General features: G+C 67.1%; 55 protein-coding genes, 1 tRNA gene, 1 pseudogene and 1 other annotated feature (2 of these 58 only partly in view). Of the genes and pseudogenes, 24 read left to right on the top strand and 33 right to left on the bottom strand.

The annotated features are described in order from the left end of the window. Positions 1–712 carry the 5' portion of an esterase/beta-lactamase LipL gene (gene lipL / locus OCU_RS26655; protein WP_014378907.1) on the bottom strand. Its footprint begins 566 nt before the window's first position, so the window shows 712 of its 1278 coding nt (coding positions 1–712); it begins with the start codon at positions 710–712; the stop codon falls past the left edge of the window. A gap of 39 nt (positions 713–751) precedes the next feature. Further along, complete coding sequence (locus OCU_RS51310; RefSeq protein WP_014378906.1) at positions 752–910, bottom strand: hypothetical protein; 159 nt, start codon at positions 908–910, stop codon at positions 752–754. A 61-nt stretch (positions 911–971) separates the two neighbouring features. Here OCU_RS51310 and OCU_RS26650 point away from each other — a divergent pair, with 61 nt between their 5' ends. The 3 genes from OCU_RS26650 to OCU_RS26640 are packed head-to-tail and all read left to right on the top strand — an operon-like array spanning position 972 to position 2854. After that, positions 972–1145 (top strand): CsbD family protein, encoded by a 174-nt coding sequence (locus OCU_RS26650; RefSeq protein WP_008263222.1) that lies wholly within the window; start codon positions 972–974, stop codon positions 1143–1145. Then, positions 1145–1861, top strand: a complete 717-nt coding sequence (locus tag OCU_RS26645) for a cutinase family protein (protein ID WP_008263220.1) — start codon at positions 1145–1147, stop codon at positions 1859–1861. The genes OCU_RS26650 and OCU_RS26645 overlap by 1 nt, the downstream gene beginning before the upstream one ends. Positions 1862–1867: 6 nt before the next feature. Further along, a complete protein-coding gene (locus OCU_RS26640) occupies positions 1868–2854 on the top strand; it encodes an SDR family NAD(P)-dependent oxidoreductase (RefSeq protein ID WP_008263218.1) in 987 nt (328 codons plus the stop codon). Positions 2855–2876: 22 nt separating this feature from the next. Here the strand turns inward: OCU_RS26640 and OCU_RS26635 are convergent, their stop codons facing one another. Beyond that, on the bottom strand, positions 2877–3263 hold the full coding sequence (locus tag OCU_RS26635; RefSeq protein ID WP_008263216.1) for a PPOX class F420-dependent oxidoreductase: 387 nt from the start codon (positions 3261–3263) through the stop codon (positions 2877–2879). Positions 3264–3377: 114 nt separating this feature from the next. Between OCU_RS26635 and OCU_RS26630 the strand changes: the two genes are divergently transcribed. After that, a complete protein-coding gene (locus OCU_RS26630; RefSeq protein WP_009952012.1) occupies positions 3378–3962 on the top strand; it encodes a TetR/AcrR family transcriptional regulator in 585 nt (194 codons plus the stop codon). Positions 3963–3968: 6 nt separating this feature from the next. Here OCU_RS26630 and OCU_RS26625 read toward each other — a convergent pair whose 3' ends face one another. Further along, positions 3969–5171: a cytochrome P450 gene (locus OCU_RS26625; RefSeq protein ID WP_008263209.1), complete on the bottom strand. Its 1203-nt coding sequence runs from the start codon at positions 5169–5171 to the stop codon at positions 3969–3971. 123 nt (positions 5172–5294) lie between these two features. On the opposite strand from OCU_RS26625, the gene OCU_RS26620 reads away from it, so the two are divergent. After that, positions 5295–5930: a cysteine hydrolase family protein gene (locus OCU_RS26620; RefSeq protein ID WP_014378903.1), complete on the top strand. Its 636-nt coding sequence runs from the start codon at positions 5295–5297 to the stop codon at positions 5928–5930. Here OCU_RS26620 and OCU_RS26615 read toward each other — a convergent pair. Together OCU_RS26615 and ligD are read right to left on the bottom strand one after the other, a co-directional pair. Continuing rightward, positions 5927–7918, bottom strand: coding sequence for a glycoside hydrolase family 172 protein (locus OCU_RS26615; protein ID WP_041787002.1), 1992 nt, complete (start codon positions 7916–7918; stop codon positions 5927–5929). The genes OCU_RS26620 and OCU_RS26615 overlap by 4 nt on opposite strands. Positions 7919–8950: 1032 nt before the next feature. Further along, positions 8951–9982, bottom strand: coding sequence for a non-homologous end-joining DNA ligase (ligD, locus tag OCU_RS26610; RefSeq protein ID WP_014378901.1), 1032 nt, complete (start codon positions 9980–9982; stop codon positions 8951–8953). Between the two features lie 26 nt (positions 9983–10008). Here ligD and OCU_RS26605 point away from each other — a divergent pair, with 26 nt between their 5' ends. Next, positions 10009–11079: an ATP-dependent DNA ligase gene (locus OCU_RS26605; RefSeq protein ID WP_036458124.1), complete on the top strand. Its 1071-nt coding sequence runs from the start codon at positions 10009–10011 to the stop codon at positions 11077–11079. Positions 11080–11298: 219 nt separating this feature from the next. Here the strand turns inward: OCU_RS26605 and OCU_RS26600 are convergent, their stop codons facing one another. Continuing rightward, positions 11299–11760 carry a DUF2834 domain-containing protein gene (locus tag OCU_RS26600; RefSeq protein ID WP_036458121.1) on the bottom strand — a complete coding sequence of 154 codons (462 nt, stop codon included), beginning with the start codon at positions 11758–11760 and terminating at the stop codon, positions 11299–11301. A gap of 312 nt (positions 11761–12072) precedes the next feature. Next, the gene (locus OCU_RS26595; protein ID WP_080587908.1) at positions 12073–13221 is read right to left on the bottom strand and encodes an HNH endonuclease signature motif containing protein; all 1149 of its coding nucleotides are present in this window, start codon (positions 13219–13221) and stop codon (positions 12073–12075) included. Between the two features lie 60 nt (positions 13222–13281). On the opposite strand from OCU_RS26595, the pseudogene OCU_RS50060 reads away from it, so the two are divergent. Both OCU_RS50060 and OCU_RS26575 read left to right on the top strand, forming a co-directional pair. Then, a pseudogene (locus OCU_RS50060) lies at positions 13282–14547 on the top strand (IS3 family transposase). Further along, positions 13557–13674: a sequence feature (AL1L pseudoknot), on the top strand. (Overlaps the previous pseudogene by 118 nt.) 274 nt (positions 14548–14821) lie before the next feature. After that, positions 14822–15187: a hypothetical protein gene (locus OCU_RS26575; RefSeq protein ID WP_014378893.1), complete on the top strand. Its 366-nt coding sequence runs from the start codon at positions 14822–14824 to the stop codon at positions 15185–15187. Positions 15188–15203: 16 nt separating this feature from the next. On the opposite strand, the gene OCU_RS26570 is transcribed toward OCU_RS26575, so the two are convergent. From OCU_RS26570 to OCU_RS26550, 5 genes are all read right to left on the bottom strand, one after another. Continuing rightward, entirely contained in the window at positions 15204–16439 is a 1236-nt protein-coding gene (locus OCU_RS26570) for a cytochrome P450 (RefSeq protein WP_009956698.1), read from the bottom strand. Between the two features lie 42 nt (positions 16440–16481). Further along, complete coding sequence (locus OCU_RS26565) at positions 16482–17387, bottom strand: haloalkane dehalogenase (protein ID WP_014378892.1); 906 nt, start codon at positions 17385–17387, stop codon at positions 16482–16484. Between the two features lies 1 nt (position 17388). Then, a complete protein-coding gene (locus OCU_RS26560; RefSeq protein ID WP_008263193.1) occupies positions 17389–17874 on the bottom strand; it encodes an NUDIX domain-containing protein in 486 nt (161 codons plus the stop codon). A 6-nt stretch (positions 17875–17880) separates the two neighbouring features. Next, the gene (locus OCU_RS26555) at positions 17881–19236 is read right to left on the bottom strand and encodes a WS/DGAT/MGAT family O-acyltransferase (RefSeq protein ID WP_014378891.1); all 1356 of its coding nucleotides are present in this window, start codon (positions 19234–19236) and stop codon (positions 17881–17883) included. A 162-nt stretch (positions 19237–19398) separates the two neighbouring features. Continuing rightward, on the bottom strand, positions 19399–20256 hold the full coding sequence (locus OCU_RS26550; protein ID WP_036429882.1) for an SDR family NAD(P)-dependent oxidoreductase: 858 nt from the start codon (positions 20254–20256) through the stop codon (positions 19399–19401). A 114-nt stretch (positions 20257–20370) separates the two neighbouring features. Between OCU_RS26550 and OCU_RS26545 the strand changes: the two genes are divergently transcribed. The 4 genes from OCU_RS26545 to OCU_RS26530 are packed head-to-tail and all read left to right on the top strand — an operon-like array spanning position 20371 to position 23319. Continuing rightward, the gene (locus OCU_RS26545; protein ID WP_036458098.1) at positions 20371–21456 is read left to right on the top strand and encodes an NAD(P)H-dependent amine dehydrogenase family protein; all 1086 of its coding nucleotides are present in this window, start codon (positions 20371–20373) and stop codon (positions 21454–21456) included. Next, positions 21453–21944 (top strand): VOC family protein, encoded by a 492-nt coding sequence (locus tag OCU_RS26540; RefSeq protein WP_014378889.1) that lies wholly within the window; start codon positions 21453–21455, stop codon positions 21942–21944. The genes OCU_RS26545 and OCU_RS26540 overlap by 4 nt, the downstream gene beginning before the upstream one ends. After that, the gene (locus tag OCU_RS26535) at positions 21941–22714 is read left to right on the top strand and encodes an SDR family NAD(P)-dependent oxidoreductase (RefSeq protein ID WP_009956708.1); all 774 of its coding nucleotides are present in this window, start codon (positions 21941–21943) and stop codon (positions 22712–22714) included. Before OCU_RS26540 ends, OCU_RS26535 begins: the two co-directional genes overlap by 4 nt. Beyond that, positions 22711–23319: a TetR/AcrR family transcriptional regulator gene (locus tag OCU_RS26530; protein WP_009956709.1), complete on the top strand. Its 609-nt coding sequence runs from the start codon at positions 22711–22713 to the stop codon at positions 23317–23319. The genes OCU_RS26535 and OCU_RS26530 overlap by 4 nt, the downstream gene beginning before the upstream one ends. A gap of 4 nt (positions 23320–23323) precedes the next feature. On the opposite strand, the gene OCU_RS26525 is transcribed toward OCU_RS26530, so the two are convergent. Then, on the bottom strand, positions 23324–24313 hold the full coding sequence (locus tag OCU_RS26525; RefSeq protein ID WP_009956710.1) for a D-2-hydroxyacid dehydrogenase family protein: 990 nt from the start codon (positions 24311–24313) through the stop codon (positions 23324–23326). A gap of 54 nt (positions 24314–24367) precedes the next feature. On the opposite strand from OCU_RS26525, the gene OCU_RS26520 reads away from it, so the two are divergent. Continuing rightward, a complete protein-coding gene (locus OCU_RS26520) occupies positions 24368–25246 on the top strand; it encodes a PfkB family carbohydrate kinase (protein ID WP_009956711.1) in 879 nt (292 codons plus the stop codon). Here the strand turns inward: OCU_RS26520 and OCU_RS26515 are convergent. After that, entirely contained in the window at positions 25236–26669 is a 1434-nt protein-coding gene (locus tag OCU_RS26515; RefSeq protein ID WP_008263181.1) for a short-chain fatty acyl-CoA regulator family protein, read from the bottom strand. The genes OCU_RS26520 and OCU_RS26515 overlap by 11 nt on opposite strands. A gap of 110 nt (positions 26670–26779) precedes the next feature. Between OCU_RS26515 and prpD the strand changes: the two genes are divergently transcribed. Genes prpD through OCU_RS26495 form a run of 4 tightly spaced genes read left to right on the top strand, consistent with a single transcriptional unit; the run spans position 26780 to position 33715 of the window. Next, the gene (gene prpD / locus OCU_RS26510; RefSeq protein ID WP_009956712.1) at positions 26780–28285 is read left to right on the top strand and encodes a 2-methylcitrate dehydratase PrpD; all 1506 of its coding nucleotides are present in this window, start codon (positions 26780–26782) and stop codon (positions 28283–28285) included. After that, positions 28285–29202, top strand: a complete 918-nt coding sequence (prpB, locus tag OCU_RS26505) for a methylisocitrate lyase (protein WP_009956714.1) — start codon at positions 28285–28287, stop codon at positions 29200–29202. The genes prpD and prpB overlap by 1 nt, the downstream gene beginning before the upstream one ends. After that, complete coding sequence (locus OCU_RS26500) at positions 29199–30326, top strand: bifunctional 2-methylcitrate synthase/citrate synthase (protein WP_009956716.1); 1128 nt, start codon at positions 29199–29201, stop codon at positions 30324–30326. Before prpB ends, OCU_RS26500 begins: the two co-directional genes overlap by 4 nt. Before the next feature lie 5 nt (positions 30327–30331). Further along, complete coding sequence (locus OCU_RS26495) at positions 30332–33715, top strand: pyruvate carboxylase (protein WP_009956717.1); 3384 nt, start codon at positions 30332–30334, stop codon at positions 33713–33715. A gap of 133 nt (positions 33716–33848) precedes the next feature. Here OCU_RS26495 and OCU_RS26490 read toward each other — a convergent pair whose 3' ends face one another. The 3 genes from OCU_RS26490 to OCU_RS26480 are packed head-to-tail and all read right to left on the bottom strand — an operon-like array spanning position 33849 to position 37323. Further along, on the bottom strand, positions 33849–34763 hold the full coding sequence (locus OCU_RS26490; RefSeq protein ID WP_009956718.1) for an HpcH/HpaI aldolase/citrate lyase family protein: 915 nt from the start codon (positions 34761–34763) through the stop codon (positions 33849–33851). 18 nt (positions 34764–34781) lie between these two features. After that, the gene (locus OCU_RS26485; RefSeq protein ID WP_014378888.1) at positions 34782–35966 is read right to left on the bottom strand and encodes a CaiB/BaiF CoA transferase family protein; all 1185 of its coding nucleotides are present in this window, start codon (positions 35964–35966) and stop codon (positions 34782–34784) included. Further along, entirely contained in the window at positions 35959–37323 is a 1365-nt protein-coding gene (locus tag OCU_RS26480) for an LLM class flavin-dependent oxidoreductase (RefSeq protein ID WP_008263166.1), read from the bottom strand. The genes OCU_RS26485 and OCU_RS26480 overlap by 8 nt, the downstream gene beginning before the upstream one ends. A gap of 67 nt (positions 37324–37390) precedes the next feature. On the opposite strand from OCU_RS26480, the gene OCU_RS26475 reads away from it, so the two are divergent. Next, positions 37391–38050: a GntR family transcriptional regulator gene (locus OCU_RS26475; RefSeq protein ID WP_008263165.1), complete on the top strand. Its 660-nt coding sequence runs from the start codon at positions 37391–37393 to the stop codon at positions 38048–38050. Here OCU_RS26475 and OCU_RS26470 read toward each other — a convergent pair. The 4 genes from OCU_RS26470 to OCU_RS26455 form a co-directional block, all read right to left on the bottom strand. Then, positions 38047–38997, bottom strand: a complete 951-nt coding sequence (locus OCU_RS26470; protein ID WP_008263164.1) for an LLM class flavin-dependent oxidoreductase — start codon at positions 38995–38997, stop codon at positions 38047–38049. The genes OCU_RS26475 and OCU_RS26470 overlap by 4 nt on opposite strands. A gap of 1 nt (position 38998) precedes the next feature. Beyond that, positions 38999–40237, bottom strand: a complete 1239-nt coding sequence (locus tag OCU_RS26465; RefSeq protein WP_008263162.1) for an MBL fold metallo-hydrolase — start codon at positions 40235–40237, stop codon at positions 38999–39001. Positions 40238–40251: 14 nt separating this feature from the next. After that, on the bottom strand, positions 40252–41523 hold the full coding sequence (locus OCU_RS26460; RefSeq protein ID WP_009956720.1) for a sulfotransferase family protein: 1272 nt from the start codon (positions 41521–41523) through the stop codon (positions 40252–40254). A gap of 100 nt (positions 41524–41623) precedes the next feature. After that, positions 41624–42010 (bottom strand): DUF2237 family protein, encoded by a 387-nt coding sequence (locus OCU_RS26455; RefSeq protein WP_008263157.1) that lies wholly within the window; start codon positions 42008–42010, stop codon positions 41624–41626. Between the two features lie 128 nt (positions 42011–42138). Between OCU_RS26455 and OCU_RS26450 the strand changes: the two genes are divergently transcribed. The 4 genes from OCU_RS26450 to OCU_RS50050 all read left to right on the top strand — a co-directional run bounded on the left by OCU_RS26450 (position 42139) and on the right by OCU_RS50050 (position 46887). Continuing rightward, positions 42139–42624 (top strand): NINE protein, encoded by a 486-nt coding sequence (locus OCU_RS26450; RefSeq protein WP_008263155.1) that lies wholly within the window; start codon positions 42139–42141, stop codon positions 42622–42624. 256 nt (positions 42625–42880) lie between these two features. Next, complete coding sequence (locus OCU_RS26445) at positions 42881–44014, top strand: cellulase family glycosylhydrolase (RefSeq protein ID WP_009956722.1); 1134 nt, start codon at positions 42881–42883, stop codon at positions 44012–44014. Between the two features lie 137 nt (positions 44015–44151). Further along, positions 44152–45765 carry a putative alpha/beta hydrolase gene (locus OCU_RS26440; RefSeq protein WP_014378886.1) on the top strand — a complete coding sequence of 538 codons (1614 nt, stop codon included), beginning with the start codon at positions 44152–44154 and terminating at the stop codon, positions 45763–45765. A gap of 591 nt (positions 45766–46356) precedes the next feature. Further along, positions 46357–46887 (top strand): hypothetical protein, encoded by a 531-nt coding sequence (locus OCU_RS50050; RefSeq protein ID WP_231119584.1) that lies wholly within the window; start codon positions 46357–46359, stop codon positions 46885–46887. Between the two features lie 59 nt (positions 46888–46946). On the opposite strand, the gene OCU_RS26435 is transcribed toward OCU_RS50050, so the two are convergent. The 5 genes from OCU_RS26435 to OCU_RS26415 all read right to left on the bottom strand — a co-directional run bounded on the left by OCU_RS26435 (position 46947) and on the right by OCU_RS26415 (position 49863). Continuing rightward, entirely contained in the window at positions 46947–47420 is a 474-nt protein-coding gene (locus OCU_RS26435; protein WP_026071064.1) for a CAP domain-containing protein, read from the bottom strand. Between the two features lie 131 nt (positions 47421–47551). Then, the gene (locus OCU_RS26430) at positions 47552–48556 is read right to left on the bottom strand and encodes a glycoside hydrolase family 6 protein (RefSeq protein ID WP_014378884.1); all 1005 of its coding nucleotides are present in this window, start codon (positions 48554–48556) and stop codon (positions 47552–47554) included. 119 nt (positions 48557–48675) lie between these two features. Beyond that, a tRNA-Ser gene (locus OCU_RS26425) sits at positions 48676–48765 on the bottom strand. 29 nt (positions 48766–48794) lie between these two features. Next, positions 48795–49253 carry a nucleoside deaminase gene (locus OCU_RS26420; protein WP_008263147.1) on the bottom strand — a complete coding sequence of 153 codons (459 nt, stop codon included), beginning with the start codon at positions 49251–49253 and terminating at the stop codon, positions 48795–48797. A gap of 85 nt (positions 49254–49338) precedes the next feature. Then, a complete protein-coding gene (locus OCU_RS26415; protein WP_026071065.1) occupies positions 49339–49863 on the bottom strand; it encodes a tRNA adenosine deaminase-associated protein in 525 nt (174 codons plus the stop codon). 129 nt (positions 49864–49992) lie between these two features. On the opposite strand from OCU_RS26415, the gene OCU_RS26410 reads away from it, so the two are divergent. Continuing rightward, a complete protein-coding gene (locus tag OCU_RS26410) occupies positions 49993–50937 on the top strand; it encodes a prephenate dehydrogenase (protein WP_162130203.1) in 945 nt (314 codons plus the stop codon). Here OCU_RS26410 and OCU_RS26405 read toward each other — a convergent pair. From OCU_RS26405 to OCU_RS26385, 5 genes are read right to left on the bottom strand one after another with little or no spacing between them, the layout of a single operon-like run. Beyond that, entirely contained in the window at positions 50900–51499 is a 600-nt protein-coding gene (locus tag OCU_RS26405; protein ID WP_008263137.1) for a putative glycolipid-binding domain-containing protein, read from the bottom strand. The two genes, OCU_RS26410 and OCU_RS26405, sit on opposite strands and share 38 nt — an antisense overlap. Continuing rightward, a complete protein-coding gene (locus OCU_RS26400; protein WP_009956728.1) occupies positions 51500–52216 on the bottom strand; it encodes an ABC transporter permease in 717 nt (238 codons plus the stop codon). After that, positions 52213–52899 carry an ABC transporter permease gene (locus OCU_RS26395; protein ID WP_008263134.1) on the bottom strand — a complete coding sequence of 229 codons (687 nt, stop codon included), beginning with the start codon at positions 52897–52899 and terminating at the stop codon, positions 52213–52215. The genes OCU_RS26400 and OCU_RS26395 overlap by 4 nt, the downstream gene beginning before the upstream one ends. Next, positions 52899–53993 carry an ABC transporter ATP-binding protein gene (locus OCU_RS26390; RefSeq protein WP_014378880.1) on the bottom strand — a complete coding sequence of 365 codons (1095 nt, stop codon included), beginning with the start codon at positions 53991–53993 and terminating at the stop codon, positions 52899–52901. The genes OCU_RS26395 and OCU_RS26390 overlap by 1 nt, the downstream gene beginning before the upstream one ends. A gap of 1 nt (position 53994) precedes the next feature. Then, the gene (locus OCU_RS26385) at positions 53995–54942 is read right to left on the bottom strand and encodes an ABC transporter substrate-binding protein (protein ID WP_014383657.1); all 948 of its coding nucleotides are present in this window, start codon (positions 54940–54942) and stop codon (positions 53995–53997) included. A gap of 99 nt (positions 54943–55041) precedes the next feature. On the opposite strand from OCU_RS26385, the gene OCU_RS26380 reads away from it, so the two are divergent. Further along, positions 55042–55392, top strand: a complete 351-nt coding sequence (locus tag OCU_RS26380) for a LapA family protein (protein ID WP_008263131.1) — start codon at positions 55042–55044, stop codon at positions 55390–55392. Here OCU_RS26380 and OCU_RS26375 read toward each other — a convergent pair. Next, positions 55389–56431, bottom strand: the 3' portion of a protein-coding gene (locus OCU_RS26375) for a phosphotransferase family protein (RefSeq protein ID WP_009956732.1). Its footprint extends 10 nt past the window's final position; the window shows 1043 of its 1053 coding nt (coding positions 11–1053); its start codon lies beyond the right edge, outside the window; it ends in the stop codon at positions 55389–55391. The two genes, OCU_RS26380 and OCU_RS26375, sit on opposite strands and share 4 nt — an antisense overlap.

The raw sequence follows: 56431 nt of genomic DNA, 5'->3' as shown, positions 1-56431 counted from the left end.
CGATGAAGTTGAACACCGGGGCACGCAGCCGCCCCTGCGGTATCAGGATTTCGGCGGCCGTCGTCGGTGAACCTTGCGGGGGGCGGCCCAGGTGCAGCCCGTCGGTGTCCAGCGGACGGGCGACCTCCTGGCGGATCAGCTCGCGCATCCCCTTACCGGTCACCGCCCGGGCCAGACCCGACAACAGCCACCCGTAGGTGAGCGCGTGGTAGGCCTGCACACCGCGCAGATGATCGACGGGCGCGGCCGCCAGCCGCTCCTCCATCAGCAGGTGGTCCATCAACTCGGTTTTGGTGACGCCCCGCAGGTGCGACAACCCGGATCGGTGCCGCAAGACGTCGCGGACCGTGATCTCGGCCTTCCCGTTGGCGCCGAACTCGGGCCAGTATTGCGCGACGGGCGCGTCGTAGGACAGCAGGCCGCGGTCGGCGAGCCGGTGTATCACGGTCGACGCGATGCCCTTGGTAGCCGAGAACACCATCGCGCCGGTGTCGGCGGTCCAGCGCTGGGTGCCGGCCCGGTCCGACCACCCGGTCCAGACGTCCACGACGGACACGCCGTCGACATAGACGCTCAGGGCTCCCCCGCCGAACCGGCGGCCGGGGAACAGCTGGGAGAACAGCTTGACGACGTTGGCGAAGCGCGGGTCGGCGGCGCCGGACACACCGCGTGGCAAACCATCGCCGGTGATCAGCAGGGTCGACGGTGTCACTGCGCCGCGACGTCTGGAGCGGTCATCCGAATGAAGCTATCAGTCGGGTTGTCGCGGGGGCTCGGGATTCTCACCGGGGATTTGATCGGGCGGCGCCTCCCTCAGATAGCGGCGCAGCCGCAGCAGCTGATTGACCACCATGCCGATGCCCAGCAACATCAGGCCCGCCACTACTGCCACCACGATCGCGGTGCTCACAGCGTCCATGATGACAGGGCCGGTGTTTCGATATCTGCTGCTCCCGGGTAGCCAGCACGCCATGAGCGCCGAAGACAAGTTGAAGAATAAGATCGAGGACCTCGGCGGCCGCGCCAAGGAAGCCCTCGGCAAAGCCACGGGCGATGCCCAAACCCGGGACGAAGGGCGGGCCGATCAAGCGAAGTCCGCGTTGAAAGACGCCGGCGAAAAGGTGAAGGACGCGTTCAAAAAGTAATGACAATCCGGAATGTGTTGGCCGTCCGGTCGATGCGCCGCCTGCCGCTGCCCTTGTTGGCAGCGGCAGCCGTATTCGGCTCACCGGTCGCGAGCGCGCCCTCGGCGACGGCCGAACCGTGTCCCGACGTCGAGGTGGTGTTCGCCCGGGGATCCGGCGAGCCGCCCGGCATCGGCGGCATCGGCCGGCCGTTCGTGGACGCGCTGCGCTCGGAGATCGGCGCCAAGTCGCTGACGGTGTATGCGGTGAACTACCCCGCCAGCACCGACTTCGACAATCCCGCGTTCCCGGGGACCGTCATCGACGGAATCCGCGACGCCAGTTCGCACATCGAGTCCATGGTGGCGAGTTGCCCCAACACCCGCGAGGTGCTCGGCGGCTACTCGCAGGGCGCCGCGGTGGCGGGCTACACCACCTCGGCCACCGTGCCGCCGGGCGTTCCCGCTGACAAGGTGCCGCCGCCGATGCCGCCGGCCATCGCGCAACACGTCGCCGCCGTCACGCTGTTCGGCACGCCGACGGGGCAGTTCCTGCAGAAGTACAACGCGCCGCCGCTCACCATCGGGCCGCTGTATGCGCCCAAGACGATCCAACTGTGCGCGCCGGGCGATCCGGTCTGTGCCAGCGGCGGCGACGGGGGCCTGGCCGCCCACACCTCCTACCCGGGAAACGGCATGACCAGCCAGGCCGCCGATTTCGTCGCCGGCCGCCTGTAGGCCGGCATGCGGGTCCTCATCACGGGCGGTACGGGCTTTGTCGGCGGGTGGACCGCCAAGGCCGTTTTCGACGCGGGACACTCGGTGCGGTTCCTGGTCCGCAACCCGGCGAAGCTGCAGACCACCGTCGCGAAGCTGGGTGTGGACACCTCGGACTTCGCCGTCGCCGACATCACCGACCGCGTCGCGGTGCGAGACGCGTTGCAGGGATGCGACGCCGTCGTGCACAGCGCCGCCCTGGTGGCCACGGATCCGCGCCAGACGCCGCAGATGCTCGCCACCAACATGCAGGGCGCCCAGAACGTGCTCGGCCAGTCCGTCGAGCTCGGTCTGGATCCGATCGTGCATGTGTCGAGTTTCACCGCGCTGTTCCGTCCGGACCTGGAGACGCTGACGGCGGACCTGCCGGTGGTGGGTGGGGCCGACGGCTACGGAACGTCCAAGGCGCAGGTCGAGATCTATGCCCGCGGCCTGCAGGATGCGGGCGCGCCGGTCAGCATCACCTATCCGGGGATGGTGCTCGGGCCGCCGGTCGGCGACCAGTTCGGTGAGGCCGGCGAGGGCGTGCGAGCGGCCGTGCAGATGCATGCGATCCCGGGGCGCAGCGCGGCATGGCTGATCGTCGACGTCCGCGACCTGGCCGCCCTGCACGCGGCGTTGCTCGAACCCGGGCGCGGGCCGCGGCGCTACACCGCGGGCGGCCACCGGGTGCCCGCCGCGGACCTCGCGAACCTGCTCGGCCAGGTGGCCGGGACGCCGATGGTGGCGGTCCCGATCCCCGACACCGCGCTGCGGGTGGCCGGGGCGGTGCTTGATCGGGCGAATCGCTTCCTGCCCTTCGAGACCCCGTTCACCTCGGCGGGAATGCAGTACTACACCCAGATGCCGGCGTCCGACGATTCCCCGAGCGAACGAGAACTGGGCATCAACTATCGCGATCCACAGCAGACGGTGGCGGACACGTTCGCGGCGATGCGCGCGGAAAGCGAATAGCCGCAACGCCGTTCAGGGCCGTTCAGGCGGGTGTGATCTCCAGGCCGACGTGCACCTTGTCGATGCCGCCGCGGACGATCGTGTGCGCGTAGAACCACCACGCGTGGTACCAGTACCGCTTGAGGACGGCGTTGTACACGCGCCGCGTCTCGGACTTCGGCAGTACCCGGGCGACGGCCTCGACCTCGTCGCTCTTGGGCTTGCCCAGCGCCGCGCTCTTGGCGATCGTCACCCTGGGCGTGTTGTTGATCCGCTTGGTTTTCCACGAACCGTCGTCGGTGATCACCAACAGCTTGCCGTCGCCGTCGGGCGCCCCCCAGACCGGGGTCGGCTTGGGCCGGCCGTCCTTGGTGAACGTGGTCAACAGCAGGTACTTGGATCGGATGACGTCGCTGAAACTGGGGGCCATGACACCTCCATTGCCCCGTCGCGCCAGTTCCTAATCATGGTCGGCACGACCCTGGGCTAAGCTTTTGGGCGATTGCCCAAAAGGCTACGCATCCCTGCGGGAAAGACGTACACCATGACCGCCCCCCGACGGCCGAAGGCGCGCGACTCCACCACTCGCGACATGCTGATCGACGCGACGATCCATATCATGGTCGAGGACGGCTACGCCGCGGCCACCTCGCGGCGGGTGGCGAACGAGGCCGGTGTCAAACCAGCGCTGGTCCACTATTACTTCCCCACCATGGACGAGCTGTACCTCGACGTCTTCCGGCGCGGGGCCGCCGCCTATCTGGAGCGCCAAAAGCAGGCGCTGGCCTCCGACCGCCCACTGCATGCCTTCTGGCAAACCCTCATCGAGCCGAAGGACACCCGGCTGCTGTTGGAGTTCATGGGGCTGGCCAACCATCGCAAGGAGATCGGGGCAGAGATCGCGGCGTGGTCGGAGCGATGGCGCGAAACGCAAACCACCGCATTGAATTTCATCGTCCGCGAACACGGATTGGACCGGAGCGAATTTCCGCCCGCGGGGATCGCGGTCATCATCGCGGCGATCGGCCGCATGCTGATCCTGGAACAGGCGCTCGGCACCACGGCGGGCCATGACGAAGCCGTCGCCCTCGTCAACCGGCTCATCGACCGTTTCGAGTTGCCCTCTTAGCGCCCGTTAAGGCAGCACGACCCGCAGCCGCTCCCAGCCGCGCACCGTGGACGTCGACGCCAATTGTGCGGTGTCGTAGTCGATGTCCCATTCCGGCCAACGGTTGAGGATCTCGTCGAGCGCGACGCGGCCTTCCAGGCGGGCCAGGTTGGCGCCCAGGCAGTAGTGCACGCCCTTGCCGAACGTGATGTGCGAGATGTTGTCGCGTCGGATGTTGTAGGTGTCCGGATCGGTGTAGCGGCGGGGGTCGCGGTTGGCGGCGCCGAAGAGCAGCAGCATGGCGCTGCCGGCCGGCACCGTCGTGCCGTAGCACTCGAAATCCCGTGCCATCCAACGGGCGACGTGGGGGCCGGTGGGTTCGAAGCGCAGCGTCTCGTCGACGGTGCGGGTCAACAGGGACCGGTCCCGGTACACCTCGCGGCGCTGATCCGGGTGCTCCGCGAGCACCTTGGCCAGCCAGCCGATCAGCCGGCCGGTCGTCTCGTTACCCGCCCCGGCGACAACCTGGGTGTAATGCAGCACCTCTTTACGGGTCAGCTTGCGGTGCACGCCCTGGTCGTCGTCGAACTCGACGTTGAGCAGCGTCGTCATCAGGTCGTCGGACGGATTCTTCGAACGCCATTCGACGTAGTCGGCGTAGATCCGGCCGTCGGCGATGGAGTCGGCGTTGGCGACCTTCAGGGGGGCGCCGGGCTTGGTGCGCAGGTTGGCGTCGTTGGCGTCGCGCACCGAGACCTGCTCGGATTCCGGGATTCCCAGCAGCATCCCGATCACCCGCATCGGCATCATCGATGCCAGCTCGGCGATGATGTCGAATCCCCCGGACCCGACGAGTGGGTCCAGGCACCGAACGCAGTACTGCCGGATCTGGTCCTCGAGGGCGGCCATCCGGCGCGGCGTGAAGACGCGGGACATCAGGCCGCGCAGCCTCGTGTGTTCGGGGGGGTCCTGGAACATCATCACGCCGCCGGGCATCTCGAACTTCGACTGGACCAGCTCGAGGATGTCGCTTCGCTTGTTGGAGAAGGTTTCCCAGTTGGCCAATCCGCGCTCGACGTCGGAATGCCGTGACAGCGCCCAGAAGTCGTACTTTTCGTTGTAGTAGATCGGGGCTTCATCGCGCAGCCGCGCATAGGTCGGATACGGGTCGGCGTTGATGCCCACGTCGTAGGGGTCGTAGTAGACGTCGGTGTCATTGGTGACGGTCATCGATTTCCTCACTTCGGGCAGCCGCCGGCATCCCTGCGCCCGTCGATTTTGGGCGATCGCCCAAAATCGTGGCGCAGGCCATGTCTAGCAGCATCTCCGCGAATCCGTCAAGGTCGCCAAGCCGTGCGCGATGATGATCCGGTGGCATACGACAAGGCGGCGACCGGGCTCCTGGTGATCGACCCCTACAACGACTTCATTTCCCCGGGCGGGAAGGTGTGGGACCGGCTGAAAGGCGTCATCGAAGGCAATGGCTGCGTCACCCACATGCAGCAGGTGCTCGACGCGGCGCGCGGCGCGAACCTCCGCGTCTATTATGCCCTGCATCGCCGTTACCGGCCGGGCGACTACGAAACGTGGAAGCACATCGCGCCGGTGCAGCGGGCCGCCTGGTCGCGCAAGACGTTCGAATACGGCACCTGGGGCGGCGAGATCCGTCCCGGGTTCGAACCGCAACCCGGTGACGTCGTCGCTCACGAGCACTGGTGTTCCAGCGGTTTCGCCAACACCGACTTGGATCTGCAACTCAAGCGCCACGGCATCGAGCAGGTCATCGTCATGGGCTTGATCGCGCACACCTGCGTGGAGGCGACGGTGCGGTTCGCCGCCGAACTCGGCTACGACGTCACCGTGGTCCGCGACGCCACGGCCGACTATTCGGACACCGAGATGCGCGCCGCCCTCGAGGTCAATCTGCCCAACTACGCCTCGGCCATCGTAACCGCCGACGAGGCCGTCGCCGCGATCGCCGCGCTCTAGGCCGGGCCCGTGAGGGCGTCGACGTGGTAGCGGCTGGCCGTCCAGGGCGGCGAATCCGCCGCGGGCGTGAGGGTGATGGTCAGCTGCGCTTTGCCCGCGGTGACCGACTGCGGCACCAGGTAGGTGTCGTCCAGCCAGCGGTGAAAGGTGTTGCTGCGCGGCTGAAGCCACGTGCCCGCGGGCACGCCGTCCACCGCGACGTCCGCCGATTGGAAGCCGGTCTCCTGGTCCGACGTGCGGCGCAGCAGGACACCGTGGTTGCCCGGATCAACCTGGACATGGAACGTGATCGCGCCCTGGGTGCTGCGGACCGAGCCGACGAGGGGCAGGGTGTCCTCGGTGCCCTCGTATTCGCTGACCAGCAGCTGATCGGTGGCGTCGGCATCGGTGTAGCCGTGCAGGACGCGATCGACGGGGTCGGCGGGGCGGACGTCGTCGCTGCCGGTGAGGACCGCGTCCGGCTGTGTGTAGAGGAATGCCGTTGAGCTGTAGTCGGGTTGGACCATGTTGCGCTTGCCGTGCTCGATGCCGAAGCGGAGCGCGGAGCCATACCCGATGGCGTCGGCGAGCATGATCCGGTAGACGGCGACGCAGTAGTCCGCGCACCCGCCGGTCGCCGTGCGCTGGTCGGGCTGGCCGTTGAGCGGGTCGCTGAAGTGGGTGCCGTCTTTGAAGTACCAGCCACCCTCGTAGAGGTCCTCGGTGCCCGTGCCGTACCACTGCGGGGATGCGGCGCCGTCGGTGTAGACCCGCTCGGCGCCTTCGAGAAAGTAGGGGGCGCCGTCGCTGAACGCCGTTTTGGTCCGCTGGCCCCGTATGGTGTGGCTGACGCCGACGAATTTGCCGTGGCCCTGTTCGTCGGCGAACACCCAGTCCTGGCCCTGGATGGTCGGGCCGGCATGGGCGCGGGCGGTGAAGTAGCCAGCGCGGCCGCTGGCCAGCGCCGCCGCCCATTGCGCGTCGGGCGTCGTCGTGACGTCGCCGGCGATCCCCGGCACCGTGGCGGCGGTGGTGTTGACGAGGGTGACGCGGGTCGAGTTCGCGAAAGGCATTGGCCACCAATCCCACAAGACCAGCGACCCGTCGGGCTGTGGATCGGCGGCGAACATCAGCGATCGCACGGGGTTGGCGCCGAGTCCCGCGCCGAAGAACTCCCCCAGGGGCGCGTCGACCAAGGTCCGTCCGTCGAATTCGATCCGCAGGCGCAATCCGGTCAGGAGTTGATCCGCCGCGGCGGGCAGCCGCAGCCGCAGCGCCGAGATGCTGCCCGGACCGCTCGTCTCGGCGACGGTTTGTTCGGTCCCGGCGGGGAGATCGATGACCCGATTGCTCTGTGTTGCAGTGCCTGTCGCCGGTTTGGGGTCGGCGGTGCCCGCGGCGCGCAGGGTGTCCAGCACATCGAGCGCGGGATCGGCGGGCGAAAAGGTAGTTATCCCATCGGCATTCGGGAACTGTCGATAGTCGACGTGGTAGTACTCCAGATGGGACGCGACGCTGATCCGCATTGACCGCCGATAGGGCATCGGCACCTTGATATAGACCCCGCCCGGCGACTGGGCGGCGTTGGCCACCAGCGGCCACGCGAACGGGGCGCCCAGTTCGCCGTCGACCAGCGCTTGCAGCGGTGTGTCCACGACGGTCTGCCCATCCAGCTCGATGCGGATGTGCCCGATGGCACGCACATTGCCCCCGTCACGGGTAAACCAGATCGAATCAACTTCCCCGGCACCGTGATCCTCCGCGATGACGCAGCCCGCGCCGCCCGGCGCCAAACACCCGCCGGTGCCGTTGCGGTTACCGGTCGAAATGTCGAAATCGCCGCCGCTGCGATCGAAACTCGACACCTGCAAGGTCTGCGATTCGGCGTCCAGATAGGGCAGCCGATCCAACCGGCGGTAGGTGTCCCAGCCGACCGTCTTCGCGCCGAGACCGGCGGCCGGCGGCTCGGCCGCTGCGGGCGCGGTGACGCAGGCGGCGGCCCACAGCATCAGCGCGCAGGCCGCAGTCCACGCCCGAGAAGCCACCGGCATAACAACGGAGCTTACTTTTCTTCGGGCCTGATGCCGTCTCCGCCTCTGCCGCACGAAACACCTTCGCGGTGTTGCTCGTTCGCACCATGCGACCGGCATCGGTGCGGCGGAAACGCGCCATTCCAGTCTAAAAATTGGCCCGCCGCGATGGACTTCAATCAGTTGACGTAAATCGACGCTATTTCACTGAATCCCATGGCATTCCGCATTGTACTCACGTACTATAACGCTTCTCGGGCGTAAGAATTCTCCTACGAAGGGAGTGGTTATGTCTGGATTGAAATACAAGGTTGTTCTCGGCCTTCTCCTCACCTTCACCGCACTGACGGCGTCGGGTTGCACCCTGCCCCTCACTGTCGACTGCTCACCGGTCGCCACCTGCACGTTGTAGGGCCGAACTTCGGCCATCAGGTGCTTCCGCCGTTGGCACCCATTACCAGGTAGGGCCCATTTGTACTTACCAATGCGGCGTTAATGGCATTGGGTGCCAGTTACTCGCACAGCCGAAGCCGATACATCCCCTCGTATATCGGACGACGCCGTGACAATGCTAATGCGGTCGTGCGACGTGAAGTCGTTGGGCACCAACGGTTTACATCGATCGCTGGGGCCCGCTCCGGTCACTTTGAGCATGACCGACACCTCAGCGACGCGATGGCGTGCGCATCCTTCGGGCCGTGCGCACGCTCTTCGCGAATTTCTTGCTGAGCCTGTGCGGGTTCGGGGTAAACTGATCGCCTGAGCGAAAGAGCGCTGAAAGCGGTCAGCCCCGAAACCCTGGCAGTTCGGGTAGAGAAATTCGTGTGACTGGGGCCTGTATCGCCTAAACCACTGGGGCGCAAAAGCTCCTGTCCAACCATTGCCGGCGAGTGATACCGTTTGAGATGCTCGCATGGTCCGGTGGTTCGTCTATACGAGAGGGGTAAGCGCGGGCCCAGCGTGACCCGGGTAGCCCATCGCCCTCCGACTGACCCCGTAATGGATTTCGGGCTACTTCTTCCCGTTCCTGCGATCCGTATCCCGGCTGGGCTGAACGCGTTTGGGCTCCCCGGGCATCTTCGGATTGTTCGGCGGATACGGCATGTCACCCAAGCCACGCTCTTCGTCGGCCTCGGCCATTTCCAGCAGCGACGCGATCGACTGGGCAACATCATCCATTGCGGCCCAAGGGTCTTCCCGGCGCGCGACCAGCTCGGGCACGGTCGCCATGGTGTAGTCGTCCGGCTCGGCACCGGCCAATTCGTCCCAAGTCAGCGGCATCGACACCGTCGCGATCGGCGTGCGTCGCACCGAATAGGCCGACGCCATGGTCCGGTCCCGGGCGTTCTGGTTGAAGTCGACGAAGATGCGCTCGCCCCGTTCTTCCTTCCACCATGCGGTGGTGACGGCGTCGGGCGCACGGCGCTCCACTTCACGGGCCAGCGCGATGCCCGCGCGGCGCACCTCGACGAAATCCCAGTCGGTGGCGATCCGCAGGAAGACGTGGATCCCGCGACCCCCGGATGTCTTCGGGTAGCCCACCAGACCGAGCTCGTCGAGCAGCGGCCGCAACACGTCGACCGCGACGGTGCGCGCCTGTTCGAATGCGACGCCGGGCTGCGGATCCAGATCGATGCGCAGCTCGTCGGGGTGGTCGGTGTCGGGGCAGCGCACCTGCCACGGGTGCAGGGTGATCGTGCCCATCTGCGCCGCCCACACTATCGCGGCGGGATGGGTGACCTTCAGCGCGTCGGCGGTCCGCCCCGACGGGAACGTCACCTGGCACGTCTCCAAGTAGTCCGGGTGGTGCTGGGGAATCCGCTTCTGATAAATCTCCTCGCCGTCGATGCCGTCCGGGAACCGCTGCAGGTGGCTGGGCCGGTCGCGCAGCGTGTCGAGCATCGGGCCGCCGGCGACGGCGCGGTAGTACTCGACCAGGTGCCGCTTGGTGCCCCGCGATCCCAGCTTGGGGAAATACACCTTGTCGGGATTGGTCAGGCGGACCGCGACACCGTCGACGTCGACCTCTTCTGCAGCAGCCATACCACCGATTCCAGCACAATCAGGCTATGGACCTCCCTGTCATGCCGCCGGTGTCGCCGATGCTGGCCAAGTCGGTTCGCGCTATCCCGCCCCACGCGTCGTACGAGCCCAAGTGGGACGGATTCAGGTCGATCTGTTTCCGCGACGGCGACGACGTCGAGCTCGGCAGCCGCAACGAGCGGCCGATGACCCGCTACTTTCCGGAGTTGGTCGCCGCGGTCAGGGCCGAGCTGCCGGAGCGCTGCGTGATCGACGGGGAGATCGTCATCGCCACCGACCACGGCCTGGACTTCGAGGCGCTGCAGCAACGCATTCATCCGGCCGACTCGCGGGTGCGGATGCTCGCCGAGGCGACGCCCGCGTCCTTCATCGCGTTCGACCTGCTGGCGCTCGCCGGCGACGACTACACCCGGCGGCCGTTCAGCGAGCGGCGGGCGGCCCTCGTCGATGCGGTGGGCGGATCGGGTCGCTCGATCCATGTCACGCCCGCGACGACCGATCTGGGCACCGCGCAGCGATGGTTCGACGAGTTCGAGGGTGCCGGCCTCGATGGCGTGATCGCCAAGCCCCTGGACGTCACCTACCAGCCGGACAAGCGGGTGATGTTCAAGATCAAGCACGAACGGACCGCGGACTGTGTGGTCGCCGGCTATCGGGTCCACAAGTCCGGCGCCGACGCGATCGGGTCGCTGCTGCTGGGGCTCTACCAGGATGACGGGCAGCTGGCCTCGGTCGGCGTCATCGGCGCGTTCCCGATGACCGAGCGACGCCGGCTGTTCGCCGAACTGCAGCCGCTCGTCACCGACTTCGCGGACCATCCGTGGAACTGGGCCGCCCACGAGGCCGGCGAGCGGACGCCCCGCAAGAACGAATACTCGCGATGGAACGCCGGCAAGGACCTCTCGTTCGTGCCGCTGCGGCCCGAGCGCGTGGTCGAGGTCCGCTACGACCACATGGAGGGTCGGCGGTTTCGCCATACCGCGCAGTTCAATCGGTGGCGTCCGGACCGCGACCCGCGCTCGTGCACCTACGAACAGCTGGAACAGCCGGTGACGTTCAGCCTCGGCGAGATCGTGCCGGGCCTCGGCCCGGGCTGAAAGGAAGGGTTCCTTCCGCGACGCTGCGGCCATCACGACCCGCGATTACCGGATCTGAAACGCCTTGCGGCACTGGTTAGTTTGCCTCCGCCGGGCATACCTTCGGACACAAGAGCCAGGTGCCCGGACGGCTTTCAACGTCGGTTAGCTGGGTCAGGTCCACACCGTGGTGCCGTCAGACCACTGTTAGTCGTACAAGTGAAAGGTCGCGTTGAGTGGTCACCCCATGTCGATCCTGATAGTCAGGGCCAGGGTCAAGACGGCGACAACCGCGAGCAGAATTGTGTCCGTCCTGCCAAGGCGTGGCACGTCGGCTGTGCGCAGGCGCAATTCGCGCGCGATCAGGAAGAGCGGGAACATCACGCTGACGGCGATGAAGAACGATCCCACAATGTACAGCCAGACGAATCGCAGGTTGTATTTCCTGGCTTCGATCGCCATCAGAATGACGGCACTCAGGGCCAGCATCAGGGCGTCGGCTGTGATATTGCGCGAGGCCGCAGTCGTTTTGGTGTCGCGCCAGAAATTAACGAAAAAGTCGGTCGGGCTGTGAACGTACGTGATTGTCTGGCTCCACGTCGCGATGAGCGCGGCGACCGCGATAGCGCCGTAGACGATGCAAAGAATTTTGCGGGACGTAGGGACCGATGATGCTTGGTCCGCTCGGTCGGTTGTAGTCATGCCTCAAGGTAGAACGAACCAAACGGGCGATGGCACAAAATGGCCCATTCACTCGTAGCCCGGAGCCTGCGTTGCCAATGGTGTATGCGGCGCAAGGCAATCGACTCGGCAAAGAAGACTTCGATCTAGCACGGTGGACATTGCCGATATGCCGATGGTGGCCTTGTCCAAGGGCGTGGTTAATGCTCCATGCCAATTCGGTGATCCTGTCCAAAACACCGGGCTTGATTCGCATTGGTGCGCGCGTCGGCGTGGTCGCGAACGAACGAATCCGTTGATGCCCCAATCCCGTAGGAGGATTGATTCCGCCAGCTAGTTGGTTGTCGGTGGTGGTTGGGGTTGGAAGGGGTCATACCACCACCAGTCGGCCCGCTCACCGGTAGGTCCCGGACACGGCGGCACCGCGGGCGGGGGTCGGGTGGGTGGGTGCGCGAGTGATCCCGGGCTCAGTACCCGGCCGGCCTCGTCGGTCACGGTCAGGGCGTGTGCGGGTCCGGTGAGGGTGATAACGCCCCGGTGATGCAACCGGTGGTGATACGGGCAGACCAGCACCAGGTTGGCCAACTCGGTGGGCCCACCGTCTTCCCAATGCCACAGGTGATGGGCGTGCAGGCCACGGGTGGCCCCACAACCGGGCACCACACAGGTGCGGTCGCGGTACTCCAGCGCGCGGCGCAGCCGCCGATTGATCACCCGCGTGGTCCGGCCCGCCCCAATGACCTCACCGTCGCGTTCGAACCACACCTCACAGGTGGCGTCACAGGTCAGCAAGCGGCGCTCGGCATCCGAGAGCAGCGGACCCAAATGCAGCCCCGCCACGCGGCGCCCCACATCGAGGTGGGCCACCACCGTGGTGTGCTGCCCATGCGGGCGCCGAGTCGCCTCGACGTCCCAGCCCGCCTCGACCAGACGCATCAACGCATCGACCGTACTCGGCAACGGGGGCCGCTGATCGGATGAACCCGCGCCGTTTGCGTGATCGTGTTTCCACTGCGCGGTCAACGCCTCACGATGCGCGGCCAGCGCCGCATCGAACTTCGCCGCATCATGATGGCCCAGCGTGATCCGATAACAACCGCCCCACTCATCGCAGGACTTGGTGAACGAGGGCTCGGGCTCGGGCCGCGGGCCGGGGTCGGGTCGCGGTTCCAGCTTCACCGCGGTACGCAACTGATTGACCGTTGCCACCGCGGCCAGCTCCGCATAATGCGCATCAGACCCCTCACCCGCGCGCGCCGCGATCACACCCACCTGATCGGCCGACAGCCGACCCTCCCGCAGGCCGGCGGCGCAGCGCGGAAACTCCTCGAGCCTGCCCGCAATCGCGGCCAGCGTGTGCGCGTTCGCCGACGAACACCCCAGCTTCCAGGCCACCAACGCCGGCACCGACCGCGCCCCGGTCACACCACACAACCCGTCACGATCGATCTCGGCCACGATCTCCACAATGCGCCCATCAATCGCATTGCGCTGTGAACTACCCCGGGTTTAGTTCCGATCCTTATAGGAGGATTGGAAGCTATGCCCCGTCAGTATTCGCCGGAGTTTCGGCAGCGTGCGTTGCGGTTGTTGGACACTGTGATGGAAGCCTCGGAAGTGTCGGAGTTCGAGGCCATAAAGTCTGTGGCCAGCAAACTCAATATTTCGGAGGAGTCGGTGCGTCGGTGGCGACGCAAGGCCCAAGTCGATGCTGGTGAACGGCCGGGCATGACCAGCTCTGAGCATGCCGAGATCCGTAAGCTCAAGCGCGAGAACGCTGAACTGCGCAGGGCTAACGAGATTTTGAAGTCAGCGTCTGCGTTTTTTGCCGCGGAGTTCGACCGCCCCGCGACGAAATGATCGCCTACATCGATGCTCATCGCGATCAGTTCGGGGTCGAGCTCATCTGCCGAGTGCTGCGGGCAGCTATCCCCGGATTCCTCACCTCGCGGGGTTATCGGGCCGCGCGGACCCGACCACCGTCGGACCGGGAGATCCGCGATGAGCAGCTGATCGCCGACCTTGAGGCGGTGCACCGGCAGAATTACTCGGTGTATGGGGTCAAGAAATTACTCGGTGTATGGGGTCAAGAAGATGCACGCGGCGATGACACGGCGTGGTTGGCAGCTGGGCCGTGAACAAACCCGCCGGTTGATGCGCAAGGCCGGGTTGCGCGGCGCCCAGCGGGGCAAGCCGGTGTTCACCACGATCAGCGACCCGGCCGCGATCCGGCCGGCCGATCTGGTCAACCGCCAATTCCGGGCTGCTGCACCGAACCGGCTATGGGTCGCCGACATCACGTTCGTGCGGACCTGGCAGGGGTTCTGTTACACCGCGTTCGTCACTGATGCGTGCACGAAGAAGATCGTTGGCTGGGCGGTCTCGGCCACGATGCGCACCGAAGACCTCCCACTTCAAGCATTCAATCACGCTGTGTGGCAGTCGAATACCGATCTATCCGAGTTGGTTCATCATTCCGACCGCGGATCCCAGTACCTATCGCTGGCCTATACCGACCGGCTGGCTGAACTGGGGATCGCGCCCTCGGTCGGGTCGCGTGGCGATAGTTATGACAACGCCCTCGCTGAAGCGGTCAACGCCGCCTACAAGACCGAGCTCATCAACCGCGGCAAGCCCTGGCGGTGCATCGATGATGTCGAACTCTCGACCGCCGAATGGGTGGCCTGGTACAACCAGGAACGCCTGCACGAAGGCCTCGGCTACGTTCCACCCGCCGAGTACGAGGCCGCCCTCACCGGCACCTCACACCATGCGAGCCAGCCGACCCCGGCCCTCGCAACCGAGTAGGAACTAAACCTGGGGTAGTTCACTGACCCGCCAACTCCGCCAACTCCCCGAACAGCACCTCAAGGCGGTCACTCGCAGTGACCACCACAGCGTCAGCGGACGCGGTCGACGACATGACCACATCATCACAACCACCACCGACAAAACCCGGCCACCCAAACAACGCCCGCCCACCCGAAGCTCAACCCAAAAGCCAACCTGTGGAAGAACTTCCAACTGTGGATAACTTCGAATGCACACGTTTAACGCCCGCCGAAGCGGGCACGCGGCCCGTATGTCAGTCACAGCGTTTCAAGACCTGCCGTTGGCCGACCGCGACCAGAAATGGGACGGTGGCGCCGCGGAGAAACGGGTCCGCAAGTGGGCCGGCGCCGAGGAGGCCCCGAACCAGAAGTACCGCGACGCCCACGTCTGGTACGACGGCGACAAAAAGGACAATTTCACCGGCTACAAGCTGCTGATCGCCGACGTCATCGGAGGAACCCTCAAGGCGGTGCCGCGCGGGGTGATGGCCGCCGGCGCGATCATGGACGGCGCGCGCGGCGGCATCGACGTGCCGCACTCCGATGTCGATCGGGTCAAAAGCCACCTGGCGAAGTACTACAGGAAGATGGACGAAAGCCCTCCCTGGGAGCGCTGAACCCTGGGAGCGCCGATCAGATCGCGAGCGTCAGCTGCGACAGTCCGCGCAGCGTGACGTTGGTCTTGTACTGCGGTTCGCCGTCCAACCGGGCGTTCGGGAAACGCGCGGCGACCGCCGCCAGCGCCACGCTGGCCTCCAGCCGGGCCAACGGCGCACCCAGGCAGTAATGCGCCCCGCGGCCGAATCCCAAGTGCCGCAGGTTCTTCCGATCCGGATCGAACACATCGGGCCGGTCGTATTCGGCGGGGTCACGGTTGGCGCCGGCGAGCAGCAGCATCATGACATCACCCGCGGGCACCTCGACTCCCCCAATCACCATGTCGGCGAGCGCAATTCGACCAGCCAGCTGTACGGGCGGGTCGTAGCGCAGGGTCTCCTCCACGATCGCGGGCGCTCGGTCGGCGTCGGCGCCCAGGGCTGCCCACTGACCTGGGTTGCGCAGCATGGCCAACACGGCGTTCCCGATGAGGTTCACCGTGGTCTCGTGACCCGCGATGAGCAGCAGGTTGCAGGTCGAGACGATCTCTTCCTCGGTCAGTTGATCCCCCGACTCCTCCACGGCGATCAACCCCGACAGCAGGTCCTCACCGGGTCGTGACCGGCGCTTGTCGATCAGGCCGTGGAAGTAATCACGCAGCCACGTACCGGCCTGTTGGCGCTCATTGGCGACTTCCGCCGGCACGCCGGTGATCGTCGAAAACGGGTCCAGCGCCTGGGCGAGCAACGCCGACGCGCGGCTGAACTGCGGCTCGTCCTCGAGGGGCACACCGAGCAACCGGCAGATGACCGCGACCGGCAGGGGATAGGCGAAATCCTCGACGACTTCGAACTGGCCCTTCTCGGCGACCCGGTCGAGCAATCCGTCGACCAGCGAGCGGATGTCGGGTTGCAGCGCGCTCACCACCCTCGGCGCGAACGCCTTGCTGACCAGCTTGCGCAGCCGGGTGTGATCGGGCGGGTCGAGGAACAAGAATCCCGGCGGGCCCTGCCTGGGCGGTGCGGTGCCGGCCTCGGCCTGCCGCTTCGCGACCGTCGAGTTGGCGTTCTCGCTGCTCGACGACGGATGCCGCAACACCTCGTCGCAGTCGCGGTAGCTCAAGAAGACCACCAGGTTGGCGTCGGGCAGCTGCAACGGCCCGCGGTCGCGGAACTGCGCGCACAGCCGATACGGGTCGGCCCGGTTGGCGGGGTCCAGCAGCTGCAGCAATAGCCCCTGGGATTCGGTGGCTTCGGTGGGCGCGGTCGTCATCCTGACATTGTGCCCGCCCCCGATCCGCCGGGCCGCGCCCGTTCAGCGGCGCAGGAACGCCACAATATGGCGGGCCAGTACTTCGCCGGCGTCCTCCTGCAGGAAATGTCCGGCGCCGCGGATCACCGGGTGGTCGATCCCCTGCGCGCCGCGCATCTCGCGCTGAAAGATCGCGGCCATCGGCGCGGTGATGGGGTCGCTGTCACTGAAGGCGACCAGCATCGGCGTCGGACTCACCGACAGCTTGGCCCACGCGGCCTTGTTGGCCGCCGCGGCGGGATCGTCCGGAGAGGTGGGCACCAGCCCGGGCATGGCCCGGGGGCCGATGCAGTACTCGTCAGCGGGAAACGGCGCGTCGTAGCCCGCGCGTTCGGCATCGCTCATCGGCCGGCGACAGCCGCCCTGCACAAACGCGCCGATGTCGAGCGCCGGCGCCGACGTGATGGCCTCCCGGAAGCGCCACCAGATGTCGGCCATCGGCTGGTCCCCGTTCGGAAGCCCGGTGTTGGCGACGACGATCCGGGCAAACCGCTCGGGATGCTCTGCGGCGAGCCGCAATCCGATCAGCCCGCCCCAGTCCTGACCGACCAGGGTGACGTTGCGGAGGTCGAGGACATCGAACGCCAGCGCGCGCATCCATTCGACGTGGCGCGCATAGCTGTGGTCGTCGAGCCGGGTCGGCTTGTCCGAACGGCCGAAACCCACCAGGTCCGGGCAGACGACGCGGTGACCGTCGGCCACCAGTATCGGAATCATCTTGCGGTACAGGTACGACCACGACGGCTCGCCGTGCAGCATGAGAACCGGATCCGCATCTCCTGGTCCGTCTTCGATCCAGGCCACGCGCAGCGCACCGCCGTCATCGTCGGGCAGTTCGCAATACCTCGGCGCATAAGGGAAACCAGGAATCTCGTCGAACCGCTCGTCGGGTGTGCGCAGTGTCTGCATGTCAGGTCCCTTCGGATAGTCCGGCCACAGCAGGATCCGCCATCAAGCGGTCGAGAAAACCGTGCTGGCCCTTCAGCAGCTTGGTGCGCGCCGCCCCCACCGCGAACCAGCCCACCCGATCGACCTCGGGAAACTCCCGCAGCGTGCCCGACCCCTTTGGCCACTCCAGTTCGAACGTGTTGCTGCGCGCGTCGGTGATGTCGAGGTCGCTGTGCACGGCGAAGGCGGTCACCACCTTGGCGCCGGATTGTTTCAGCTGACCGAGGTCGACACGCGGCCCGGCCGGCACCGGCAACCCCAGCTCCTCGGCGAACTCGCGCTGCGCGGCCGCCCAGGGATCCTCCCCGTCGGCGTACTCGCCTTTCGGGATCGACCACGCGCCGTCGTCCTTGCGGGCCCAGAACGGCCCACCCGGGTGCGCGAGCAAGACCTCGACGACGCCGTCGCAGGTCCGGTACAACATCACACCCGCGCTCAGCTTTGCCATCGACTTCTATTCTCCCACAGCGCGTTCCAGATCCTTGAGCGAGGATTCCAGATGCGCGAGCAGGCGCTGCAGGTGCGGCACGCTGCGCCGGCACCCCACCAGACCGAAGTCCAGATTGCCGGCGTTGCTGGCCAGGGTGATGTTCAGCGCCTGGCCGTCCAGCGCGATGGACAGCGGATAGTTGCCGTCGAGCCGCGCTCCCCCGTAGTAGATCGGCTGCGTGGGCCCCGGCACGTTCGAAATGATGATGTTGAAAGGCGGCGACGTCGACGCCACCCAGCCCGGCACCGCCGCCAACGCCAGCGCCGACGTGTTGACGGCGGACAGCGCCAGCGCCTGAAGCCGCGGCAACTGCGAGAAGACCTTCTTGTTGCTGCACATCGAATCGCTGATGGTCAGCAGACGTTGCGCGGGATCGTCGGTGTCGGTCGCGAGGTTGCACAGGATGGCTCCGACCATGTTGCCACCGGCGTCGGCCTCTTCCTCGGTGCGCAGGCTCACCGGGACCATCGCGATCAGCGGCGTGTCCGGCAGCGCGTTCTGCTCGAGCAGGTAATAGCGCAGGGCCCCCGAACACATCGCCAAGACGACGTCGTTCACCGTGACGCCGGCGGCCCGCTTCACGCTTTTGATGCGGTCCAGCGACCAGGACTGCGCGGCGCAGCGGCGAGCGCCGCCGATCTTGACGTTCAGCATGGTCTTCGGCGCGCCGAACGGCAACGTCAGCTGCTGCTCGAGTAGCGCGGCGCGCGCCAGTCCTACCGTCGAGGGAGCAAGTGCCGCAACGGATCCCGCCGCACGGGCCACTGAACCCAAGCGAGACGACGGGCTGGATCTGCGCTTGGGTTTGCTCAGGCTCCACGGGGCGCGGATCTCGGGGTCGTCGGGGTCGGTGGACAGCGCGCGCTGCATCAGCTTCTGCGCCGAGACGCCGTCGATCAGTGCATGGTGCACCTTGGTGTAGATGGCGAACCGGCCGTCCTTGAGGCCTTCGACGATGTGCGTCTCCCACAACGGGCGATGACGGTCCAGCAGGGTGCTGTGCCACCGGGACGTCAGCTCGAGCAGTTCGCGGACCCGTTTGGGTGACGGCAGCGCCGAACGCCGGACGTGATAGTCGACATCGATGTCGTCGTCATACGACCACCCCAGGTTCGCGATGCCGCCGACGAACTTCGCGGGATGCTTGCGAAACGTGGGTTGGAACTCCCGCTGAGCGGTCAGTTGCTTGTGCAGCTCACGGGCGAAGCCGCGCCCGGCGCCCGGCGGGGGCTCGAACAACTGCAAGCCTCCGACGTGCATGGGATGTTCGCGAGACTCTCCCAGGAGAAAGATCGCGTCGGTGGGCATCATCAGTTCCATCCACCCATTAGACCGCGACTGACGCCGCTGTGTGCATGTCTGCCCAGATCGGCGACGAGCCGATTCGCCGCCGGTCGGTCGCGGTGACCGCGAACGCGGCAGTGGGGCGGACGGTGATCGGGCGAGTCCCGTTGTCCCAGAAGGGTTCCAGCTACCAGCCGGTCACAACAAGTCGGTGATCGTCTTCAGCCCCGCGTCATAGAGCACACCGGGCAGCATCCCGCCGTCACATTCGATGGTGGTGCCGTTGACGAAGTCGGCCTGCCCGCCCGCGAGGAACACGCACACCCGCCCCACCTCCGCGGGCTCGCCGGCGCGGCGCAGCGGAACGGCGGCGAAGTACCTCTCGCCGGTCGGATCGTCCTTGGGCAGCACAAACGACCGGAAGTTTTCCGTCATCGTCGGGCCCAACGCCACGCAGTTGACGCGGACCTTCGGCCCCCACTCCTCGGCCAGGGATCGGGTGAGGTGGTTGAGGCCGCTTTTGGCCGCGCCGTAGGAGACCAGCGTCGGCGATCCCGCCGGATGTCCCGCGCCGCTGGAGATGTTGATGATGCAACCGACGCCGTCCTGGGTCTGCATCTGCCGATAGGCGCGGATGGCGAACCACAGCGGGCTGATCAGGTTCATCTGCACCGCGAACGCATGGAACAGGGCGGTGCGCGCGTACTCGTCGTCGCTGGCGGGCGCGCCCTGAATGCGTTGCACCAGTTCGGGAATGCTCTCGACGTGCGGCGCCGGAACGGTGCCGCCGGCGTTGTTCACCAGGATGTCGACACGGCCGTGGGCGGCCACGACGTCCGCGACGAACGAGTCGATCGACCGATAGTCACCCTGATCGCAGACCTCCTGGAAAGCGCGCGGCGCCCAGTCTTTTTCGATGCCGGGGAGGCCATCGAGCGGCGAACGCGAGCAGCCGATGACCGTCGCGCCCGCCCGCAGCAGCTCGTGGGCGATGCCGACGCCCACGCCGCGGCTGGTGCCGGTCACGATCGCGATCTTCCCGTCGAGGACGCTCATCAACAGACCCTTCCCGAAGTAGGCGATCATTGACAGTCACTGTCAGCAAGTCATAGCCTGCCATTTTGTTCGCCGATGTGTAAAGGTCGCGCACCGCAGTCCGGGAGGTCAATGATGAGTAGCCCGTCCAAACTTCGTGTCATCCAGTGGGCGACCGGCGGTGTGGGTAAGGCGGCGATCCAGTGCGTCCTCAATCACCCACAGCTGGAACTCGTCGGGTGCTGGGTGCACAGCGCGGACAAGAACGGTGTCGACGTCGGGCGGATCATCGGCACCCAGGATCTCGGCGTCACGGCCACCACCAGCGCCGACGAGGTGCTGGCGCTGGACGCCGACTGCGTCATGTACAGCCCGCTGATCCCCAACGACGACGAGGTCATCGCGATCCTGCGGTCCGGCAAGAACGTCGTCACACCGGTCGGCTGGGTCTACCCCGACCCGGCCAACCCGCGCCACCAGGCCGTCGCCGACGCTGCGGCGGAAAGCGGTGTCACGCTGCATGGTTCGGGGATTCACCCCGGGGGCATCACGGAGCGATTCCCGCTCATGGTGTCCTCGTTGTCGTCGGCGATCACGCACGTGCGCGCCGAGGAGTTCTCCGACATCCGCACCTACAACGCACCCGACGTGGTCCGCCACATCATGGGATTCGGCGGCACGCCCGAGGAGGCCACCCAGGGGCCGATGGCCGGACTGCTCGACGGGGGCTTCAAGCAGTCGGTGCGGATGATCGCCGATCACATGGGTTTTCGCATCGACCCCAACATCAGGACCATCCAAGATGTCGCCGTGGCGACCGCGGAGATCGACTACGGCCCCTTCCCGATCGCCGTCGGCACCGTGGCGGCGCGCCGCTTCCGCTGGCAAGCGCTGGTCGATGGCGAGCCGGTCATCACCGCGGCGGTCAACTGGCTGATGGGCGAGGAAAACCTCGATCCCGCCTGGGATTTCGGTGGGCGCGGCGAACGCTTCGAGGTCGACATCACCGGCGACCCCGACGTGAGCCTCACCTTCAAGGGGCTGCAGCCGGAGACGATCGCCGAAGGGCTGATCAAGAATCCCGGCGTCGTGGTCACCGCCAACCACTGCATCAACGCCGTTCCCGACGTCTGCGCCGCCGAACCGGGCATCAAGACCTACCTCGATCTGCCGTTGTTCGCCGGCCGCCCGGCCCCGAATCTCGCGGCGGGCAGGCCATGACCCTCGACGACGTGTCGTTCTGTCACCTCGTCGTCGGCGTCACCGACATGGACCGCGCACTGGCGTTCTACCGCGACGTCCTGGGCATGGACGTGGTCTTCGAAACGCTCATCTCCGGAGAGCCTTTCGATGCGGTGTTGCACGCGACCCGCAAGCAGGAGGGGCGGGTCGTCGGCGGGCTGCTGGGCGGGTTGATGATCGAGCTGCTGTCGATCGGCAGCAAGCCGACCGAACACAAACCGCGACGGGGCATCACCGGGATCCACAACGTCTCGCTGTCGGTGCCCGACCTCGACGACACCCATCGCCGCATCGTCTCCGCCGGTTACACCCCCGACCAGGATCCCTTCGAGATCGGCGGTGTCCGAATGTTTTTCGTCAAGGATCCGGACGGGACGCCGGTGGAGTTCATCGAGCTGCCCAACGGCGCGCGGAGCACCTACGAACTGCACCGGGGCGTGGCGCTACATATGGGACCCGCCGAATGAGCTACAGCCACCCCGATTCGATGCGCGGGCACGTCGCGATCGTCACCGGCGCCGCCCAGGGCGTCGGCAAGGGCGTGGCCACCGCGTTGCTCGAACGCGGCGCGGCGGTGCTGCTGGTCGACATCCAGGAGGAGGCCCTCGAGGCGACCACCACCGAACTCAGGGCGATCGGACGGGTCGAACGGCTCGTCGCCGACCTGCGCGACCCCGACAGTGCGCCGCGGATCGCGACCGCCGCGATCGACGCCTTCGGTGCCGTGCACGGCCTGGTGAACAACGCGATCGCCACCAACGAGCCCAAGGCGTTCGTCGACATCACCACCGAAGACCTCGCGCTCGGCTACGACGTCGGGCCCCGGGCGACCTTCCTGCTCATGCAGGCCGTGCACCCGCTGATGGTCAGGGAGGGCGGCGGGTCGATCGTCAACCTCGGCTCCGGGACGGGTACCGGCGGCGAGCCCAAGTGGGGCGGGTACGCGGCCGCCAAGGAAGGCATCCGCGGGCTGTCCAAGGTCGCGGCGCTCGAATGGGGACGCGATAACATCCGCGTCAACGTCATCTGCCCATTCGCCGAGTCGGACGGCGTCAAGTACTGGAAGTCGTTCGCGCCCAAGGAATACGAGAAGGCCGTGGGCCGCGTCCCGATGAAGCGCATCGGCGACGTCCGCACCGACGTGGGCGCGCTGGTGGCGTTCCTGCTCGGCAGTGACGCGACGTTCATCACCGGGCAGACCATCCACGTCGACGGCGGGATCGGCTGCTTCCGGTGACCTCGCCCACCCGACCAGAGTCGCTCCGCGATCGGCAGCGCGCGCAGATCCGCGCCGACATCCGGCGCGCGGCGTTCCGGCTGTTCGTGGAGCGCGGGTATGACGCGGTGACGACGGAGGAAATCGCCACGGCCGCAGGCGTTTCCCCGCGCACCTTCTTCCGCCACGTGCCGGCGAAGGAGGAGCTGCTGCTTGCGCCGGTGCGCTATGGCGGCGCCGCGATAGTCAACCTCCTCGAAGGCCGCCCGGCCGCCGAACCACCCGACATCGCGCTGATCAACGCCATCGTCACCCGCACCCGCTCGTTCGAGCAGGCCGACACCGAGGAATGGCGCGAAGCCCTGCTGGTGGCCCCCGACCTGCTCGACAAGGTCACGGTGCACCGGCCCGCCGACAAGGACCGGGCGACCAAACTCATCGCCGAACGAATGGGCGTCAACGCCGACGCCGATCTGCGTCCCGGCTTGCTGGTCCAACTGGCCTTCGCGGCGGCGGATTTCGCCTTCCAGCAATGGGTACGACAATCGGGAAAGCCGCGGCCACTCGACCGCTACGTCACCGAGGCTCTCGACGCGGTCAAAAGCCCGCACTGGAAACGGAAGTGAGCGGTCAGCGTCGGTGCAACACCTCGGGATTGGCGATCCGAACGGGCGTCCCGTCCAGCCATGCCACCACTGACTCCACGGTGTCGGAGTAGAAGGCGCCGAGCATCTCGCGGGTGACGTACCCCAGGTGAGGAGACAGCGTCACATTCGGCAGCCGCCGCAACCGGTGATCGCCGGGCAGCGGTTCGACGTCGTACACGTCCAGCCCGGCACCGGCGATGCGCCCCGACTCCAACGCCGCGAGCAGCGCAGCCTCGTCGACGATCGGACCCCGCGACGTGTTGATCAGGTAGGCGTGCGGCTGCATCAAGGCCAGCTCGGACGCGCCGACCAGCCCCCGGGTGCGCTCCGAGAGCACCACATGGATGGAGACCACGTCGGAGGCAGCGAACAGCTCCGACTTCTGCACGCGCCGGGCCCCCACGCTCGCGGCGGTGTCCGCGGTGAGATTTTGGCTCCACGCGATCACGTCCATGCCGAACGCCTTGGCATACTCGGCCATTCGTCTGCCGACCCTGCCCAGACCGAGCAGGCCGAGCGTCTTGCCCGCCAGCGTCATACCTGCGGCGCTCTGCCAACCGCCGTCGCGCATGTTGCGATGCTCTTCGGCGAGATTGCGCACCGTCGCGATCATCAGGCCCCACGCGAGTTCCGGCGTCGCATCGCGCATTGCCCTGAATCGGGGATGCGCGAAATCGGAGTGAGCGACCAGGATCCCGTGCTCGGTGGCGGCGGCCAGGTCCAGGTTCGGCAGGCTCCTGCCGACGATGGTGATCAGTTTCAGGTTCGGCAGCCGCGCGATGAGGGTCGACGGAAACGCCATCCGCTCGCGCAGGGTGCACACCACGTCGAACGGCCGCAGCGCTTCGGCGGCCGCGTCCTCGGAGAGGTGGCGATCGAAAACGGTTACCTCCGAGCGTGTCTGCACGGGCGACCAGTCGGCGACCCGCAACGCCACTCCCGCGTAGTCGTCGAGTACCGCGACCTTGGGCATGGCTCACTCGATCATCGCGTTGCCGTGCCCGTCAAGACCGGGCACTGTGGACCCATGGGCGTTGTCGTGATCGGCCAGATCGCACGCGATCTGGTGCTGCGTACCGATGGGCCGCCGACGACCGACGATTCCACCACGGTCCTGCAGCGCAAGGAGCTGCTGGGCGGCAAGGGCGCCAATCAGGCGGTCGGCCTGGCGCAGCTGGGTGTACCGGTCGCCCTCATCGCGGTGGCCGGTGACGACGACGCGGGGACGTCGATCCTGGCGCAGGCCCAACGGGACGGCATCGACGTCGGCGGCGTCGCGCGTCGCGGCACCACGGCGCTGTTGATCGATGTGGTCCCAAAACCGCCGGAACGCATGCTCCTCGAAGACGTGCCCGAAAGCTCGCTGATCCAAGTCGCCGACCTCGATCGGTCCGTGTTCGACACCGCCGACACCGTTTCCATTCAGCTGCAGCAGCCGCCGGCCACCGCGTTGGAAGCCGCGCAACGCGCTCGGCGGCGGGGTCTGCGCGTCGTGGCCGACGGCGCGCCCGCCGAGCACATTCGGGCCGACCTGCTCGCGGCGGTCGACGTGATCCGCGCCGACGCCACGGAAGCCTCGCTCATCGCGGGCCGGGAGATCGGCACGGCGGCGCAGGCGCGCGAGCTGGCCGACCGCCTGTTGACCTGCGGTCCGGGACTGGTCGCCCTCGCGGTTCCGAAGGTCGGTGACCTGGTGGCGTGGGACGGTGGCAGCCGGCTCTTCGAATTCGCCGACGTCGACGTGGTGGATCCGACCGGCGCGGGCGACGCGTTCGTGGCCGGGCTGATCGCCGCGCTGCGTGATGGCGCCGCACCACCGGAGGCCGGCGAGCTTGCGGCCGCGGCCGCCAGCGCTACCGTTCAGCGCCTCGGCGGCCGGCCCGACCTGACCGCGCTCAAGGCGTGATCGCCGGCGGATACGGCAGATCGGTGCTGCTGTGGGGGTCGACGTACACCGGATGGCCGAGGTATGGGAACGCGCGTTGCGGGCACGCGGGCCGGTCGCAGATCTTGCAGCCGGCGCCGATCGGCACGATCGACTCGGCGTCGCCCAAATCGATGCCGACGGAGTAGATCAGCTTCTCCGCGTGCGCGACGTCGCACCCCAGTCCGATGGCGAAACTCTTGTCCGGGCCGAGGTATCGGCTCGGCTCCGTCGTGGTGGTTCGCGCGACCCAGAAGTAGGTGCGCTCGTCGGGCATCTGCGCGACTTGGGTCAGAAACTGGCCGGGCCGCGAGAACGCGTGGTGGACCACCCACAGCGGACAGTTGCCGCCGACGCGTGAGAAGTGAAAAGCGGTGGCGGACTGGCGTTTAGAGATGTTGCCGGCGCTGTCGGTGCGGACGAAGATGAACGGCACGCCCCGCGCGTTCGGGCGCTGCAGGGTGGACAGCCGGTGGCAGATGGTTTCGAATCCCACCTCGAATCGCCTTGCCAGCTGGTCGATGTCGTAGCGGACGTCCTCGGCGGCCTCGAGGAATCTCAGGTAGGGAAGCAGCAGGGCGCCGGCGAAATAGTTGGCCAGCCCGATGCGCGCCACGCTGCGGGCGTCGTCGCTGAGCTGGTCGTCGCCGGCGATGATCCCGGTGATCAACTTGGCCTGGGTGAGCAGGGCGATCTGGGTGGCGAGTTGAAAGGCACGCTGGCCCGGATGCAGCCACCGAGCCAGGTACAGGGTTTTCGATTCGGGCGCGAACCGGCGTTTGGAGTTGGGATCCAACACCTGACCGTCGTCGATCACCACCGAGACGCCGAGCTGTTCGGCGAGCAGCTCCGCGAGCTGGCCGTCGAGTCCGCCGATTCGCAAGTGGTTCTTGGTGAACAGCTCTTCGGCCGCGAGATCCAGTTCGCCGATGTAGTTCTTGCGGTCGTAGAAGAAATCGCGAACCTCTTCGAACGGCATCGGCTGCTGGGACAGCGACGACGCGTCCGAGACTTCCGAATTCGCGCGACTGTGCAGGGCCTCCAGGTCGGCCGTCGTGTCGTGCAGCCGCCTGTGCAGGTTGACCAGGGTCTGACCGATCGCGGGCATGCGGGCGACGAGCTCCTCGACCTGCCCGGCCGTCGCGGGCGCCTCGGCGAGCACCTCCCGCAGGTCGGAGATCAAGCGGGCGTCGGACTCCGGCGCGAAGTACTGGCTCGGCAGGTCGAATCGTTCGGTGAGCGTGAGCAGTACCGGCACGGTGATCGGGCGCTGGTCGTTTTCCAGCTGGTTGACGTAGCTGGTCGACAGCCCCAGGACGCGGGCCAGCGCCACCTGGGTCAGCCCCTGCTCCTCGCGCAATCGCCGTAGCCGCGCGCCGGCGAACGTCTTCGCCACGGAACCCACCGTACGCCCAAGTCCTTTCACAACATTCGCAAACTGCCGCGGACAAGGACACAAGATTACGCTTTTACAGGGGATTTACGCCGACTTCAGCCCTGCGTACTGTGCGAGTTATGCGCATTCATGATGTTCGAACCCGTCGTAGCGCCGACGACTTCCCCCGCAGTGAACACCTCGCGTGGAAGATTGCCGAGGTCGCGGCCGACCCGGTCGCCGTGCCCGCCGACGTCGAGGCGATGGTGATCAACCGCATCATCGACAACGCCGCCGTCTCGGCCGCCTCGCTGCTCCGCCGGCCGGTGGCGGTCGCGCGGGCTCAGGCGCGGGCGCACCCCGCCGCGGCCAAGGGCGCCAAGGTTTTCGGGATCGAGGGCGACTACTCCCCGGAGTGGGCGGCCTGGGCCAACGGCGTCGCGGTGCGCGAATTGGATTTCCACGACACGTTTCTGGCCGAAGAGTACTCGCATCCCGGTGACAACATTCCCGCCCTGGTGGCGGTGGCGCAGCACCTGGGGATCGGCGGCGCCGACCTGATCCGGGGCATCGCGACCGGCTACGAGATCCAGATCGACCTGGTCAAGGGAATCTGCCTGCACGAGCACAAGATTGACCACGTCGCGCACCTGGGCCCGTCGGTGGCAGCCGGCCTGGGCACGATGTTGGGCCTGGACAAAGAGACCATCTATCAGGCGATCGGCCAGGCGCTGCACCTGACGACGTCGACCCGGCAGTCGCGCAAGGGCCTGATCTCGAGCTGGAAGGCGTACGCGCCCGCCTGGGCGGGCAAGGTCGCCATCGAGGCCGTCGACCGCGCCATGCGCGGTGAGGGCGCGCCGGCCCCGATCTGGGAGGGCGAGGACGGCGTGATCGGCTGGCTGCTTTCGGGGCCCGAGCACACCTATCACGTCCCGCTGCCCGAGCCCGGCGAGCCCAAGCGCGCCATCCTCGACAGCTACACCAAGGAACACTCGGCGGAGTATCAGAGTCAGGCGCTGATCGACCTCGCGCGCCGGATGCGCGAACGGATCGGCGATCTGAATCAGGTCGCGACCATCGTGCTGCACACCAGCCATCACACCCACTACGTGATCGGCACCGGGTCGGGCGATCCGCAGAAGTTCGATCCCGACGCTTCGCGCGAAACGCTGGATCACTCGGTGATGTACATCTTCGCGGTCGCGCTGCAGGACGGCACCTGGCATCACGAGCGCTCGTATGCGCCGCAGCGGGCGCGCCGCCCCGACACCGTCGAGCTGTGGCACAAGATCTCGACGGTCGAGGATCCCGAATGGACCCGGCGCTACCACTCGACCGATCCGGCGGAGAAGGCGTTCGGCGCGCGCGCGGAGGTCACCCTCAAGAACGGCGAGGTCATCGTCGACGAGATCGCCGTCGCCGACGCTCATCCCCTGGGGGCGCGGCCATTCGAGCGCAAGCAGTACGTCGGGAAGTTCACCGAGCTGGCCGAGGGCGTGGTCGGCGAGGGCGAGCAGCAGCGGTTCCTGTCGGCCGCCGAAGCCCTGGCGGACCTGCAGGCGGGCGCTTTGGGCGCGCTCAACATCACGGTCGCTCCGCTGATTCTCGACAAGGCGCCCGCGATCGGGCCGGGGATCTTCTGATGGGCGGGCTGATCGGCGGGGCCGTGCCGGCGACCGACAAGCGGGCGCGGTTCCGCGCCGCGCTGGAAAGCGGTCGGCTGCAACGGTTCCCGGGCGCCTTCTCACCACTGGTGGCCAAGCTCGTCGCCGAGCTCGGGTTCGACGGCGTGTACGTGTCGGGCGCGGCGCTCTCGGCCGACCTCGGCCTGCCCGACATCGGCCTGACCACCCTGACCGAGGTCAGCGGGCGAGGCGCCCAGATCGCGGGGGTGAGCGACCTGCCCACCCTGATCGACGCCGACACCGGCTTCGGTGAGCCGATGAGTGCGGCGCGTACCGTGACGGTGCTCGAGGACGCCGGCCTGGCAGGCTGCCACCTGGAGGACCAGGAAAACCCCAAGCGCTGCGGGCATCTCGACGGCAAGGCCGTGGTGCCGGCCGGCGAGATGATCAAACGGCTGCGGGCCGCCGTCTCCGCGCGCCGCGACCCGAATTTCATCGTCTGCGCCCGCACCGATGCCGCCGGCATCGAGGGGGTGGGGGCGGCGATCGAGCGCGCCAAGGCCTACGCCGACGCGGGTGCGGACCTGATCTTCACCGAAGCCTTGGGCAGCCCAACGGAATTCGAGCGGTTCCGCGCCGCGGTGGACACACCCTTGCTGGCCAACATGACCGAGTTCGGCAAGTCGCCGCTGCTGACCACCCAACAGCTGTCCGACATCGGCTACAACGTGGTGATCTACCCCGTCACCACGCTGCGGTTGGCCATGCACGCCGTCGAGGCGGGCCTTCGCGAAATCGCCGAGACCGGAACACAATCCGGCCTGACCGAGCGGATGCAGCACCGCAGCCGCCTCTACGAACTGCTGCGCTACGCCGATTACACCCAATTCGATTCCGACCTCTACAACTTTTCCGTCCAAGGAGTCGCGCCATGAGCACCGTCGAAGACAACAAGCCCCGCATTTACAAAGGCCTGGCCGGCGTCGTCGTCGACACCACCGCCATCTCCAAGGTCGTCCCGGAGACCAACTCCCTGACCTACCGCGGGTACGCCGTGCAGGACCTCGCGGCCACGTGCAGCTTCGAGCAGGTCGCCTACCTGCTGTGGCACGGCGAGTTGCCCGACGAGCAGCAGCTGGCGCTGTTCACCCAGCGGGAACGAGCGGCGCGTCGGCTGAACCGGTCCCAGTTGTCGCTGCTGACCAAGTTGCCCGACACCTGCCACCCCATGGACGTCGTGCGCACCTTCGTCAGCTCGATGGGCGCCGAAGATCCCGATGAGGACGACAACAGCCCGGGGGCCAACTACGCCAAGGCCTTGCGGATGTTCGCGGTGCTGCCCACCGTCGTCGCGGCCGACATGCGCCGCCGGCGCGGACTGGAACCCATCGCGCCCCACAGCCACATGAGCTACGCCCAGAATTTCTTGCACATGTGCTTCGGCGACGTCCCCGAGCAGGTGATCGTCGACGCGTTCGAACAGTCGATGGTGCTCTACGCCGAGCACAGCTTCAACGCCTCCACCTTCGCCGCGCGCGTGGTCACCTCGACCCAGTCCGACATCTACAGCGCGGTCACGGCCGCCATCGGTGCGCTCAAGGGCTCGCTGCACGGCGGGGCCAACGAAGCGGTCATGCACGACATGATCGAAATCGGAAGCGCCGAACGGGCTTCGGAGTGGTTGTCTGGCAAGCTGGATCGCAAAGACAAGATCATGGGCTTCGGTCACCGCGTCTACAAGAACGGCGACTCCCGGGTGCCGACCATGAAGGCGGCGCTCACGCGCGTCGCCGCGGCGCGCGACGGTCAGAGGTGGCTCGACATCTACGAGGTCCTGGAAAAGGGGATGGCCCAAGCCAATGGCATCAAGCCGAACCTGGACTTTCCCACCGGCCCGGCCTATTACCTGATGGGCTTCGACATCGGGGCCTTCACCCCGATTTTCGTGATGAGCCGGATCACCGGATGGACGGCGCACATCATCGAGCAGACCGCGTCGAACGCGTTGATCCGTCCGCTGAGCGAGTATGTCGGACCGCCGCAACGCGCTCTATCGTAAGTACCGTGTTGACGAAAGTCCTGGTCGCCAATCGCGGTGAGATCGCGATCCGCGCCTTCCGCGCCGCCTACGAACTGGAAATGGCCACCGTGGCGGTCTACCCCTACGAGGACCGCAATTCGGTGCACCGGCTCAAGGCCGACGAGTCCTACCAGATCGGTGAGGAGGGCCACCCGGTCCGCGCCTACCTGTCGGTCGACGACATCGTCGGCACGGCGCAGGCGTGCGGGGCGGACGCCATCTACCCGGGCTACGGGTTCCTGTCCGAGAACCCGGACCTGGCGGCGGCGTGCGCGGCCGCGGGCATCACGTTCGTGGGCCCGAGCGCCGAGGTGCTCGAGCTCACCGGCAACAAGGCGCGCGCGATCGCGGCGGCGCGGGCGGCGGGCCTGCCGGTGCTGGCGTCCTCGGCGCCCTCGACATCGGCGGACGAGCTGGTGACGGCCGCCGAGTCGATGACGTTTCCGCTGTTCGTCAAGGCGGTCGCCGGTGGTGGCGGCCGCGGGATGCGTCGGGTCACCGACCCCGCGGCGCTGCCGGAGGCGATCGAGGCGGCCAGCCGGGAGGCCGAATCCGCCTTCGGGGATGCCTCGGTGTTTCTCGAACAGGCGGTGATCAACCCGCGCCACATCGAGGTCCAGATCCTGGCGGACAACCACGGCAACGTGATCCACCTCTACGAACGGGACTGCAGCGTGCAGCGGCGGCACCAGAAGGTGATCGAGATCGCCCCGGCGCCGAACCTGGATCCACAACTGCGCGAACGTATTTGCGCCGACGCGGTGGCGTTCGCGCAAAGCATCGGCTACACCTGCGCGGGCACGGTCGAGTTCTTGCTCGACGAACGCGGCAATCACGTGTTCATCGAGATGAATCCCCGCATCCAGGTGGAGCACACGGTGACCGAGGAGATCACCGACGTCGACCTGGTGTCCGCCCAGCTGCGCATCGCGTCCGGTCAAACGCTGGAAGAGATTGGCCTGCACCAGGATTCGATCGTCCCGCACGGCGCGGCGCTGCAATGCCGCATCACCACCGAAGACCCGGCGAACGGTTTCCGCCCGGACACCGGCCGCATCACCGCCTACCGCACCCCGGGCGGCGCGGGAATACGACTGGACGGCGGCACCACCCTGGGCGCGGAGATCAGCGCGCATTTCGACTCGATGCTGATCAAGCTCAGTTGCCGGGGCCGCGACTTCCCCACCGCGGTGCGCCGCGCCCGGCGGGCGGTCGCGGAGTTCCGCATCCGCGGTGTGTCGACGAATATCCCCTTCCTGCAAGCGGTCCTGGACGACCCCGACTTCCAGGCCGGGCGCATCACCACGTCGTTCATCGAGGAACGCCCGCAGCTGCTCACCGCGCGCAGCTCGGCCGACCGCGGCACCAAGATCCTCAACTACCTGGCCGACGTCACCGTCAACAAGCCCCACGGTGAGCGCCCGTCAACGGTGTACCCGCACGACAAGCTGCCCGACATCGACCTGTCGACCGACCCACCCGCGGGCTCCAAGCAGCGTCTGACCGAACTCGGACCCCAGCGATTCGCGGCCTGGCTCCGCGAGTCGCGCGGCGTCGCCGTCACGGACACCACGTTCCGCGACGCGCACCAGTCGCTGCTGGCGACCCGCGTCCGCACCAGCGGCCTGATCAAGGTCGCACCCTACCTCGCGCGGACCATGCCGCAACTGTTGTCGGTGGAGTGCTGGGGCGGCGCGACTTACGATGTGGCGCTGCGGTTCTTGAAGGAGGACCCGTGGGAGCGGCTGGCGGCGCTGCGGGAGGCGATGCCCAACATCTGCCTGCAGATGCTGCTGCGCGGACGCAACACCGTCGGCTACACGCCCTATCCGGAGACGGTGACGACGGCGTTCGTCGAGGAGGCGACGGCCACCGGCATCGACATCTTCCGTATCTTCGACGCGTTGAACAACGTCGACTCGATGCGCCCGGCCATCGACGCGGTGCGCGACACCGGGGCGGCGGTGGCCGAGGTGGCGATGTCCTACACCGGGGATCTCAGCGATCCGGCCGAAAAGCTTTACACGCTCGACTATTACCTCAAGTTGGCCGAACAGATCGTCGAAGCGGGCGCGCACGTCCTGGCGATCAAGGACATGGCCGGGTTGTTACGCGCGCCGGCCGCCGCGACGCTGGTCTCGGCGCTCAAATCCCGGTTCGACCTGCCGGTGCACGTGCATACCCACGACACCCCGGGCGGACAACTCGCGAGCTACGCGGCGGCCTGGCACGCGGGGGCCGACGCCGTCGACGGTGCCGCTGCCCCGCTCGCGGGGACCACCAGCCAGCCCGCGCTGTCATCGATCGTGGCCGCCGCCGCCAACACCGACTACGACACCGGGTTGTCGCTGCGGGCGGTGTGCGACCTGGAACCGTACTGGGAGGCGCTGCGGAAGGTGTACGCGCCGTTCGAATCCGGGCTGCCGTCCCCGACGGGCCGCGTCTACCACCACGAGATCCCCGGTGGCCAACTGTCGAACTTGCGCCAGCAGGCCATTGCGCTGGGTCTCGGCGACCGGTTCGAGGACATCGAAAACGCCTACGCCGGCGCCGACGCCATCCTCGGGCACCTCGTCAAGGTCACGCCGTCGAGCAAGGTGGTCGGCGACCTGGCGCTGGCGCTGGTCGGGGCGGGCGTCAGCGCGCAAGACTTCGCCGAAGATCCCGCGCGCTATGACATCCCGGATTCGGTGATCGGGTTCCTGCGCGGCGAACTCGGCGATCCGCCCGGCGGCTGGCCGGAGCCGTTGCGTACCAAGGCGTTAGACGGCCGCGGCCCGGTCAAGCCCGAGCAGCCGCTGACGGCCGACGATGAAAAGGCGTTGGCCACACCGGGCGCCGAACGGCAGGCGGCGCTGAACCGGCTGCTGTTCCCCGGGCCGGCCAAAGAGCTCGAGGACCACCGCGAGGCCTACGGCGACACCTCCGGATTGAGCGCCAACCAGTTCTTCTACGGGCTGCGCCAGGGGGACGAGCATCGCGTGGAGCTGGAGCGCGGTGTGGAGCTGCTGATCGGGTTGGAGGCCATCTCCGACCCCGACGAACGCGGCATGCGCACCGTGATGTGCATCCTCAACGGTCAGCTGCGGCCCGTCGTGGTGCGCGACCGCAGCATCGCCACCGACGTCCCGGCCGCCGAGAAGGCCGACCGCGCCAATCCCGATCACGTCGCCGCCCCCTTTGCCGGCGTCGTCACGGTCACCGCCGAGGTCGGCGAGGAGGTCGAGGCCGGCCAGACGATCGCGACGATCGAGGCCATGAAGATGGAGGCCGCCGTCACCACCCCCAAGGCCGGCAAGGTCGCGCGAATCGCGGTGTCGCGCACCGCACAAGTCGAGGGCGGCGACCTCCTGGTGGTGATCGACTAGCGGCGATCGCAAGCGCGGCCGCGGCGATCGCAAGCGCGGCGTAGCCGGGCGCAGCGGGTCGCCGCTATAGGCCGTAGCCGGGCGCAGCGGGTCGCCGCTATAGGCCGTAGCCGGGCGCAGCGGGTCGCCGCCATCAAACGTGCCTGGCCTTGATCAGGGCCGCGCGCGCCAGCGTCTGCTCCGCCTGCTTGACGTGGGCGGCGTCGACCAGGACGCCGTTCACCCCGACGGCTCCCCGGCCTTTGGCCTCGGCCTCCCGGTAGGCGGCGACGTTGGCTTCGGCGCGGGCGATCTCGTCGGCGGTCGGGGCGTAGACCTCGTTGGCGACCGGAACCTGGTCGGGGTGGATGGCCCACTTCCCGGTGTAGCCGAGCAGCGACGCGCGCCGGGCGTCGCGCTCATACCCGGCGAGGTCGCGGTAGTCGGGGTACGGCGCGTCGATCGCGTCGATGCCCGCGATGCGCGCGGCGACGATCACCTTGTTGCGCGCGTAGGCCCAGAACTCGCCCGGATACTCGCCCAGCGGGACGAAGTTGGTGTCCACCCGCGCGCCCTGTGACAGCGAGAAGTCGCCCACCCCGAAGATCAGGGCGTCGAGGCGATCGCTGGCCGCCGCGATCTCTTCGGCGTTGGCCAAACCTTCGACCTCTTCGATCAGCACCTCGAGCCGGATCCGCTTGTCCAGGTTCAGTTTTGATTCCAGCTGGGTGAGCAGGACGTCCACCCACCACACGTCGCGGGCGGTGCGGGCCTTGGGGATGATGATGGTGTCGAGGTTGCGGCCGGCCCTGGTCACCACCTCGATGACGTCGTCGTGGCACCACCGGGTGTCCAGGCCGTTGATCCGCACCGCCCGCACGGTGCGGCCCCAGTCCAGGTCGTTGAGCGCGCTGATCGCCTTGCCGCGCGATTCCTCCTTGAACGCGGCGGGCGTGGCGTCCTCGAGGTCGAGGAACACCAGGTCGGCACCGCACCCGGCCGCCTTGTCGAACATGTTGTCGCTGCAGGCGGGCACCGCGAGCTCGGAGCGGCGGAGAAGATTCGTCATCGTTTCAATTTCCTTCTGTCACAACACGCCACGGGCGCGCAGGTCGTCGATTTCGTCGTGGCTCATGCCGAGCAGATCCCCGTATACCTCGGTGTTGTGCTCGCCGAGGCGCGGCCCCAGATGCCCGACCGTGCCGGGGGCTGACGAGAACCGCGGCACGGGGGCCTGCACCGTCATGGGTCCGAGTTGTGGGTCGTCGACGGAGATGAACACCCCACGATGCGCCAGCTGTTCGTCGGCGACCAGGTCGCTGATGTCATAGACCGGCGCGGCGGCCACCTCGTGCGCTTCGAAGGCGTCCATCGCCTCCGAAAGTGTTTTGGTGGCAACCCAATCGGCGACCACGGCGTCGACCTCGCGGGCCCGCGCCAACCGTCGCTGCGGGTCGGAGAAGTCGGCGTCGTCCAGCAGATCGTGGCGGCCGATCGCCCGGAACACCCGCAGCGCCAACGCCGGCGAACTGCCGGACATGGCCAGCCACTTGCCGTCCGCGGTGCGATAGGTGTTGCGCGGCGCCGAAATGTCCCACCGGTTGCCGGCCCGCTCGGGCACCAGGCCCAACTGGTCATAGCCCAGCAGCGTCTGTTCCAGCAGCCGGGCCAGCGGGTCGATCAGGTTGACGTCGATCAGTTGTCCGGGCCCGCCGTGCACGTCGCGGTGATACAGCGCCATCATCACCGCGTACGCGGCGTTCAGCGACGCGACGCCGTCGGCCAACATGAACGGCGGCAGCGTCGGCGGCGCGCCGGCCTGACCCGTGATGTGCGCGAACCCGCTCATCGCCTCGCCCAGCGTGCCGAACCCGGGGCGCTCGCTCTTCGGCCCGCTCAGCCCGTACCCGGTGATGTGCAGCATCACGATCCGCTCGTTGACCGCGCGCAGGCTCTCGTAGTCGAGGCCCCACTTGCGCAAGGTCTGGGGGCGGGTGTTGAAGATGGCGACATCGGCGTGCTCCACCAGGCGGCGCACCAGCTCCTGCCCTTCGGCGCACCGCAAGTCGAGCGTGATCGACCGCTTGTTGCGCGCGATCGACTTCCACATCAGGCCGACACCGTCGCGCTGGTTGCCCCAGCCGCGGATCGGGTCGCCGTGGCGCGGTTCTTCGACCTTGATCACGTCGGCGCCGAACTCCCCGAGATAGGTGGCCACCAGCGGCGCGGCGGCCAACGTGGCGAGGTCGAGCACCCGCAGCCCGTCAAGCATGGGCACCGGCGGCCACCCGGCTGTTCGACGGACGCTGCAGCCCGAGATGGCCGCGCAGCGTGGAGGATTCGTATTCCGTGCGGAACAGGCCGCGGCGCTGCAGCTCCGGCACCACCATGCGCACGACGTCCTCGAATGCACCGGGCAGATGCGTTGCGGCCAAGACGAATCCGTCACACGCGCCGCTTTCGAACCAGTCGGCCATCTGATCGGCGACCTGTTCGCCGGTGCCGACGAAGCGCGGCCCCTGCAGCAGTGTGGCGCGATGGTTGGCGAGGTCGCGCAAGGTGACCGTGTCCCCGCCGATATGGGTGCGCAGGTTCTGCACCAGGCCGCGGATGCCGGAGACCGAGGCGAGCAGTTCGTCGGTCACCGGGTCGTCGAGATCGTGTTGCGCGAAGTCGTAGTTCATCAGCTCGGACAGCAGCGTCAGCGACGCCATCGGATGCACGAGGTCGTTGAGGAACATGGCCTCGCGATCCTTGGCGTGGGCCTCGGATTCGCCCACCACCGCGTAGGCCATGGGGCAGATGCGCACGGCGGCCGGATCGCGGCCCGCGTCGGCGATGCGGTCCTTTTGATCGGCGTAGTGGTTGCGTGCGACCTCGATGCCCGGGTCGCCGGTGAAGATCAATTCGGCCCACCGAGAAGCGAATTCGCGGCCGCGGCCCGACGATCCGGCCTGGATGATGACCGGGCGGCCCTGCGGGGTCCGCGGCACCGTCAACGGTCCACGGGCGGAGAAGAACTGGCCGACGTGTCCCAGCTCGTGCACCTTGTTGGGGTCGGCGAACTGCCCGGAAGCCCGGTCGTGCAGGACGGCTTCGTCCTCCCAGGTGTCCCACAGGCCGGTCACCACGTCCATGAATTCGTCGGCGCGGTCGTACCGTTCGTCGTGACCGAGGTGGGCGTCGACCCCGAAGTTCTGCGCCTCGCTGTCGTTGACGGAGGTGACCACGTTCCACGCCGCGCGGCCGCCCGACAGGTGGTCGAGCGAGGCGAACGTGCGCGCCACGTGGAACGGCTGGTAGTAGGTGGTCGAGTAGGTGGCGCCCAGCCCGATCTTCGACGTGGCCTGCGCCAGCACCCCGAGAATCACACTGAGGTCCAGCTTGACCGGGCGGGCGCCGTAATGCACGGCCTCGCCTACCGATCCGCCGTAGACGCCGGGCATGGCCAAGCGGTCGTCGAAGAACATCAGGTCGAAGCAACCCTCTTCGAGCTGGCGGCCGATCTTCGCGTAGTAGGACGCGTCCAGGTACCGGTGTTCGGTCGCGGGGTGCCGCCACGAGCCCGCGTAGACCGAGGTGCTGCCGGCCTGCATGAAGGCCACGAGGGCCATTTTGTCGGTGCGCATGCTTGAAACGTAACATCTGATATTTCAGATATCAAATGCTAGATCTGTCGTTTGGTATTATGCCCAGGTGGCTTCGACCTCAGGGATCGACATCTCCGGGACGGTGCGAGAGCGCGCCGCCCGGGAGCTTCGCGACCGCATTCTGACCGGCGTGCTGCCGGCCGGCTCCCGGGTCGATCTCGACGCCATCACCGAGGAATTCGCGACCAGCCGCACGCCGGTGCGCGAGGCGTTGCTGGAGCTGTCGTTCGAGGGCCTGGTTCAGGTCGCCCCGCGCAGCGGGGTGACGGTGGTCGGCATCAGCCCGGGCGACGTCCTGGACAGCTTCACGATTCTCGGCGTGCTGACCGGGCAGGCCGCGGCGTGGGCCGCCGAGCGGATCGAGCCCGCCGAACTCGCCACGCTCAGGGAACTCGCCGCCGACGTGGTCGCGCGATCCGGTGACGACTCCATCGGAGAGGCCAACTGGCATTTCCATCAGATGATCCATCGCGCGGCGCACTCCCCTCGCCTGCTGAACCAGATCAAGCAGGTCGCGCGCGTGGTGCCGAGCAACTTCCTCACGCTTTTCCCCGAGCACGAAAAGCATTCGCTCGACGAACATCAACAGCTCCTCGATGCGCTGGGCGACAAGGACGCCGAACGCGCCCGTGCGATCGCCGAACGGCACGTCTTGGATGCCGGCCGCTCGCTGGCCGACTGGCTCGAGCAGCGCCGCGACGTCTAGCCCGCCAGCGCGGGCAGCACCTTGTCGGTGAGCAATTGCACCGATTTCCACGCTTCGTCGACCGGCATGCCACCGACCAGGGGGTGCATGACGAGCGGCCCGTAGTTCTGCGCCTCGCGCACCTCCGAGATCAGCTGATCTGGAGTCAGGAAGCGGTATCGCCCCGATGCCCTGACCTGATCCAGGGTCTGCACACCCGGAAGGTGCATGAGCGAGCGTTGATCGGTGGACCATCCGCCGTAAGTGACTGCCTCCCACAGGATGTGGTCGCCCAGTTCCGCCCACGCCCGCTCGGGGTCCTCGTGCAGGTAGATCATTCCGCGGTTGATCGGTCCCGGCATGAGAATGAACGGCGCCATGCCGGCCTCGGCGCACAGCTCGCGGTAGTAGGCGGCGATCTCGGGCAGGTGATCGGCCAGGCTGAGCGGCAGCCGGAACCGGGCGGCGCGGCGCGCGGTGGCACGCGCGCCACCGCCGACGTACAGCGGTGGATGCGGCCGGGTCCACGTGCCAATGTCGGACCACACCGCCAGCATCCGCTCGAGCAGGCCGTCCATCAGCGCGCCACGTCGCGTGAAATCGGCTCCCAGCGCATCGTATTCGACCGTGCGGTATCCCAGGCCCACCGTGGTGTGCAGCCGGCCGCGGCTCATGTTGTCGACGAGCGCGATGTCTTCGGCAAGGCGGACGGGGTTCCACAGCGGGCCCAACGCGCAATCGACGCTGGCGATCAGTGTCGAGGTGCGGGCCAAGAACATCGCCGCGGCCATGATCGGGTTGCAGCTCCACCCGTGCCCGGTCGCGTGATGCTCGTCGACACTGATCGACGTGATGCCGTGCGACTCACCCCACTGCGCCAGTTCGAGCGCTGCGGACAGCAGTTCGCCCTGCACGCGCGGATCCCCCTGCGGCGAGGCGAAATTGAAGCGCAGGACCGTCAGCAACATGCTATGAGTTCCTCGCAATCTGGTTGCGCAGCCACGCGCTTTCCCAGAAGTTCGTGCTGCTTGCGAGAAGCTTTTCATGCGCCTGCCGGAGCACATCGCGAGCCCCCGAATGCTCGGCGGGCACGAGCTGGGCGAGGTGGATGGCGTGCAGTGCCCGATCGGCGGCCAGGTGCGCCCGGGCGCGATCCAGGAGCGCATCGGCGCCGGCCAACTCGACCACGTCGGCCGCGACGGCGTCGAATCCGACCGGGTACAGCTCGGTGGTCGACTCGTGGTGGAACCAGCCCGAGTAGTTCTCCCAGACGGCCCGCACGTCCCAGGCGACCTTCCCATAGCCCTGGCCCACTTCGTATTCCGCGGGCAACGTGATCTCGCGCATCAGGGTGCGGACATCCTTTCCGGCATTCATTCCGGCGACCGTCTGATCGTGGATGTACTGGATGGCGTTGCGCAGCCGGGTCAGCTCGGCGTTGATGCGCTCGGCCCCCGCGACGGGCGCGAAGTGACCCGTCACGAGCAGCTCGGGGTGCAGGTCGCGGACCCGTTCCACCGAGGCAATGGCCGTCAACGCGTCCCGGTAGCGGTCGCCCCGCATGGTGACGAGGTTGGGGATGTGCCCGAACAGGGGGCCGAAGGTGTTTCCGCACAGGCAGATTCGTTCGTCGGGGAGCCAGACCACCAGCGAGTCGGTGGTCTCCCCACCTTGCACCGAGATCAGTTCCATCCGCCGGCCGCCGAGCTCCAGCGTCAGCGTGTCCTCGAAGTCGAGGTCGACGACGGGCACGCTCTGGCCCGCCAGCTGCGCGGTCCCCAGGCGCCGTTGGATGGCTTGGATGCCGTCGGCCAGCGTGTCTTTGAACGCGAACGCGCTGCGGCTGGCGCGGTAGGGGATCAGTCGTTCGTTGTCGTCTCGCCACGCCGTCCAGTTCGCTTGCGCGACAACGGTCGTGTCGGGGTCGCGCACGCTGTCCAGGCCGCCGACATGGTCGACGTGGCCCTGGGTGAAGATGATGTAGCGCACCGGCGAGGAGTCCACGGCGTCGAAGTTGGCGCGATGCACCGGCCCCTCGAAACCCATGCCGGTGTTGACGATCACCCGGCCCTGCGCGGTGGTGAGCAGGTACGAGTTGGACAGCCCGGGCGAGCACCACAATCCCGGGGCGATCTCATCCGCCTTCTCCGCGGACGCCGGGCGCATCGCGTCGGCTCCGGGCCTGCCGCGATAGACGGGTTCGGTCATCGCTGCTGACTCCTTTATTCGGGTCGGACGTCGAACTTGTCGAAATAGAAGCCGAACCGGCCGCGGAGTTCGTCGGCGGAGACGCCGAAGTGCCGTTGCAGTTCGTAATGGATGCGGCCGTGCTTGCCGCGTGGATTGCCGTCCAGGTAGCGCTGGAAGCCGTCGCGCACCTGCTGCGGCAATTCGACACCGCCGCAGTGATACAGCCGCTCGAGCACCGGCATCTCGTTGCCACCCAGCTGATGAAAGTTGACGTCGATGCTGCGTTCGGTGTTCACCAGGTCGCGGTCGCGCACGCATGCGCTCAGCAGACGATGCACGCGATCGCTCCAATATTCCAGCAGCCACTGCGGATCAATGCTGTTGCGGCGCAGCCGATCCGAGTAGGCCATCATTGTGATCGCCGATTGGATCACCGCGACCGGGTCGCGGTGCGTGAAAGCCACCGTCGCGTCGGGGAACGTCGCCATCAACGGGCCGAGCTGCTCGCAGTGCTGCGGACTCTTGAGGACCCACGTGCGCGGACCCCGCAGAAAGGTCAGCGCCTGCAGCACCTTGCGCATGTAGGAGTAGTGGCGGGTTTGGTCGAGGCTCAGGTAGTAGTCGCGCCAATCCGGCACCCGCGCATGCCATTCCAGGACATAGGAGGCCAGATCGAGGTCGAGGAGTTCCACCTCCTCCTCGATCGCCTCGGGGAAGCGGTCATGCATGGCGGCCACCACGGGCGCGCTGGCCATCAGCGCTTCGTGTTCTGCTTTGGCTCGCGCGTAACGGGGGTCCACGCCGAACACGTCGGGCCCCTGCCCAAGAGCGGGGATGGGATCCTGGCTCTCCCAGTACGGCAGCGCGCGCCTGCGCGGGTCGGCGGCAATGAGATTCACCAGGTGCGTGGTGCCCGACCGCGGCATCCCGACCACGATGAAAGGCCTCTCGATCGGGATGGATTCGATCTCGGGGTACCGCGTGATCAGCTCGGTGAGCGACAGCCGGTTACGCAGCAGGCGGACGATCCGCTGCCGCAGCGAACCGCGGGTGAGCTGGCGCAGGCCATCGTCGGCTTCGATCGCCGCGACGTGCGCGCGCAGCCGGTCAGCGAAGCCGTCGGCATCGTCAAGATCGGCGGCTGCGGTCTTTAGGCCGGTCTGTTCGACGGCCTCCGCGAGCATCCGGTCGACGTCGAGGTCGACGCGCTTGGCCTCGGTGAACTCCAGGATCTGGCGCTGGACGTCGGTCAGCCGGGGCGCGGTCAGGTCGTCGAAGTCGATGTCGTCAACCGCAGAACCCACCGCAACCCCTCTTCGACGCGTCAGGTGAGAAAGATGACACCGAGGCTAGACGCGGCGCTATTCCGTGGTTCACCCACCATCCCGGCCAGCGGTCACCCGGCTACAGGTTGGCCAGATCGTCGGGCACGTCGATCTTGTGCGCCTGCAGCGCCTCCAGGGGGACCACCTCGAGGGTGCTCTCGTGCGTGGATGCCAGCACCACCGGCGCCGCACACCCGTCGTGGTGAGCCCGCAGCCAATTCAGCGCGGTCACGCACCAGCGGTCGCCGGGCAGCAGGCCCGGGAACCGATACTCGGGAACCGGCGTCAACAGGTCGTTGCCAATGGAGCGCTGGTGCTCCAGGAACTCGGCGGTCATCACCGCGCAAATGGTGTGCCGTCCAAGGTCCTGAGGCCCGGTTGAGCAACAGCCGTCGCGGTAGAAACCGGTCAGCGGGTCTGTGCCGCACGGTTCCAGCGGACCGCCCAGCACATTTCGATCAGGCACCCGTCCAGTATTGCTCTCGCGGTGGTGAAGTTTGAAGCAATTTGCCGACTGCGCTCAAAGGATTTTCCGCGCCGGCGCCTTGGAGCCCGATGTGGACGGCCGGACGGCGGGCGTGTTAACTCGAATCGATGTCGACGCCGCCCAACCCGCCCGGAAATCCCGCCGATGAACCACCGTGGGGATGGCAGCCGCCCGGTTACGGTCCGCAGCCGAATCCGCAGGGCCCGCCTCCGCCACCGCCGGGGTATCCGTCGCCGCAGGGTTACCCCGGGTACCCGGGCTATCCGGGCTATGGCGGGTACCCGGGCTACGTCGACCCGCAGGCGCCGTTCGGCCGCGATCCCGTTACCGGGCTGCCCCTGTCGGATAAGTCCGCCACCACCGCCGGCTTGCTTCAGCTCTTCCTCGGCCTGTTCGGTGTCGGCCGCTTTTACATCGACTCGACTCAGATCGCCGTGGCCCAGCTGTGCGTGGGGCTGTTCGGAATTGTGTTCAGCCTGTTCTGTTTTCTGGGATTCCCGGTCCTGCTCGGCGGGATCATCTGGGCGATCGTCGACGCGATCCTGATCTTCACCGGCAGCGTCAAAGACAACCACGGCCGCAAGCTGCGCTAGGCCCTCCATATAAGAGGGCTATCGGGTTCGGTTGGCCTGCAACGGTTTTGGCGTACAGTCGGGGACATTTTAACCCGGCCGGCATGCACGACGGCCCGGGGCGCGCCGGAGTCGATGGTTACGGATTGGTCACGATGGCGGGTGGGTGCCGACTTCGGCGACCCCGATTACGGTGCGGGAACAATTGTTATCTCAAGCTCTCGCGACGCGCTGAGCAAATCCCAGGGAAATCGCCCCGGAAACTTATCGTCACATCGTGGAACGACGAACGGCCCTGAAACTCCCTCTGCTGTTGGCGGCGGGCGCCGCAGTTACCCGGGTACCCAGGGCCTCCGCGGAGGAGGCGGGCCGGTGGTCCCCCGATCGCGCCAACCGGTGGTATCAGGCGCAGGGCTGGCTCGTCGGAGCAAACTACATTCCCGCGAGCGCCATCAACCAGTTCGAGATGTTTCAGGCCGATACCTTCGACCCGCGGCGCATCGACACCGAGCTCGGCTGGGCTCAGTTCTATGGCCACAACACCGCGCGGGTCTTCCTCCATGATCAGCTGTGGGCCGCCGACCAGCGCGGGTTCCAAACGCGCCTAGGGCAATTCGTCGACATCGCGGCCCGTCATCACATCAAACCGCTGTTTGTCTTCTTCGACTCCTGCTGGGATCCGCAACCCCGCGCGGGTCGACAGCGCGCGCCGCGCCCCGGTGTGCACAACTCGGGCTGGGCGCAGAGCCCGGGTGCCGAGCGCCTCGGCGACCCCCGCTACGTCCCGGTGATGCGCGACTACGTCACCGCGGTGATGACCCAATTCCGTAACGACAACCGGGTTTTGGGCTGGGACCTCTGGAATGAACCCGACAACCCGGCACGCCAATACCGCAACACCGAAAGAAGCGATAAGGAGCAACTCGTCGCCGACCTGCTCCCCCAGGTGTTTCGGTGGGCGCGCGCGGTGGATCCGAGCCAGCCGCTCACGAGTGGAGTGTGGCGGGGCGACTGGGGACAACCCCAGGGCCGCAGCGCGATCAGCGACATCCAGCTCGCCAACTCCGACGTGGTCACCTTCCATTCCTACGCTGAGGCCGCCGGGTTCGAGTCGCGCATCAACGAGCTGACGCCGATGGGCCGGCCGATCCTGTGCACGGAATACATGGCTCGGCCCCGGGGCAGCACCGTGCAGAGCATCCTGCCCGTCGCCAAACGCCACAACGTCGGCGCGATCAACTGGGGCCTGGTTGCCGGAAAGACCCAGACCTACTTCCCCTGGGAAACGTGGGATCACCCGGCCACGACGGTTCCGAAAGTGTGGTTCCACGACTTGATCCGGCCCGAGGGACGTCCGTTCCAAGACATCGAGGTTTTGACCGTCCGGAAGCTGGCCGGAAGCCAGGCCTGACAAGCAGAAGCGGGCCAACCAGCCCGCCTGGGCTTTGACCATTCAACGATCGCCGTCGCGCTGCCAGTAGTAGCGTTTATGCCAGCTCAGAAGGGGGCGGCGATGATCGTCGGTGTTGGCCATCTGCCCGCGACGCCATGACGCTGTCAAACCTGAGCGAAGCGGAACTGATCGCGTCGGCCGGCGGCGATCCGTGGGCGATCAACCAGAGCTTGCAGGCCGGTAGCCCGTTTCAGATCGACCGATTGGCGGAGGCCTTTCATGGTGCGGGTCGACACACCGCCGAAGCCGACCATGCATTGGAGCAAGCGCGAAAACGCTTCGCCGCCGCCTGGAACCATCAGGATGGTGGCCACCCCATCAACGATTCTGAAGAAGTGCAGCGGGTGACCAAAATGCTCGGTGCGCAGTCCGAGCAGTTGCCGAAGATCGGTGCTGAATTGGAAACGATCGCCGCCGCGTTGGCCGACGCGCAGAAACAAGGAGCTCGAGAGATCGCCCTGCTGGACAGTGAGCTCCGAGGCCTCGACAGCCTCATGACCGCGATCAAGAAGGAATTGGCCTCCCATCTGCCCGAGTCGGAACGCCAGAAGCTGTTGAGACTGTACGACGACGCGCACGCCGATGCCGTGGACGACGTCCGCGATGCCGTCAAACAAATGACGTCAATTCGCAACGGGTACTCCGACACTCTCCGTAGAGCCATGGGTGCCCTGCATACCGACGGTTACGACCCACCGAAAGCTGTAGACGAGTGGATCGAAAGCCCGCTGAAACCGGGTGAGGTGAGAGACCTCGGGCCGATCGCCGGTACCGGCGGCATTCCCGGCATCCCGGGTATCGGGGCGGCGGACTTAGGAGAAGTGGTCGAGATCCCCGGACAGCCGGGAAAATATCTCGCGATTTTTGGGGATTCGTTCTCCGGCAACAAAGTCGGTGAGGACGAACACTATCGATCTGTGGCCGTACCGGTGACCTTCGACGCCGACGGACGTCCGCATTTTGGTGCGCCACTAACGGGCCCCGAGAATAGTGGCCGCGAGCTCTTCACAATGCCGTCGGAGGCGGTCAAGGCCGGAATCAGCGACACGTTGCCAGCCGGAACGGTCACCCTGGGCGACAAAACGTACATGATGGTGACCGGCACGACGGGGAACCTTAAGCCGGCGGCTTCGTGGCTGGTCGAAGTCAACGGTGACCCGGGCAAAGGGTGGACAATGGTGCCAGGCTCGTATCGCGCCGCGGGAGAGGCGCCCACCCAGATCAGCGGCTATAAGGGCTCGGACGGCAAAGTCTACATCGCCGCTGATTCCTTCGACCGCAGCCGAGGCATCACCATGTACCGCGCGGATCCTGACAAAGTGTTCAATCGCGGCAGTTGGCAGCCCTGGAACGGAACCGGCTGGGGCCAAGCCGGCGGAGTCGCCACCGCTCCGATAAGCCGCACACCCTTCGGCGAACTCAGTTTCAGGGAGGTCGACGGCAAGGCGGTGCTGTCGGGTTTCAATCAGGGCACTGGAAATGTCGAAGTTCGGGTGGTGGATGAACCCACTAAAGTGTTGAGCGTCGGGCCGACAGTTGTTGCACAGCAGAGCAATCCGCAGGGGCCAAACTTTGTACCCCAGAACTACGGTGGGTATATCCTGCCTGGATCCACGCTGGATAAGCTGAATCTGTTCGTAAGTCAATGGAACACAACGACCAACACCCCGTACAACACTCGGCAATTCCAGGTAAACGCAAACCGCTAATCTACCCGCCGATAGGACCAGAAATGATCAGTAGGACGCTCGCTGTCGCTGCCGGGGTTCTCACCGCGTTTATGACTAGTTGCAACGCTCGCGCCGACGCGCCTGCATTTCCGGACATCAGCGGGTATTCACCCGTGACGGTTGCGGACTACACGATTGGGCTTCCCAACACGGGGCGTGCACCGCTCAACATGGTCTATTTCCTTACCCCGGATGGAATCACGTGCGATTTCTTCTCCGGGGAAGCACAATGCACAGGCAATAATTTTCCCGCGGTCCCGCCAGCCAGCGGGGCCGGCACGGTGAACGCGATTGGGACCGCCTCTGGACTGGCTCAATCCGGCGACCCGATCGCGCCTAACGGCCAGGTCTATGGCCATCCACTCAAGACGTTGCCCCCACTGCATTCCATCACCGTCGACGGCATCATTTGCGGGGTCGATAACTCAGGCACGACCGCATGCAAAGACCCCCAAGGCCGTGGCTTCGTCCTGTCGCCACATGGTTCTGGTTGGCTGCCTCACGTGTGACTGTCAATCAGGCGGTAGGCGACCGCTTCAGCGTCCGACCATGATTCGGAGGAGGTTTCGAATGCCTACCGTCGCACGCCTGACTACTCGATCGTTTGCCTTAATCTTCGTCTTGGTGTCCGTGTCCTGTACGTCGCCGTCGCAACACGCCGTCGCACAGCCGCCCGGCTTCCCTAAGCTCGACGAGTTCACCCCGGTATCAATCGATAACTACATCGAAATTCCGCCGAAAGGATTGCGGTACGCCTACTTTTCGACCCCTTACAACATCCAATGTTGGTTTGAGGCCGGCGAGCCCGTACCGGTGTGGCAATCGCAAGACATCAATTGCCTAGGGGACATGCCGGACGCGAATCCCTGCACGGTCGGCAAAGCAACGGGCGTACGATCAGCACCCACATATGCGATCAGCATGACAGGTAACAAATGTGGTGTGCCGTATACCCACGGGACATTGTTAAACATCGGACAGAAGGTGAACTTCCGCGACGCGACGTGCGTAGTGGGTCCTGACCGCCTCGTCGCCTGCCTGGACACCAGCAGCGGCGAGCACGGATTTGTGCTCAAACCCTCTGGCAGCGTGGCTTTTTAGGGCACAACTAAACCGGTTTGCCCACGGCGGCGATCCGAAACCGCTTGACCCAAAAGGGTTTACGAAGCCGCGAAGTCGCCGACGACGGTCATTTTGTTGCCGTCCCGTGCGGTGGCGAAGCCGCCTGCGTTGAATGCGCAATTCAGGATGATCGCCCGGTGCGGGGGACTTTGCATCCACATGTCCAGGGCCTCACGGGGATTCGCGGCGGATCCGGTGCCCCAGAAGACGATTTCACCCGTGGAGCGGCTCCGATAGCCCGCCTGCGCGATCCGTGCCTGCGGCGACGAGCCGTCCGAGCCGATGTGTCCGCTGACCCCGCTGCGCAGCATGTCGTCGGCATGCCGCTGGGCGGCTTCCGTCAGACGCGGGTCGTCGGTGATCGGTCCGCATCCCTGGCGAAGCTGGTTGACGCCGCTGTACACCGCGCTCCCCGCATCGTCGGCGTGCGCAACGAACCCGTCTGCACCGGAAACAGTAATGAAGGCAGTGCAGATCGAGAAGATTGCGTAGAACGCAACTTTCCTCGTCATGTTTGCCTCGTACCGCATACTGGCTTTATCTGTTTCAGATAACAAAATGTTACCCACTTGCAACCATCGGCGGTCGCGAATAACAGATCCGTTCGGCAGCCGCCGACGGCGAGGCTAAGCCAAAGGTCCTGCTAGTGGCCGGTGTTGTGGGCCAGATCGATGGCGTACTGATTCACGAAGTGGCCCGCCGGCGGATCACCCTTGCCGCACGTCCCGTCGGATTCGCCGGGACGTTTGATCCACAGGTAGGCGTCGGCGTGCGCACCCGCGGTCGAGGCGGTGGGCGGGGTGCCCAACGCTCGGCCGCTGGGATTGCACCAGTTGAGCTCGGAATCAGGCGCCGGTCCGGCACCGTTGCGCGACGTGTCGATCACGTAGTGCGAACCGTTGGTGAGTCCCGAAATCGCTTCGCCGTAACCGATTTCGTCCTCGGTGGTGAAGAAGTTCGCGGTGTTGACGCTGAAGCCCCGCGCGTGACCGACGCCGGCCTGATTCAGCCTGGCGGCCATGTCCTCGGCACTGTGCCAACGCAGGTGACCCGCATCGATGTACACGGCCGCGTTCGGATCCTTCGTCAGCGTGTCGACGGCGTAATGAACCAGATCGAACCGTTCTTGGCGCTGATCACCCGAGAGGCAGTCGGCCATGGCGAGCGCATCGGGCTCGACGATGATCGCCACCCGCGAGGTGCCCACGCCGCCGGCGATCCCATCGATCCAGCTCCGGTAGTCGGCGCCCGACCCCATGCCGCCCGCGGCGAAGCTGCCGCAGTCGCGATGGGGGATTCCGTAGATCGCCAGCACCGGGATGGCGCCGGCGGCGGCCGCGTCGCCGACGTACTTCCCGACCGTTGCTGCGGAACCGCCCGGGACGATCCAGTACGCCTGCGGCGTATTGGCGATCGCGGTCAACTCGGCACTCGGCGGATCGGCGCTCTGGGCGGCGCGCATGGCCGCCGACGTGGGGTTGACGTAGAACGGCGCCCCGTCCAGTGGGTTGCCATCGGAGGCCAAACGCACCGTCGGGGCGGGACGGACCGGCACCGGGTCGCAGACAAGGCCGATGCCGGCGACGGCGGTGATCGTCAGGAACGGGGTGATCCATCGTGCGACTGCACGAGCAGCTGAGAACGTCACCTCAGGAAAATTAGTGGGTCGAACCATCGAGCGCCAACGAGGGTGGCGACCGGTCGGCGCGCGCACGATCGGTGCATCGTGAGAGCACGATCTACCTGCGACGGGGCGCCGGTAGTTTGTGGCGGTGGCGGAGGGATTTGAACCCTCGGACGGTTTTAGCCGTCACACGCTTTCGAGGCGTGCTCCTTAGGCCGCTCGGACACGCCACCGCCGAGCAGCTTACCGAACGGCATGCCTCTCACCCCAATCGCTGGCGGGCGAAGAACGCCTCCAGCGGCGCCGCGCACTCCTGTGCCAGGACACCGCCGCGCACTTCCGGCCGGTGATTGAGCCGCCGGTCGCGGACCACGTCCCACAGCGATCCGACCGCGCCCGTCTTGGGTTCCCAGGCGCCGAACACCAGCCGCCCGATGCGCGACAGCACCAGCGCACCCGCGCACATGGTGCACGGTTCGACAGTCACGGCCAACGTGGCGCCCTCGAGCCGCCACCCGTCGCCGAGCACCTCGGCGGCCGCGCGCAGCGCGAGGATCTCGGCGTGGGCGGTCGGGTCGCCCAGGGCCTCGCGGGCATTCACGGCGCGGGCCAACTCGGTGCCGTCGGCGCTGATCACGACCGCGCCGATGGGCACATCGCGGGGACCCGCCGTCGCGGCGACCGACAGCGCGGAACGGATCAGCTGTTCGTCAGGAATCACCGACCGATCCTGATGGCGGCGACCCGCTGCGCCCGGCTCCATCAGTGGTGGCGACCCGCTGCGCCCGGCTCCGCCGCGCTTGCGATCACCGACCGAGGCGGTCGATCACCGCCGACAGCTGATCGGCGAAGCCCATCTCGCGGGCGATGCGGCCCAGCTGCTCGTCGGCATACAGGTCGGTCTCGTCGAGGATGACCCCCAAGACCGCCTCGGGCAGCCCGATGTCGGACAGCAGCCCCAGGTCGCCCTCTTCGAAGGGATCGGAATCCTCGAGGTCGTCGGGATCGATGTCGGCGTCGAGCTTGTCGAGCACTTCCGCGGCGATGTCGTAGTCCAACGCTGCGGTGGCGTCCGAGAGCAGCAGCCGCGTCCCCGACGGCGCGGGCCGCACGATGACGAAGAATTCGTCATCGACGTCGAGCAGGCCGAAGACAGCCCCGGCGCTGCGCAGTTCACGCAGCTCCGTCTCGGCGGCCGCCAGGCTCGTAAGCGACTTGCGGGCCATTGGAGCACAGCGCCACTGTCCCTCTTCACGCACGACCGCGACGCCGAAGCCGTCCGGCACATCTGCGGACAGGCCCTGGGCGGAGGCCCGTTGTTGTGCTCCCATGGCCGCTTACGGTAGTCCCTGACCAGGCCCCTGACCAGATGGAGCCTGGTAGCGGCGACATCTGACAGCGACCTATCCGAACGGATGTGCCAACCTTGGAATGTGGCAAGCCCTCCTTCTAAGACACCGGTGTGTGTGCTCGGGCTGGGGCTGATCGGTGGCTCGATCATGCGGGCCGCCACGGCGGCGGGCCGTGAAGTCTTCGGCTACAACCGCTCCGTGGAGGGCGCGCAGGCCGCGGCCGCCGACGGCTTTGACGCCTCCACGGAGCTCACCGAGACCCTGACCCGCGCCGCCGGCTCCGGCGCGTTGATCGTGCTCGCCGTACCGATGCCGGCGATGGCGGGCATGCTCGCGCACATCAAGGACACGGCCCCGGCGTGCCCGTTGACCGACGTCACCAGCGTCAAAAAGGCGGTGCTCGACGAGGTCGTCGCGGCGGGTCTGCAGGAACGCTTCGTCGGGGGCCACCCCATGGCGGGCACCGCGCATTCGGGTTGGACCGCCGGCTACGCCGGGTTGTTCGCCGGGGCGCCGTGGGTGGTCAGCGTCGACGACCATGTCGACCCGACGGTCTGGTCGATGGTGATGACGTTGGCGCTGGACTGCGGCGCGGTGGTGGTGCCCGCCAGATCCGACGAACACGACGCCGCCGCGGCCGCCATCTCGCATCTGCCCCACCTGCTCGCCGAGGCGCTGGCGGTCGTCGCCGGGGACGTCCCGTTGGCGTTCGCGCTGGCCGCCGGGTCATTCCGCGACGGGACCCGGGTGGCGGCCAGCGCCCCGGATCTGGTGCGGGCGATGTGCGAGGGCAACTGCGACCAACTGGTGCCCGCGGTCGACCGCGTCATCGAACTGCTGAGTCGCGCCCGCGATTCGCTGGCCCACCACAACTCGGTCGCCGACCTCATCGAAGCCGGCCACGCCGCGCGAACGCGTTACGACAGCTTCCCGCGCAGCGACATCTTCCACGTCGTCGTGGGCGCGGAGAACTGGCGCCAGGAACTGGCCGCCGCGGGCCGCGCGGGCGCGGTGATCAGATCCGCTCTGCCAAGCCTGGATAGTCGACGATGAATCCTTCGTCGTCGACGCTCACCGTGGTGTCGGCGATCGGCGTGTGCACCTTGATCTCGCCGCGACTGCCCGCGCTGCTGTAGCTCACCGTGTCCGCGATGATGGACATCTCGGGCACGTTGACGTAGACGACGGGCAGCGTGACCGACGCCGCCTGCTCGTGCAGGCCGAGCCGCCGGATCGGCAACGCGTTGAAGAAGGGGCTGAACTCCACGTCGACGTCCAGGGCGCCGTTGTAGGCCGCGCGGTGCTCGCCCTGATGGTCGGTGACCAACCACATGTTCTCTTCGTCGCGTGCGAAGGAGAAGACGCGTTCGCGCTCGGCCAGGGTGACGGTCATCCCGAGCCGCTTGGTGGCGCCGGTTTCATCGGTCAACAGGTCGTAGTAGGCGCCGAACGCCGGGTTGGCCTCGGTGGCGGCCGCGACGATGCGGCCGTTGGCCTTGATTCTCTTGCCGGACACCTGGAGTCGTACCGATTCCATCCGGGAGACGTCCTGTGCGCGCCAGGTGAGCATCGCCTGCCAAACGCGGCGAGACGGGTCGGAGGGGGCTGCGTTCACTCATCTACCGTAAGACGTCCCCGCGAACCGCTGCGGAAGTGTCCGGTAAGTGCGTCGCAGGCGGCCGGTGCCCGGCACCGATGCCCACACCAGCAACGCCAGCAGTCCGTCGAGCACCAGCGCCAATGCGGCCACCATCAGCGCCCCGACCAGGGCCAGGTGAAACTCGCGTTCCTTGATCCCATCGATCAGGTATCGCCCCAAACCGCCGAGGCTGGCATAGGCGGCCACCGTTGCGGTGGCGACCACCTGCAGCGTCGCGTTGCGCAGCCCACCGAGCATCAACGGCAGCGCATTGGGCACCTCGACGCGCAGCAGCACCTGGGCCTCGGTCATGCCCATCGCCCGGGCGGCGTCGACGACCGTCGGGTCGACATTGGCGATCCCCGCGTACGTGCCGGCCAGCAGCGCGGGCACACCCAGCAGCATCAGGGCCACCAGCGACGGTCCCAGGCCCAACCCGAACAGCAGCGTCCCGAACAGCAGCACGCCCAGCGTCGGCAGGGAGCGCAGCCCGTTGACGGCGCCCACCACGAACAGGGTGCCGCGGCCGGTGTGCCCGATGACGAGCCCGACGGGAACGGCGATCAGCGCCGAGGCGCCCACCGCGATGGCGGTGTATTCGAGGTGCTCGAGGATGCGGGCCGCGAGTCCGACCGGCCCGGTCCAGTTGTCGACGGTCAACACATACGAGATAGCCCGATCGACGAAGTTCATCGCGCGCCACCCACGACGGGCGCGACGACCGAGCGGCGGCCGGCGGTATCTACGGCGCGGACCCAGGGTGTGGCCAGCCGGCCGGCGCACACGATGAGCACATCGATGACGACCGCCAGCGCGAACAGCGCGATGATGCCCGCCAGGATCTGATCGCTCTTGTCGGTTTGATACCCCTGCGTGAACCAGCTGCCCAGCCCGCCGATCCCGATGACCGAGCCGACCGAGACCATCGCGATGTTGGTCACCACCACTACCCTCAGGCCGGCGATGAGGACCGGAACCGCAAGCGGGAGGTCGACTTTCACGATCCGCGTGATGGGCGGGTAGCCGACCGCGACGGCGGCGTCGCGGGTCTGGGCGGGGACCGCGTCTAGCGCCTCGAGCACCGCGCGCACCAGCAGCGCGGCGGTGTAGGCGGTCAGCGCGACGATCACGTTCGCCTCGTCGAGGATGCGCGTTCCGATGATCATCGGCAACACCACGAACAGCGCCAGCGACGGGATGGTGAACACGACGCTGGCGGCCGCGGTCGTGAGCGTGCGGGCGATCCGCGTGCGCTGCACGGCCAGGCCCAGCGGCAGCGCGATCGCCAACCCGATCACCACCGGCACCAACGACAGCCGCAGGTGCACGATCGTCAGCCACCACGCGTCGTCGAGATGGGTGAGCAGATAGTGCATTATCGGTTCCCCCGTTGGGATTCCACCGCGGCCAGCACGTCGGCGGCCAGCACCCCGCCGATCACCTTGCCGCCGTCGTCGACGGCGATGCCGACCCCCGACGGCGACGACAGCGCGGCGTCGAGCGCCTGGCTCAGATTGCCCCGCGGCCGAAACAGCGATCCCGCCCCGCTCATGCAGTCCGACAACGGTGCGCCGTCGCGGTGCCGCCGCGCGCCTTCGGCGTCGATCCAGCCCAGCGGCGCTCCCCCGCCGTCGACCACCACCGCCCAGCCGTCGGAAAGCCCTGCCCCGGAAAGCGTCTCGGGCGTGATCCGCGCGACGTCGTGCAGCGGCAGTCCGGCCGCGTCGAGGCGTTGCAGCCAGCGATAGCCGCGGCCCAGACCGATGAACCTCGACACGAAGTCGTTCGCGGGTCGCGACAGCAGCCGAGCCGGCTCGTCGTACTGCTGTAACGATCCGCCCTTGAACACCGCCACCCGTTCGCCGAGCCGCAGCGCCTCGTCGATGTCGTGCGTGACGAAAACGATCGTCTTGTGCAGATCGCTTTGCAGGCGCAGTATTTCGTTCTGCAGCTCGTGACGGACCACCGGGTCGACCGCGGAGAACGGCTCGTCCATCAGCAGGATCGGCGGGTCGGCGGCCAGGGCACGCGCCACGCCCACCCGTTGCTGTTCACCACCCGAGAGCTGCGCGGGATAGCGGCGGGCGAGCTTGACGTCCAGCCCGACCCGCTCGAGCACCTCGTAGCCCGCTTTGCGGGCGGCGCGGCGGGACTGCCCCCGCAACACCGGAACCGTTGCCACGTTGTCGATCACCCGCTGGTGGGGCATCAGGCCCGCGTGCTGGATGACGTAGCCGATCCCGAGCCGCAGTTTCACCGGGTCTCGGGTGGCGACGTCGACGCCGTCGATCGCGATGGTGCCCGACGTCGGTTCGATCATCCGGTTGATCATGCGCAGGGCCGTCGTCTTGCCGCTGCCGGAGGACCCGACGAACACGGTCAGCTTTCCACTGGGCACCTCCAGGTTGAGGCGGTCCACCGCGGTGGTCCCGTCGCCGAAGACCTTGCTGACCTCATCGAAGGTGATCACGTCATCCGCCGATCGGGTGGTTGAAGCCGTTGTCCCGTATCCAGTTTCGGGCCGCCTCGTCGGGATCGATACCCGAGTTTCCCGACACCGCAGCGTTGAGCCCGGCAACCCCGGAGGTCGTCAGCTTCGCCGACACCGCGTCCAGTACATCTTTGAGCAGGCCGGAGTTCTTTTGCGAATTGACCAGCGGCACAATGTTTCCCGCCACGAAATTGTGCTCCGGGTCGTCGAGCACCACCAGGTGGCCCTGCGGTATGGCCGGTGAGGTGGTGAAAACGTTGGCGGCGTTCACCCTTCCGTCGAGCAAGGCGCGCACGGTGACCGCGCCGCCGCCGTCGTCGATGGCGACGAAGTTGCCCGGCCGGATGTCGAGCCCGTATTTCTGTCGCAGGCCGGGCAGCCCGGCCGGCCTGGTCGCGAACGCCGACGGCGCCCCGAATCGCACCTCGGCCGAATGCGCGGCCAAGTCGGCGATGGTCTTCAGGTTCCACGCGTTCGCCGTTTGACTGGTCACGGTGACGGTGTCGGTGTCGGTCGCGGGCGCGGGCGTCAGGATCGACAAATCGCCCGGGAGGCGGCGGCGGAGCTCCAGCTCGACGACATCGAGAGTGGTCGCCTCCGAGTCCGGGGCGAAATACAGCAGCAGGTTTCCGATGTATTCGGGCACCAGATCGATGGAATGGTCCTTGAGCGCAGGGATATACGTCTCCCGGCTGCCGATCCCCATCCGCCTTCCGATGTCAAACCCGTTGGCTTGCAGGGCTTGTGCGTAGATCTCGGCGATGATCTGTGATTCCGGAAAGTCCCCGGAACCGACAACGATGGACGAGGGGCTTTTGACCTGCGCCCCCAGCGGGTCGGAATTGCTGCAGGCCGCTACAACGCACATCGCCGTCAGCAGCGCTGCCGCGCGCACGATCACGCCGTGCGGGCGCGGCGCTAGCGTCATACCGCCGACCCTAACGCCCCAACCGGGCGCACGCTGGCCTGCGAGGATCGGTTGCCCGAATCGGTTTCATTCTGGCCCGGATCGGGCAAAGATGACATTATGAGCAGCCCCAACCCTGCGTCGCCCGGACAGCCGTCCCCCAAGCCCACCCACGGGGACAAGACCGGCGCATCCACCAAGGAACCCGCTATCGGGTTCACTCGCGCCGGTGCGCTGTGGTCGTCGCTGTTCGCCGGCTTCGTGATTCTGATTCTGTTGCTGATTTTCATCACCCAGAACACGGCGCCGACGGACTTTCGGTTCTTGGGCTGGCACTGGACCCTGCCCCTGGGTGTGGCGATCTTGCTGGCCGCCGTCGTCGGCGGTCTGATCACGGTGGCGGTCGGCACCGCTCGGATCTTGCAGCTGCGCCGCGTGGCGAAAAAGCACCACACGGCCCCACCGCGCTAGCCGGGCAGCTTGGCCAGTTCGGCCAGGCCGCGGGAGATCAGCGGCGCCACCACCTCGGGCGTGTGCTCGGCGGCGTCGCCCGCGCCACGAGCCTGATCCGACATCCGGCGCCGGAAGTCGATGCCGGCGGCGATGATCGCGAGTTTGAAATACGCCAGCGCCATGTAGAACTCCCAGTGCGCCAGCGGTAAACCGGCCACCAGCGAATAGCGGTCGGCCAGCTCGTCGGCCGTCGGCAGCAGCGGTGAGGTCCACGCGGCCTGCGCATTGACGATCAGGTCCAGCGCGGGGTCGCGGTACACGCACATCAGGGCCGCGTCGGAGAGCGGATCCCCCAGTGTCGAGAGCTCCCAGTCCACCACGGCCCGAACCTTTGTCGGGTCGTCGGCATCCAGGATCGTGTTGTCGATCCGGTAGTCGCCGTGCACGATCGACGTGCGGCTCTGCTGCGGAATCGCCTCGCCCAGACCGGAATGCAGCCGCTGCACATCGGAGTCGCGACGGTCCTCGGGCAGCCGCACCAGATCCCATTGCGAGCCCCACCGCCGCACCTGTCGCTCCAGATACCCGCTGGGCTTGCCGAAGTCGGCCAGGCCGACGGCGTTGGGATCGACATTGTGGAGGTCGACGAGCACCCGGATCAGCGAGTCCACGCAGCCGCCGATGACGGTGTGGCTGAACGACTCGAGTTGGGCGCGGCGGCGCACCACCTGGCCGGCAACGAATTCGACGATCTGGAACGGGGCGCCCAGCACCGAATCGTCTTCGCACAGCCCGATCGTGCGCGCCACCGGAACCGGCGTGTCCTGCAGCGCAGCGACCACCCGGTACTCGCGGGCCATGTCGTGGGCCGACGGCGTCAACCCGTGCAGCGGCGGTCGGCGCACCAGCCAGCTGGTCGCGTCGTCGTAGACGCGGAACGTCAGGTTGGAGCGGCCACCGGAAATGAACTCCGCCCGTAACTCCCCGTCGCGCCCGATCCCGAGTGAACGCAGGTAGGAGTCCAGCGAGGCCAGGTCAAGCCCCTCGAGTTGGTCAG

Origin of the sequence: Mycobacterium intracellulare ATCC 13950, from assembly GCF_000277125.1 — a bacterium.
Classification (GTDB): Bacteria; Actinomycetota; Actinomycetes; order Mycobacteriales; family Mycobacteriaceae; genus Mycobacterium; species Mycobacterium intracellulare.
This window is presented reverse-complemented; position numbering and strand designations above follow the sequence as displayed.

Coding starts and splice junctions, on each gene's coding strand:
- OCU_RS26650 (WP_008263222.1), top strand. CDS start 972: ATGAGCGCCGAAGACAAGTTGAAGAATAAGATCGAGGACCTCGGCGGC.
- OCU_RS26645 (WP_008263220.1), top strand. CDS start 1,145: ATGACAATCCGGAATGTGTTGGCCGTCCGGTCGATGCGCCGCCTGCCG.
- OCU_RS26640 (WP_008263218.1), top strand. CDS start 1,868: ATGCGGGTCCTCATCACGGGCGGTACGGGCTTTGTCGGCGGGTGGACC.
- OCU_RS26635 (WP_008263216.1), bottom strand. CDS start 3,263: ATGGCCCCCAGTTTCAGCGACGTCATCCGATCCAAGTACCTGCTGTTG.
- OCU_RS26630 (WP_009952012.1), top strand. CDS start 3,378: ATGACCGCCCCCCGACGGCCGAAGGCGCGCGACTCCACCACTCGCGAC.
- OCU_RS26625 (WP_008263209.1), bottom strand. CDS start 5,171: ATGACCGTCACCAATGACACCGACGTCTACTACGACCCCTACGACGTG.
- OCU_RS26615 (WP_041787002.1), bottom strand. CDS start 7,918: ATGCTGTGGGCCGCCGCCTGCGTCACCGCGCCCGCAGCGGCCGAGCCG.
- ligD (WP_014378901.1), bottom strand. CDS start 9,982: ATGGCTGCTGCAGAAGAGGTCGACGTCGACGGTGTCGCGGTCCGCCTG.
- OCU_RS26605 (WP_036458124.1), top strand. CDS start 10,009: ATGGACCTCCCTGTCATGCCGCCGGTGTCGCCGATGCTGGCCAAGTCG.
- OCU_RS26600 (WP_036458121.1), bottom strand. CDS start 11,760: ATGACTACAACCGACCGAGCGGACCAAGCATCATCGGTCCCTACGTCC.
- OCU_RS26575 (WP_014378893.1), top strand. CDS start 14,822: ATGTCAGTCACAGCGTTTCAAGACCTGCCGTTGGCCGACCGCGACCAG.
- OCU_RS26570 (WP_009956698.1), bottom strand. CDS start 16,439: ATGACGACCGCGCCCACCGAAGCCACCGAATCCCAGGGGCTATTGCTG.
- OCU_RS26565 (WP_014378892.1), bottom strand. CDS start 17,387: ATGCAGACACTGCGCACACCCGACGAGCGGTTCGACGAGATTCCTGGT.
- OCU_RS26560 (WP_008263193.1), bottom strand. CDS start 17,874: ATGGCAAAGCTGAGCGCGGGTGTGATGTTGTACCGGACCTGCGACGGC.
- OCU_RS26555 (WP_014378891.1), bottom strand. CDS start 19,236: ATGGAACTGATGATGCCCACCGACGCGATCTTTCTCCTGGGAGAGTCT.
- OCU_RS26550 (WP_036429882.1), bottom strand. CDS start 20,256: ATGAGCGTCCTCGACGGGAAGATCGCGATCGTGACCGGCACCAGCCGC.
- OCU_RS26545 (WP_036458098.1), top strand. CDS start 20,371: ATGAGTAGCCCGTCCAAACTTCGTGTCATCCAGTGGGCGACCGGCGGT.
- OCU_RS26540 (WP_014378889.1), top strand. CDS start 21,453: ATGACCCTCGACGACGTGTCGTTCTGTCACCTCGTCGTCGGCGTCACC.
- OCU_RS26535 (WP_009956708.1), top strand. CDS start 21,941: ATGAGCTACAGCCACCCCGATTCGATGCGCGGGCACGTCGCGATCGTC.
- OCU_RS26525 (WP_009956710.1), bottom strand. CDS start 24,313: ATGCCCAAGGTCGCGGTACTCGACGACTACGCGGGAGTGGCGTTGCGG.
- OCU_RS26520 (WP_009956711.1), top strand. CDS start 24,368: ATGGGCGTTGTCGTGATCGGCCAGATCGCACGCGATCTGGTGCTGCGT.
- prpD (WP_009956712.1), top strand. CDS start 26,780: ATGCGCATTCATGATGTTCGAACCCGTCGTAGCGCCGACGACTTCCCC.
- prpB (WP_009956714.1), top strand. CDS start 28,285: ATGGGCGGGCTGATCGGCGGGGCCGTGCCGGCGACCGACAAGCGGGCG.
- OCU_RS26500 (WP_009956716.1), top strand. CDS start 29,199: ATGAGCACCGTCGAAGACAACAAGCCCCGCATTTACAAAGGCCTGGCC.
- OCU_RS26490 (WP_009956718.1), bottom strand. CDS start 34,763: ATGACGAATCTTCTCCGCCGCTCCGAGCTCGCGGTGCCCGCCTGCAGC.
- OCU_RS26485 (WP_014378888.1), bottom strand. CDS start 35,966: ATGCTTGACGGGCTGCGGGTGCTCGACCTCGCCACGTTGGCCGCCGCG.
- OCU_RS26480 (WP_008263166.1), bottom strand. CDS start 37,323: ATGCGCACCGACAAAATGGCCCTCGTGGCCTTCATGCAGGCCGGCAGC.
- OCU_RS26470 (WP_008263164.1), bottom strand. CDS start 38,997: ATGTTGCTGACGGTCCTGCGCTTCAATTTCGCCTCGCCGCAGGGGGAT.
- OCU_RS26465 (WP_008263162.1), bottom strand. CDS start 40,237: ATGACCGAACCCGTCTATCGCGGCAGGCCCGGAGCCGACGCGATGCGC.
- OCU_RS26450 (WP_008263155.1), top strand. CDS start 42,139: ATGTCGACGCCGCCCAACCCGCCCGGAAATCCCGCCGATGAACCACCG.
- OCU_RS26440 (WP_014378886.1), top strand. CDS start 44,152: ATGACGCTGTCAAACCTGAGCGAAGCGGAACTGATCGCGTCGGCCGGC.
- OCU_RS50050 (WP_231119584.1), top strand. CDS start 46,357: ATGCCTACCGTCGCACGCCTGACTACTCGATCGTTTGCCTTAATCTTC.
- OCU_RS26435 (WP_026071064.1), bottom strand. CDS start 47,420: ATGACGAGGAAAGTTGCGTTCTACGCAATCTTCTCGATCTGCACTGCC.
- OCU_RS26415 (WP_026071065.1), bottom strand. CDS start 49,863: ATGGGAGCACAACAACGGGCCTCCGCCCAGGGCCTGTCCGCAGATGTG.
- OCU_RS26400 (WP_009956728.1), bottom strand. CDS start 52,216: ATGAACTTCGTCGATCGGGCTATCTCGTATGTGTTGACCGTCGACAAC.
- OCU_RS26395 (WP_008263134.1), bottom strand. CDS start 52,899: ATGCACTATCTGCTCACCCATCTCGACGACGCGTGGTGGCTGACGATC.
- OCU_RS26385 (WP_014383657.1), bottom strand. CDS start 54,942: ATGACGCTAGCGCCGCGCCCGCACGGCGTGATCGTGCGCGCGGCAGCG.
- OCU_RS26380 (WP_008263131.1), top strand. CDS start 55,042: ATGAGCAGCCCCAACCCTGCGTCGCCCGGACAGCCGTCCCCCAAGCCC.